This is a genomic window from Gordonia sp. HS-NH1 (genome assembly GCF_001418765.1).
Classification (GTDB): domain Bacteria; phylum Actinomycetota; class Actinomycetes; order Mycobacteriales; family Mycobacteriaceae; genus Gordonia.
Genome location: NZ_LIYC01000002.1, coordinates 57,672 through 115,342, shown reverse-complemented (window position 1 = coordinate 115,342; position 57,671 = coordinate 57,672). Strand labels below are relative to the sequence as shown.

Here is a 57,671-nt window from a genome sequence, read left to right as displayed (position 1 = left end):
GAGGACTGGGGAAAGTTCTGCGGAATCGGTGTGGAGTGCGTCACGCTCCACACCGTATCGGTCCACCGTGTCGCCGCGGGCGGAGTCGGTGGCGTCGCCGGCGATGAGCGCGTGGTCAAACCGGTGGCGCGGCACCGGTAGAATGGAACGTCGTGATCACCGCGACCGACCTTGAGGTACGAGCGGGCGCTCGGACCCTGCTGTCGGCGCCCGGCGATGCGCTGCGCATCCAGCCCGGCGACCGCATCGGCCTCGTGGGCCGCAACGGTGCGGGGAAGACCACCACATTGCGCATCCTTGCGGGGGAGACCGAACCCTACGCGGGTTCGATCCGCCGCTCCGGTGAACTCGGCTACCTCCCGCAGGATCCCAAAGAGGGTGATCTGGACGTCCTCGCCAAGGATCGGGTGCTCTCCGCGCGTGGGCTCGACGAGATCCTGCGCGACATGGAGAAGCAGCAGGCGGCGATGGCCGAGGCCGCCGACGACAAACTCCGCGACAAGGCGGTCGCCCGCTACGGGCGCCTCGAAGAGCGCTTCTCGTCCCTCGGCGGGTACGTCGCCGAGTCCGAGGCCGCCCGCATCTGCAACAGCCTGGGTCTGCCGGACCGCGTCCTCAACCAGCCGCTGCGCACGCTCTCCGGTGGTCAGCGTCGACGCATCGAACTGGCCCGCATCCTGTTCGCGGCGTCCGACGGCTCCGGTAAATCCGACACCACCCTGCTGCTCGACGAGCCGACCAACCACCTCGACGCCGACTCCATCGCCTGGCTGCGCGGCTTCTTGCAGAACCATGAGGGCGGGCTCGTCGTGATCAGTCACGATGTCGACCTGCTCGCCGATGTGGTGAACCGGGTCTGGTTCCTCGACGCGGTGCGCGGTGAGGCCGACATCTACAACATGACCTGGAAGCGGTACCTGGACGCGCGTGCAACCGACGAGCAGCGTCGTCGTCGCGAACGGGCCAACGCGGAGAAGAAGGCGTCCGCACTGCGCACGCAGGCCGCGAAGCTGGGTGCCAAGGCGACCAAGGCCACGGCCGCCCAGAACATGCTGAAGCGGGCCGAGCGGATGATCGACGCGCTCGACGACGAGCGGGTGGCCGACCGTACGGCGCGGATCCGCTTCCCCGAACCCGCCGCCTGCGGCAAGACCCCGCTGATGACGTCTGGTCTCTCGAAAAGCTATGGCTCGCTGGAGATCTTCACCGGCGTCGATCTGGCGATCGACAAAGGCAGTCGAGTCGTCGTCCTGGGTCTCAACGGCGCGGGCAAGACGACGCTCCTGAAAATGCTTGCCGGGGTGGAGAAGCCGGACACCGGTCGCCTCGAGCCCGGTTACGGGCTGAAGATCGGCTACTTCGCCCAGGAACACGACACCCTCGACGACCAGGCGACCGTCTGGGAGAACATCCGGCACGCCGCACCCGACGCGGGCGAGCAGGATCTCCGAAGCCTGTTGGGCGCGTTCATGTTCACCGGTCCGCAGCTCGACCAGCCGGCCGGCACCCTGTCGGGCGGCGAGAAGACCCGTCTCACGCTGGCCGGTCTCGTGTCGTCGGCGGCGAACGTGCTGCTCCTCGACGAGCCGACGAACAACCTCGACCCGATCTCGCGCGAACAGGTCCTCGACGCCCTCCGGAGCTACACCGGCGCTGTCGTACTCGTCACGCACGACCCCGGGGCAGCTGCCGCTCTCGACCCGCAGCGCGTCATCCTGTTGCCGGATGGCACCGAGGACCACTGGAGCGACGAGTACCAGGAGCTCATCGAGCTCGCCTGATCGCGGCGATGACCAGGTCGGTACCGGCCCGGTCAGGCACCGTCAGCCGGTGACCGTGACCGTCGAACTCCCGGCCGACGACTCCGGCGGACCGCAACCGTCGACCGAACTCGAGGCCGTCGGCACCCGGCACGTAGAGGAAGTTGGCCTCGCTCGGCAGCGCCGGATGGCCCGCGTCGTCCAGGGCGGCGGCGAGACGGTCGCGTTCGCGGCGCATCGCAGTCACCCGGCCGGCCAGTTCGTCGGAGGCCGCGAGCGCGAGCGACGCCGCCTGTTCGGCGGCCGCGGTGATCGAGAAGGGGACTTCGTGGCGCCGCGCGCCGCGGATCGAAGTCGCCGATCCGATCGCGTATCCGACACGCAGGCCCGCGAGGCCGTGGGCCTTGGAGAAGGTCCGCACCACGATCAGATTGGGATGCTCGGCCAGCAGCGTCCCGATGTCGGGCGCAGTCGAGCTGTACTCGATGTAGGCCTGATCGAGGATCACCGGAGTGGACGCGTCGACGGTCGCCAGCAATCCCCGGATCTCGTCGTCGGTGACCACCGATCCGGTCGGGTTGTGGGGACTGCAGACGATGACGGCCGCGGTGTCGGGACCGGCCGCCGCGGCGAGCGCGGTCATGTCGGGGCGCCCGTCGTCGAGCAGCGGGGTCGTGTCGAGCATCATCCCGATCATGTCGGCGAGCAGTGCGAAGCCCTCGAATGTCGGTGCCGGGGTGGCGATTCGAGGTGTCCGACAGCCCGCGGTCCGGGACCGCGCCGCTGAGTCCTGCAACATCGCCGACAGAACCGCGGTCGCACCCGCGCCGATGGTGATGTTGTCGGCCTCCGATCCGGTGTGCTCGGCGATCGTCGTCCGCAGGTGCTCGGGACGGAAGGACGGATAGTGGTGCGCGTCGGCCGAGTGGCGACGCAGCGCGGAGACGACGGCGGGAAGAGGTGGGTACGCGGACTCGTTCCGGTCGCATCGCACGATGTCCGTCGACCGCGTGGGCGCCTGTTCGAGCCGTGCACCCGACGGATCGGGGAGGACGACGGTCACGAACGCCCGCTCCACCGGATCGCGCCGGCGGCGGCGAAGTCGCCCGCATGGGCGAACGCCGACATCATCACGACGTCTCCGGGGCGGACGCGACCGTCGTCGATCGCCGCGTCGAGTGTCATCGGTATCCCGACCGCGAACAGGTTGCCGCACTCGTCGAAGGTGTCCGGATGTCGCGACTCGGGCAACTCGAGGGCCTCGCGCCAGTTGCGCAGGAAGATCCGGTTCGGCTGATTGGTGACGAGGACGTCCAGGTCGGCGGGTCGAATGCCGATCCGATCGGCCAGCGCGACAGCCACTTCCGGAACCATCCGGTTTCCGCGGGCCAGGACCTTCGCGATCTTCGCCTCGGTGAAGCCCACGTGGATCTGGCCCGGACCCGCCTCCCAGTACTTGCGCTCCGGCTGGGCGACGGCGGTCATGTCCGCCGAGAACTGGCCGAAGGACCGGGATTCGGTGCCCAGCACCGGGTTCCCCGCATCCCCGAGCGTCAGGGTCGCGACCGCCGCCCCGTCTCCGGGAATCGCGGCCTGCGCCTTCACGCGGACCTGATCCTGGGTGAAGATCTGACCGGCGCTGTTCTGCGCCAACCCGATCAGGGCTTTGCGACCGCCGCCGGCGCGGAGGAGCGCGCCGGCGATCTCGATCAGATGGACGAACGCGGCACAGCCGCCGTTGTGCACATCGAGCACGGTCCGCGGAGCGAGTCCGAGGCGGTGGGCGACCTCGCCCACGCACCCGCGGACCGGGACCTCCGGAAGCTGACTGTGGGTGAGCACGACGTCCACGTCATCGAGGTAACCGTCGCCGTGCCGGTCCTGGAGCCGGCGCGCAGCCGCGACGATCATGTCCGCGGAGGTCTCGCCGTCGGCCGCATGGTGGCGGAAGGCCGGTGCCCGGAACATGACGTTGTCGGCGAGTTCGTCGTCCTCGGCGAACTGCGCGAAGAACTCCGCGGGCACCCGTGCGGCGGGCCGGTAGGTGGCGAGATCGGCGAGGGAGACGGCCGGGGCGATCGCGGTCATGAGCGCATCCATTCGGGGGTCAGCGGAAGTCCGTTGCGGTGGCGGTGTTCGGCGATGGCCGTGAGATTGTCGAGTTCGATCTGGTGTCCGGCGCCGAACATGTCCCACAGGTCACCGACCCACTCCTCACGACCGGCCGGCGCGGTGTCGGGGTACGGGTTCTCGTCGTAGAACGGGTGGTGGCAGTTGTTCCACAGGACCACCGAACCGGGGCGGTCGAGAACGAGCTGTGCGTCGACCACGCGCATCAGGTAGATCATCCAGAGATGCTTTCCCTGATCCCACGCGCAGTGATAGTCGACGGTCATGGCGTCGGCGTTGGCCACCGTGCGGACGTAGATCTTCGTGTCCTCGTTCAGGCGATCGTGTCCGACCCACAGGCCCGGTTCCTCGGTTTCCGTGAAATCCCGTGTGCTGTAGGTCCATTCTTCGAGTGAACGCGTGTCGGCGAGCCACTCGAACAGTTCGCGGGGAGGTGCGTCGACGTATCCCTGGACAGGGCAGTAGTCGCCGAACACCTGGTGATGGGGATACACCGAGCGGACCTTGTCGACGACGAGTGCGGTGTTGGCGGAGCGGGGGTGGGTCTCCACCCGGACCACGCCGTCGAGCGTGGCCGCGGTGTCCCCGAGGTCGGACAGGGCCGAGGAGTGCGTGGTCATGGAGTGCCTCTCGCGATCAGTGGGGCGAACGGGGGTGCTTCGTCGGGATCGACATCCACGACGATGCAATTCGGTCCGGGACGCGACAGCATCTCGTCGCACGCCGCATGCAGGGTCTCCAGGTCCGGGGCGGAGCGGACCGCCAGGCCGGCGAACATCGCGTCGAGCCCGCCCGCGACGTCGGTGTGACGGAACCTGTTGACGCTCGGCGCGCCGGGGAAGAAGCGGGCCTCGCGGGTGACGCACATGCCGTGCGCGTCGTTGTTGAGGACGATCAGGGTGATCGGCGCGTCGTGTTCGATCGCGGTGTGGATCTCCATGCCGTGCATGAGAAACGAGCCGTCACCGGCGATGACGACGATCCGGCCGCCCGGGATCGGATGACGCGCGGCGATCGCGGACCCGATTCCCGCGGCGATCGCCCACCCCATCCCGCCCATGCCCAATGCGACGACGAACCGGCCGACGCGGAACCGACCGTCGCCGAACGGGAGGTGGTGGATCGCCGCGGCACCGGTGTTCCCGGCGTCGGCGAACACCGCGCAGCCCGTGGGGAGGGCGTCGCCGATGGTGACGAGCGCGTCGCGCATACCGACAGCCGTCGCCGACGGGACGACCTCCAGATGCTCGATCGGATGGACCCGGGGTGGGCGAGGTCCGGGAACCCGGTCGGCGAGCGACCGGTGGATCGCGCCGACGGTGTCGGTGAGACGTTGCGTGGCGATGTGCTCGACGGCGGCCGCGGTGCGCGGCGGCGCGCCGCCGAGATGGACGACCGGGATCGTCGCCAAGGCGTCGTCGAGGCCCGCGCGGTCCGTCATCGACATTCGGCAGCCGATCGCCAGGATCAACTGCGCATCGCGCACGGCCCGGTGTGCCGACGGATGTCCCATCACGCCGGTGACCCCGGAACACGACGTACGGCCGATGTCGCGGCCGCCCGGGGAGACCACGACAGCGGCGCCGAGGAGGCCCGCGAGATTGTCGACGGCATCCGCCAGCCCGAGCCGGGATGCTTCCTCGCCGGCCCAGATGCACACGGTCCCGCCGGCTCGCGCCACCTCCGCGAGGCGGTCGGCGAGATCGTCGACCGTTGCGGCCGGCATCGATGCGAGGTCTGCCGGCCTCGCCGGTGGCGAATGTGCTTCGGTCCAGGGCGACGTCTGGACGTCTTTCGGCAGGATCACCGCGGCCGGTAGCCCCCGCGCCGTGGTGGCGAATGCCTCGTCGAGAACCCCGTCGAGACGGGAGGGCTCGTCGACCAGCCCGCAGAAGCCGACCACGCCGGACAACACGGCACGCAGGTCGACGGTGTCGGGCGGGTCGAGCATGTCCTGGAACCCGCCGCGTCCCACCGCGGGTGTCGGTGCCGAACCGATCAGGGCGATCACCGGAACGCGGCTGTCGTAGGCCTCGCCCAGTGCCGGTACGACATTGAGTGCCCCGCCGCCCGACGTCGTCAGGACCGCGGTCGGCTCACCGGTGAGCCGGGTGTGCCCGTCGGCCATCGCGCCGGCGCCGAACTCGTGCTTGGCGACGACCGGGGCGAGTCGCGGGTGCCGCACGGCCGCGTCGAAGACGTCTTCGATGTTGGCGCCGTGGACGCCGAAGGCGGTACGCACACCGGCGTCGACCAGTCGTGCGACGACCCGGTCGGCCACCGTAGGAGCCGTGTGCCCGTCTCGCGCGTTCAAACCCTGTACTCCCAGCCCCGAACCGTGGTGCGGCACCGGTCGATTCGTCGGTGTCCGAACATCGGACACACTCAGTGCTAATTAGCTTAGCGTAAGCTAATGTCCGGCGGCAGGGGGAGTGACTCGGCGAGTGCCCGGCGCCTCAGCCGACCGGCGTCTCCGGCCAATACCGCTTGCGCAGATCGCCTTTCACGAGCTTTCCGGTGGGCGTACGAGGTAGGTCGTCGACGAAGTCGACCGATCGAGGCGCCTTGTACGCCGCGATGTTGTCGCTGGTGAACGCGATCAGTTCCTCGGCGAGAGGATCGGTGGGCTCGATGCCGTCGGCGAGCTGGACGCACGCCTTCGCGACCTCGCCGAGGTCGGCGTCGGGAACGCCGATCACCGCGACGTCGAACACCGCGGGGTGGTTGATGAGGACGTTCTCGGCCTCCTGCGGATAGATGTTGACGCCGCCGGAGATGATCATGAACGCCTTGCGGTCGGTCAGGTACAGATAGCCTTCGTCGTCGACATACCCGACATCGCCCGTGGTGGACCAGTTCTCGTGCTCGGGGTGCTGGGCCTTGCGGGTCTTGTCCGGGTCGTTGTGGTACTGGAAGGCCACCTCCTCGCGTTCGAAGTACACCTGGCCGACCTCACCGGTCGGCAGTTCCCTGCCGTCCTCGTCGCAGATGTGGACCACGCCGAGGAGCGGTTTGCCCACCGAACCCGGATGATCCAGCGCCTCCTGCGGACCGATGAAGGTCGCACCGGCGGCCTCGGTCGACGCGTAGTACTCGTGGATGACCGGTCCCCACCACTCGATCATCGCGCGCTTGACCTCGACGGGGCACGGTGCGGCGGCGTGCACGGCCACCTTGAGGCTGCTGACGTCGTACTTCGTGCGGACGTCGGCGGGGAGCTTGAGCATCCGGATGAACATGGTGGGAACCCACTGGCTGTGGGTCACGCGGTACTTCTCGATGGCGGCGAGGGCCGCCTCGGGATCGAACCGGTCCATCATGACGACGGTGCCGCCCACCGAGTTCGTCATCCCGCAATAGCGCAGTGGCGCAGCGTGATACAGCGGCGCGGGGGAGAGGTAGACGGCGGTGTCGTCGTAGCCGTACATCGGCGCGAAGATCGCGGTGTAGGCGTCGGGTACCTCGTCGACCTGTCCCTCCGGCATCGGTGTCTTGATGCCCTTGGGGCGTCCGGTGGTCCCGGAGGAGTAGAGCATGTCGGTACCGCGCGGCTGGTCGGTGCGCGGCTCGGCCGACGCATTCGCCAGGACCTTGTCGTAACTCTCGAAGCCGTCGAGATCCCCACCCCAGACGACGCGTCGCCCCGGACCCGCCAGTGCCTCGATCTCCCCGGACGTCGCCACGGCGTCGACGACGGATGCGCCGGCGAACAGGACCTGCGCGTTGCAGTCGGAGAGGATGTAGTTGGTCTCGGCTGCGGTGAGATGGTGATTGACGGCGGTCACGTACAGGCCGCTGCGCAGTGCCGCCCAGTACACCTCGAAGACGTGGAAGTCGTTGGCCGAGACCACGGCGATGTTGTCACCGCGCCGGAGGCCCAGTGACTCGAGGTAGTTGGCGAGCCGGGTCGAGTTCTCGTCCAGCTGGCGGTAGGTCAGTTCCTCACCGGTCGCGGCACGGATGACGGCCGGCTTGTCGGGAGTGGATTTCGCGAAGACTCCAGGGAACAAGGGTGGCGCTCCTCGTGACGAAGGGATGGTCACCCCGAACGACCGTATCTAACGATCGTTCGGGGTGGTGCGAGTCACATTACCCTAGCGCCGTGTCCGATTTCGCAGATCCTCAGTGCGTCGCGAGAAACCTGTCCATGGTGCGTTCCGCGAGGGCGGTGATCGTCAGCGCGGGATTCACCAGACCCACGGCGCCCGGGACGAACGAGCCGTCGACGACCCACAGGTTGTCGTACCCGCGTACGCCGCCGTCCATGTCGGCCGCCGCGCCCATCACCACGCCGCCGAGTCCGTGATACGTGCTCGCGGAACCGAATCCGAGCGCTCGCGATGATATGTGAGTGCCGTTCGCGCGGAAGCCGAAGCGGCCCTCGGTGCGTTCGTGGAACCGTGCGATGAATGCATTGCTGCGGCGGTCGAGGTCATTGCGGTCGGCCGGGTGGGGGTAGTTCAGCTGTGCGCGCCGCGTGCGGTGGTCGTAGTCGATGGTGCCGCGCTCGTCGGTGTGCGCCTGCACCAGGTGGGTGGTCGCGGCCTTGCCGAGCGGGGCGGGCAGCGGGGTGGCCTGATAGACCATCGAGACCGGCCCGCCGGGCAGATCGTCCTCGTAGATCCGGGCGTAGCCCGGTCCGCCCTGGACGGCACCGAAGTCCTCGCGCGGGTTCGCCCGGATGGTGAGGAAGTCGCCGTTCACGCCGAAGCCGTCACCGATGCGCGACGACAGCCGTGGCAGGCGCCCCTGGGCGCGGGCCTCGACCAGCAGCCGGGTGGTGTGGAAGGAGCCCGCGGCCATGAAGAGATGATCGGCCTCGCTGGTCACGGTGCGTACCGTGCGCCCCTGTTCGTCGAGAACCCTTGCGGTGACGACGAATCCGGCGCGCCGCGACCGGGGCCGGATGTCGAAGACCTCGTGCATCGGCTTGACGGAGACGTTGCCGGTCCGTTCGGCGGCGAGGAGGTAGCTGCGGTCGAGTGACTTCTTGGCGCCGCTGTTGACTCCGTAGCTGAGTTCGCCGGCGGAGACCGACGGGGTGGCCCGGCCGGCGAGTTCGTCGCGGACGATGTCCCAGTCGATGGCGAAGTCGAAGAAGTGCGGTGACGCGCCGTAACGCTCGATGACCTTGAGCCACGAGCGGGCGCCGACGTACTTGGGATGGGCGAGGATGTCCGCGGGCAGCGGCGAGACGCCGAGCCCCGCCTTGGCGCGCGGGAAGTAGGTCTGGGAGAGCTGCGCGTAGTCCGCGGCCGCCGGGAAGATGTGGTCGAAGTCCTGGCGGCGGGGGACGGGCGTGAACGAGCCGAAGACGAGTGACCCGCCGCCCACGCCCGCGCCGTACACGGCCTCGACGCCGTTGCCCATCACGTGGTCGAGAACGCCGGGGCACGGTTCGACCGGGATGCCGCTCGCCGCACTTGCGCCGGCCGGGCTGCCGAACCACGCCGCGCGTTTGTCCGGATTGGTCGTCGTGGCGAAGGTGTTGCCGTCCGGGCGGATCGGCCAGCGGCGACCGCGCTCGAAAACCGTTGTCTTGTATCCGGCCTCGCCGAGGCGTCGGGCCGCCACCGCGCCGCCGAAGCCGGTGCCGATGACGATCGCGGTCTGCCCCGGCGCCGCCTGCGCCGGAGTCGCGGTCGCGCCGAACGCGGCGAGGGCCCCGACGCCGGCCGCGGAGCGCATGAGGGTCCGGCGAGAGACTGCCGGACCGGAATTGTCGTAGTTCACCACGGAACCTTAGCGTGAGCTAAGTAAGGTTAGGAACTCCTTAACCCTTTGCGCTTACTGTGGGATGGATCACCACTCGGCTCGTCCCCGGTCACCGGGGCGGGATACACACCCGCCGGCACGATGACCATGACCTTCGGCTCGGAACGGCGGGATGAGGCGCTCAGTCGGACGCGCGCACGGACTCTTCGACGAGGTCGAGCACGGCGTGTAGGTCGTCGGTGGGCTGTCCGGTCGCCAGCCGGGTGATCAGGCCGTCGAGCACCAGGTCGAGATAGTTCAACAGGACGTCGGTCGGCACGTCGTCGCGCAGGCGCCCCGCCTGGCGGCCGCGTTCCAGCCGGTTGAGTGTCGCCTGCTCGACCTCGGCCGAATAGGATACCCACTCCGCCCGGAAGCTGTTGTCCGTCCGCAGTTTTCGTGCGATCTCCAAGCGCGTCCCGAGCCAGTCGAAATCCTGCGGCCGGGTGAGCATGTCGCGCATGACCTGCACCAGACCCTGCTCGGCCGCCACATCGGCCATCCGTTCGGCGTCCTCACGCGCGAGAGCGAGGAACAGCGCTTCCTTGTCCCGGTAGTGATGGAAGATCGCACCCCGGGACAAGCCGGTGGACTCTTCGATCCGTTTGACGGTCGCGCCGTCGTATCCGTACTCCGCGAAGCAATGCCGCGCGCCGTCGAGAATCTCCCGACGACGCGCGGCAAGCCGGTCATCGCTGACCTTGGGCACGTCGCGTGCCTCCTGTCAGCTCTTGATCATGTTGCGCAGCACGTACTGCAGGATGCCTCCGTTGCGGTAGTAGTCGGCTTCACCGGGGGTGTCGATGCGCACCTTCGCATCGAACTCCACCGTCGAGCCGTCCTCCTTGGTGGCGGTGACGTGCACGGTCGACGGCGTGGTGCCGTTGTTCAGCTCCTCGATGCCGGCGATGTCGAAGGTCTCGGTGCCGTCGAGGCCCAGCGACTTGTGCGACTCGCCCTCCGGGAACTGCAGCGGGATCACGCCCATGCCGATGAGGTTCGAGCGGTGGATGCGCTCGAAGCTCTCGGTGATGACGGCCTTGACGCCGAGCAGGCTGGTGCCCTTGGCGGCCCAGTCGCGCGACGACCCGGTGCCGTACTCCTTGCCGCCCAGCACGACGAGCGGGATGTTCTGCTCGGCGTAGTTCTGCGCGGCGTCGTAGATGAACGACTGCGGTGCACCCTCCTGGGTGAAGTCGCGGGTGTAACCGCCGGTCACACCGTCGAGCAGCTGGTTCTGCAGGCGGATGTTGCCGAAGGTCGAGCGGATCATCACCTCGTGGTTGCCACGGCGGGCACCGAGCGAGTTGTAGTCCTTGCGGGCCACACCGTTGGCGTCGAGGTACTGCGCGGCGGGGGTGCCGGGCTTGATCGTCGAGGCGGGGGAGATGTGGTCGGTTGTCACCGAGTCGCCCAGCTTGGCCAGGACGCGAGCGCCCTTGATGTCGGTGACCGGTGCCGGCTCACGCTGCATGCCCTCGAAGTACGGAGGCTTGCGGACGTAGGTGGACTTCTCATCCCACTCGAAGGTCTTGCCCGACGGCGTCGGCAGGTTCTGCCAGCGCTCGTCACCCTTGAAGACGTCGGCGTAGTCCGAGGCGTACTGCTCCGGCGAGATCGACGACGCGATGGTCGCCTCGATCTCCTCGTTCGTGGGCCAGATGTCCTTGAGGAAGACGTCGTTGCCGTCGTTGTCCTGACCCAGGGCGTCGGACTCGAAGTCGAAGTCCATCGTGCCGGCCAGCGCGTAGGCGATGACCAGCGGCGGCGACGCGAGGTAGTTCATCTTCACGTCGGGGTTGATGCGACCCTCGAAGTTCCGGTTGCCCGACAAAACGGCGGTGGCCGTCAGATCGTGCTCGTTGATGGCCTTGGAGATCTCCTCCGGCAGCGGACCCGAGTTGCCGATGCAGGTGGTGCAGCCGTAACCGACGAGGTAGAAACCGAGCTTCTCCAGGTACGGCCACAGGCCGGACTTGTCGTAGTAACCCGTGACGACCTGCGAACCGGGGGCCATCGACGTCTTGACCCACGGCTTGGAGGTCAGGCCCTTCTCGACGGCCTTCTTGGCGAGCAGTGCCGCGCCGAGCATGACCGACGGGTTGGACGTGTTGGTGCAGCTGGTGATCGACGCGATGGTCACGATCCCGTGGTCGAGGATCATCGAGCCGCGTTCCTCGGAATCGACCCGGACCGGCTTGGTCGGGCGGCCCTCGGCGTTGTTCGCCGCCGAATGCAGCGGCTCGGCGCCGTCGTCGGCGAAGGACAGCGTCGCGGGATCCGAAGCCGGGAAGGTCTCTTCGACGGCCTCGTCGAGCTTGGTCTGCGGGGCCGAGTTGCCGTTCTCCACGTAGTTGTGGATGTCCTTGCGGAATGCGTTCTTGGCGTCCCACAGCTCGATGCGGTCCTGCGGGCGCTTCGGCCCGGCGATCGAGGGCACGACGTCGGCGAGGTCGAGTTCGAGGTACTCGGAGTAGACCGCTTCTTCGGCGTCCTTCTCCAGCCACATGCCCTGTTCCTTGGCGTAGGCCTCGACGAGCGCGAGCGTCTCCTCGCTGCGACCGGTGAGCCGCAGGTACTTCACGGTCTCCTCGTCGATGGGGAACATCGCACAGGTGGAACCGAACTCGGGGCTCATGTTGCCGATGGTGGCGCGGTTGGCGAGCGGGACCTCGCCGACGCCGTTTCCGTAGAACTCGACGAACTTGCCGACCACACCGTGCTTGCGCAGCATCTCGGTGATCGTGAGGACCACGTCGGTGGCGGTCACGCCGGGCTTCGCCGAGCCGGTGAGCTTGAAGCCGACGACGCGCGGGATGAGCATCGAGACCGGCTGGCCGAGCATCGCGGCCTCGGCCTCGATGCCGCCGACGCCCCAGCCCAGGACGCCGAGGCCGTTTTCCATCGTGGTGTGCGAGTCGGTGCCGATGCAGGTGTCCGGGTAGGCGACGCCGTCACGGACCATGACCGAGCGGGCGAGGTGCTCGATGTTGACCTGGTGGACGATGCCGGTGCCCGGCGGCACGACGCGGAAGTCGTCGAAGGCGCCCTGGCCCCAGCGGAGGAACTTGTAGCGCTCCTCGTTGCGCTGGTACTCGATCTCGACGTTGCGCTCGAACGCCTGGGCGTTGCCGAAGGCCTCGATGATGACGGAGTGGTCGATGACCATCTCGGCGGGTGCGAGGGGATTGACCTTGTCGGGATCGCCGCCGAGTTCCTTCACCGCATCGCGCATCGTCGTGAGGTCGACGATGCAGGGCACACCGGTGAAGTCCTGCATGATCACGCGGGCCGGGGTGAACTGGATCTCGATGCTCGGCTCGGCGTTCGGATCCCAGTTCGCGATGGCCTCGATGTGCTCCTTGGTGATGTTGGCACCGTCCTCGGTGCGGAGCAGGTTCTCGGCCAGGACCTTGAGCGCGTAGGGGAGCTTGCCGGTGCCCTCGACGGCGTTCAGACGGTAGATCTCGTAGCTGTTGTCACCGACGTCCAGCGTGCCGCGGGCGCCGAAGGAATTGATACTCACGTCTAAATCCACTCTCCTCATGTGCCGACGGGCTGCGCCGGCGATTACTCGATGATCCACTTGCGGTCGGGCGGTTCCGGCCGGGCGGGCGTCGCTCCCGTTCCGTCGGTGTCCGCGCGGTCTGACGTTCCGCACCGGCGGGCTGCACCGGCGCCATCGGATGTCCGCGAGGGCCACCCGCGACAACATCGTCCAGTCTAACAGTACGAGCGTACTGTTACCAAGCTCGGGCCCGGGACGCGCCGGGCGGACGTGCCGACACCGGAATACCCAGACGACTCCATTGTGTCGTACGGTGCAGGGCGGGGTTCGGCGAGTGGGCACTCGACGCCGACGCGAAACCGGCTGTCAACGTCCGCGCAACCCCGGTGATCTCGAGAGGCAGGGGTGGCGGATGGGTCCGCAGGCGACGACGCTGGTGCTGGCAGCTCCCACGGAGAACAACGAACTCACCGGACTCGTCGGAGTCGACATGGGCGAACTGTCCCGGGACATCGCCGACGACGGTGTCGCCGGCGCGACCCCCGAGCAACTGCCCCGGATGCTCGAGGTCGTCGAGTACGCCGGGTCCAAGGGTCACGACGTGAGTTTCGTGGTCGTCGATCAGGTGCAGCCGCGGTTCACCCTCTACCGGGACATCGCCAACCAGTTGCAGGATCAGGTCGGTGGCACCGTCATCGTGCTGGGTCCGAACTCGGTCGGCAGCTCGTCGCCTGACTTCAGCCGCGTGGTGCAGGAGCAGGCCACCGACGGACTGACCCTCACCGACCCGGCGGGTGCGGCCCGCCAGATGATCGACACGATGACCGGTCCCAACGTGGACTGGACGATCGTCGGCATCCTGCTGGTCCTCGTCGTCGCGGCCGGTGCCGTGCTCGCCAGGGTGCGCCGGGTCCGCGCGCGCAAGACCGAGGCCGCCGGCCCGCTGGGGCCCGTGCGGGCGACGGTCGACGCCTCGGACGAACCGTCGTCGCGAGATCGCGAACCCTCCTCCTCCGGTCAGTAGTCCGGCCCCTCGCGCCCTGCTCCGAACCGCCGCTGCGCGGCGCACGATCCGAGCCCATGCCACCTGCATCCGGCCGCGCGCGGACGCTGTCCGGCGTGTCGGGCGGTCTGTTGCCAATTCGAGACCTTGACGACGGTCCGATCTTTCGCCAGTTCACGGCATTTTCGCAGGTAATCACGCGTTTGTAATTCACGAACGCGGTTTTCGCGTGTGGTTGATGTGACGTACGGTTCTGATGTCACGTGTGATGCCTGTGTCCCCTGCAGGGTCCCTTGTGACGTAAGTGCAGTGCGTGATCGCCGCGGTTCTCGACAACCCGGACGATCGCCGGGCCGGGGATCGCAAGATCCCCGCACATACCGCGAGGAGTTCCAGGTGAGGCGAGGAAGAACTGGTGCGTCGTGGCCGGCGCGCGTCTCGGCGGCCCTGGCTGTCGTACTCATCTGCGCGGTCGGCGCGGGTCATGCCGACGCGGCACCGAAGAAGACGCCCGAGTCGCCCATCTCCGGGTTGATCAACCGCATCGCGACGGTCAACCAGGACATCGCCGACCTCGACCAGGCGCTCGCGGCCCGTCAGGAGAACGTGAACCGGTCGATCGCCGATTTCCAGAACTCACTCGCGCAGCGTCGCCTGGCCACGGTCGCCGCGCGCGGAGCCCGGACCGAACTCGACCGCTCGAGCAAGGCCGTCGTCGACGCGCAGAAGGAGTTCGACCGCTTCGCGCGTCTGGCCTATCAGCAGGGTCCCGAGCAGGGCTCGATGTCGAACTACGTGTCCTCGGAAGACCCGCAGGCCGTGCTGGACCGGATGAAGCTGATCGACCAGGTCGGCAAGAAGCAGCAGGAGATGATCCGGCGCCTGCAGGTCGCACGCAATCAGAAGGCCAACCGCCTCGCCGCCGTGGAGGCCACCCGCCGGCAGGCATCGTTCGCGGCCAAGAGTGCCGAGCAGCGCAAGATCGATGCGATGGCGGCGGTCACCGAGGCGAAGACGGCCATCGCGACCCAGCAGAAGCGCAAGGCCACGCTGATCGGTGAACGCGACCGGGTGCAGAAGCGCCTCAACACCATTCGCGGATACGTCCCGAAGAAGACGGTCGAGGGGCCGTCGGCGAGCGATCTGCTCACCAACCTGTTCCCGACGGGTCCGTCGGCCGAGGGAGCCCTGAAGGCGCTGCCGGCCACCCCCGCCACCGACAACCAGGCACTCGCCGTCGCGGCCGAGGCCGCCGCACGCCTGGCCCTCGACGTCGGTCAGTCGATCCTCGCGGGGCTCGTCGGTCAGCAACAGTTGCCCCAGTCGGAGTTGCTGAACGAACTCGGCATCGGGGGTGCGGACCTCACCGGCAGCAGCGGGGGCGACACCCTCAGTGCGCGAATCGGTTCCGGGAGCCTCGGCACCCTGTTCGGCAGTTCCTCCGGGGGTGGCGGCGGAGGCGGCATGGTCCGTCCCGGACTGCGCGGCCCGCAGGCCGTGGAGATCGCCGTCAACCGCGCGCTCTCGCAGCTCAACGTGCCCTACGCCTGGGGCGGCGGTGACGCCAACGGGCCGACGCAGGGCATCCGCGACGGCGGCGTCGCCGACAGCTACGGCGACTACAACAAGATCGGTTTCGACTGCTCGGGCCTGATGATCTACGCATTCGCCGGCGTGGGCATCGAGTTGCCGCACTACACGGGCTACCAGTACACCTCGGGTCCGCAGTTCCCGCTGTCGCAGATGCGTCGCGGCGACATGATCTTCTACGGCCCGAACGCGAGCGCACACGTCGCGCTGTACCTCGGTGACAACAAGATGGTCGAGGCACCGCAGTCGGGTGACGTCGTGAAGGTGTCGCCGTTGCGCACCGACGGCGCGATGCCGAACGTGGTGCGTCTGCTCTGACAGCCGACGATTCGGGCGGGGCTCGTGAACGACCGACACCCGCCGAGTCTTCTTGGCACCTTTTCAGTTCACACGGCTAGGCTGGCACAGACACGCGGGGTCGACGCCTGCGCGCTGCGCGATCGCGGCCGCGCCCACGGGCCGACGCATCGTGGTTCGACGGAACAGCAGTCCAGAGGAACAGGAGCACGGGTTGACCGAATCGCACTCCCTCGGCAAGGCGGCCACGGGGAATCCCGCGGCGGCAGGAGCGGACTCGGTGCTGAGCGACGCCGACGTCGCCCTGCTCGAGCGGGCCATCTACGAGGTCAAGCGAGTCATCGTCGGCCAGGATCAGCTCGTCGAGCGCATACTCGTCGGACTCCTCGCGCGTGGCCACATCCTGCTCGAGGGTGTGCCCGGCGTCGCCAAGACACTCGCGGTCGAGACGTTCGCCCGCGTCGTCGGCGGATCGTTCTCCCGTGTGCAGTTCACCCCCGACCTGGTGCCGACCGACCTGATCGGTACGCGTATCTACCGGCAGGGCCGTGAGGAGTTCGACACCGAACTCGGCCCGGTCGTCGCGAACTTCCTGCTCGCCGACGAGATCAACCGCGCACCCGCGAAGGTGCAGTCCGCCCTGCTCGAGGTGATGGCCGAGCGTCATGTGTCGATCGGCGGCAAGACGTATGCGATGCCGGATCCGTTCCTGGTGATGGCGACGCAGAACCCGATCGAGAACGAGGGCGTCTACCCGCTGCCCGAGGCGCAGCGGGACCGTTTCCTGTTCAAGGTCCTCGTCGACTATCCGTCGGTGGAGGAGGAGCGCGAGATCGTCTACCGGATGGGCAACGTCCCGCCGACCGCGTCCCAGGTCCTGGACCCCGAGGCGATGCTCCGTCTGCAGCGGACCGCGGCGAACGTCTTCGTCCACCACGCCCTCGTCGACTACGTCGTCCGAGTCATCAACGCCACCCGCCGCCCGGCCGAGCTCGGCCTCAACGACGTCGCGTCCTGGTTGTCCTACGGCGCGTCCCCGCGCGCGACGCTGGGCATCGTGGCCGCCGCCCGGGCGCTGGCGCTGGTCCGCGGGCGCGATTACGTGATCCCGCAGGACGTCGTCGAGATCATGCCCGACGTGCTCCGCCACCGTCTGGTGCTGTCGTATGACGCACTGGCCGACGAGATCGATGCCGATCAGGTCATCGCCCGGGTCCTGCAAACGGTCGGACTGCCGCAGGTCGGCGCGCAGCCCGTTCCGCAGGGGCAGTACCCCGCCGGGCAGGCACAGGCGCCCAATGCCGGGCACGGGCCGAACGGTTATGCAGGACAACAGGTCTCGCAGTCCGCCGGCCCGCTGGACCCGAATTCGGCCCCGGCGAACCGGAATTCGCCTCAGTATGGCGGCTAACCGGGACCTCCCGCGGCTCGGCGCCGGTCTGCTCGACGAGCCGCAACTGACGGCGGCACTGAAGATGCTCGAGCTCACCGTGCGACGCAAGCTCGACGGCGTGCTGCAGGGCGAGCACCTCGGGCTGATCCCCGGACCGGGTTCGGAACCGGGGGAGGCACGGGCCTACCAGCCGGGCGATGACGTCCGGCGCATGGAGTGGTCGGTCACCGCCCGCACCACCCAGCCCCATGTCCGACAGATGATCGCCGACCGGGAGCTCGAGACGTGGCTCGTGGTCGACGCCTCAGCCAGTCTCGACTTCGGCACCGTCGACTGCACCAAACGCGACCTCGCGGTGGCGGCGGCCGCGGCTCTGGTCCACCTCACGACCGGCGGCGGCAACCGGCACGGTGCGCTGGTGGTGACCGGCGACGACATCGTGCGGGTGCCGGCCCGGGCCGGACGCGCGCACGCCCAGAACCTGCTGAAGGCCATCGCCACCACCCGGCGCAGTTCACCCGGCGTGCGCGGTGATCTCAAGGCGGGTATCGAGGCGCTTCGCCGGCCCCAGCGCAGGCGCGGCCTCGCCGTCGTGATCAGTGACTTCCTCGGGCCCATCGACTGGGAACGGTCGCTACGCGCCATCGGCGCCCATCACGAACTGCTGGCGGTCGAGGTCCTCGACCCCCGTGACCTCGACCTCCCGGCGATCGGGGAGGTCACCCTGGCGGATGCCGAGTCCGGCGAGATCCACGACGTGACGATCACCGAGGACCTCCGGCGCGACTTCGCGGCCGCGGCCGCGGCTCACCAGCAACGGGTACACCGCACGTTGCGGAGCTGTGGCGGTTCGGTCCTCACCCTGCGCACCGACCGGGAATGGATCGCCGACACCGTCAAGTTCGTCGCACGACGCCGCCGCGGGCTGGCGGCGGGGGTGGGGTAGGCCGATGTTGTCCAGTCCCTGGTGGTTGCTGCTGCTCCTGGTCGTCGTGCTGCTCGGCGTCGCCTACGTGTACATGTTGCGCCGCCGCCGGCAACGCGCGTTGACCTTCGCCAACCTCGACCTGCTGAAGTCGGTCGCGCCGGCCGACCGCGGCCGGCTGCGGCACGTGCCGATCGCGCTGCTGATCATCGCGCTGATCCTGCTGACGGTTGCGCTCTCCGGCCCACAGGCGGACCGGAAGGTACCGCGCAACAAGGCGACCGTGGTCCTGGTCATGGACGTGTCGCGGTCGATGAATGCCACGGACGTGTCGCCCTCGCGGATCCACGCGGCACAGGAGGCGGCCAAGAAGTTCGCCGACGAGCTGACCGAGGGGATCAACCTCGGACTGATCTCGTTCGCCGGGACCGCGGCGAGCCTGGTGTCGCCGACACCGGACCACAACGCGACCAAGGTCGCCGTGGACAAGCTGCGGCTCGACGACAAGACGGCGACCGGTGAGGGCATCTTCGCCGCGCTCCAGCAGATCAGCACGCTGAACGCGGTCCTCGGCGGCACCGAAGGGGCGCCGCCCGCCCGCGTCGTGTTGCTGTCCGACGGCAAGGAGACCGTCCCGGACGATCCCGACGACCCGCGCGGTGGCTTCACCGCGGCCCGCAAGGCCAAGGAGGAGAAGATCCCGGTCTCCACCATCTCCTTCGGCACCCGGACGGGCACCGTCGAACTCGAGGGTGACCGGGTGCCGGTCCCCGTCGACGACGACTCGCTGCGCAAGATCGCCAACCTGTCCGGCGGCGACTTCTTCACCGCGGCCAGCCTCGACGAACTGAACAAGGTCTACGAGCAGCTCCAGGACGAGATCGGTTACGAGACCCGTCGAGGGGACAATTCGAAGCCGTGGCTGATCGCGGGTACGTTGTTCGCGCTGGTGTCGGCGTTCGCCGCGCTGGCCATCAACCGCCGGCTGCCCTGAGTCGGGTTGCCGGCGCCGGGATGGAAGCGAGCGGCCCACACTGACACGGCGCCGGGGTCGTCCCGGCCCGAGCGGGCCACCGCGATGCCACCCCCGCAACGAGAACGGATAGGTTGAACACCCATGACGGCAGCTAGCAACGAAGCGCAGAATCCCTCCCGCTCGGTCTTGGTCACCGGCGGCAACCGCGGAATCGGCCTGGCCGTGGCACAGCGCCTGGCCGCCGACGGCCACCGGGTCGCGGTGACCCATCGCGGTTCCGGAGCCCCGGACGGCCTGTTCGGCGTCAAGTGCGATGTGACCGACTCGGAGTCGGTCGACCGCGCCTTCGCCGAGGTCGAGGAGCACCAGGGACCCGTCGAGATCCTCGTGGCCAACGCGGGGATCACCGAGAACATGCTCCTCATGCGACTGTCCGAGGAATCCTTCGAGAAGGTTCTCGACGCGAACCTCACCGGGGCATTCCGCTGCGCCAAGCGCGCCACCAAGGGGATGCAGCGCGCCAAGTGGGGGCGGATGATCTTCCTCGGCTCGGTGGTCGCGATGTCCGGTATCCCCGGCCAGGTGAACTACGCGGCCTCGAAGGCGGGCCTGATCGGTATGGCGCGTTCCATCGCGCGGGAGATCGGCTCGCGCAACATCACCGCCAACGTCGTCGCGCCCGGGTTCATCGAGACGGACATGACCGCGTCGATGGAGGACCGCTACATCGAGATGGCCAAGCAGGCGATCCCGCTCGGCCGTACCGGCAAGCCCGAAGACGTCGCCGCCGCCATCAGCTTCCTCGCCTCGGACGAGGGCGGTTACATCTCGGGTGCGGTCCTGCCCGTCGACGGCGGCATGGGCATGGGGCACTGACCGACCCGCACCGCGCGGCTGCACGACACGTCAATCAACGTCGATCTCAGGAGCACATCTACGTGAGCGGAATCCTGGACGGGAAGACCGTCCTCATCACGGGCATCATCACCGATGCGTCGATCGCCTTCCACGCCGCCGCCATGGCGCAGGAGCAGGGCGCGACCGTCATCATCACCGGCATCCCCGAGCGCCTGCGGCTGATCGACCGGATCGCCAAGCGGTTGCCGAAGGAGGTGCCGCCCGCGATCGGGCTCGACATCACCAACGAGGACGACCTCGACGCGCTCGCCGGGAAGATCACCGAGCTGGCGCCGCAGGGCATCGACGGCGTCATGCATTCGATCGCCTTCGCGCCCCGGACGCTGATGGGTCCCGAGGCCAAGCCGTTCCTGGAAGGGCCCGGCCCCGACGCCGCGAAGGCCTTCGAGATCTCGGCGTGGAGCTACGCCTCGCTCGCGCGCGCCGTGCTCCCCGCCATGAACGAGGGGGGCTCGATCGTCGGCATGGACTTCGATCCCCGCACCGCGATGCCGTACTACAACTGGATGGGCGTGGCGAAGGCGGCCCTGGAGTCGGTGAACCGGTACGTGGCGCGGGAAGTGGGCAACGCCAAGAACGTCCGGTCGAACCTCGTGGCCGCCGGACCGATCAAGACCCTGGCCGCGAAGGCCATCGCCGGCACCGCCACCGACGACGCCAAGCAGCTCAACATGCTCAACGAGTACTGGGACGGCGCGTCGCCGATCGGCTGGGATGTCGACGACCCGACCGTCGTCGCCAAGTCGGTCTGTGCGCTGCTGAGCGACTGGTTGCCGGCGACCACCGGTTCCATCGTCTACGTCGACGGCGGGGCCAGCCACAACACCTGGTTCCCGGAGGGCATGACCACCGGCTCATGAGCTCGTCAGCACCGGGGAATGCGGCACCCGTCGACCCCACTCCGACCGATTCGGCTCCTTTCGACGCCGTCCTGTTCCTGTCGTTCGGCGGGCCGGACGGACCCGAGGACGTGATGCCGTTCCTGGAGAACGTCACCCGCGGTCGGGGAATCCCGCGCGAGCGGCTCGAGTCGGTGGCCGAGCACTACCTCCATTTCGGGGGTGTCTCGCCGATCAACCGCCTGAACCTGGAGATGATCGACGCGCTCCGGCGTGAGCTCGACCGACGCGGTGTGGACCTCCCGGTGTATTTCGGAAATCGCAACTGGCACCCGATGGTCGAGGACACGCTGGAAGAGATGTACCGGGCCGGACACCGCCGGATCCTCGTGTTCCCGACGTCGGCGTGGGGCGGCTACTCGGGATGCCGGCAGTACCACGAGGACATCGACCGCGCGCGCAAGGCCCTGGCCGAACGTGTGCCGGCGAGCGCCGGACCCGACGGCGCGGTGGTGCTGCGCAAGCTTCCCCAGTACTGGTCGCACCCCGCGTTCGTCGCGGCGGGGGCGGATGCGGTGCGCCGCGCGCTGGACACCCTCGGGCCCGGTGACGAGACGCCGCGGTTGGTGTTCACCGCCCACTCGGTACCGACCTCGGCCGACGCCGCGTCGGGTCCCGCAGCGGACGGTGGGCGCTTGTACTCGCGTCAGGTGATGGCCGCGTCGCAGGCGGTCGCCGACGAGCTCGGCATCACCGACTTCGACCAGGTCTGGCAGTCGCGGTCGGGTCCACCGCAGATCCCGTGGCTGGAGCCGGACATCTGCGATCATCTGGAGAACCTTGCCGCCGAGGGGGTCCGGCGAGTGGTGGTGTACCCGGTCGGGTTCATCTCCGATCATCTCGAGGTGATCTGGGACCTCGACAACGAGGCCGCCGAGGTCGCCGAACGCCTGGGCATGGACTATGCGCGCGCCGACACCGTGGGTGCCGACCCGCGTTTCATCTCGATGATCGGCGAGTTCGTGGAGGCCTACGCCGGGGGGCTCGGTGATCTCTCCGCGATGGGGTGCGCCGACAACGGCCGCACGTGCCGGGAGAACTGTTGTGTGCCCGCGGCTCGTCCGAGGTCGTCGGCGAGTCCTGCCGGCCGCGGTCGGTAGAGACGCAGGCAACCCGTACGGCGTCGTCTCCGAACCACCTCCGTCACGGCCACGGGTGTGACAGGTCGGCGACGACGTCGGGGACTCAGCGGCGCAGCAGTTCGAGGATCGTCTGGTTGACCGCGGCGGCACGCGCCGTCCGGGTCAGCACCTGCAGTCCACGAAGGGTCGCGTCGCCGGAATCCCATTGTCCGGCAGTGTCGCCGATCTCGACACTGCGTGCGCCCGCGAGGTCGACGATGGCCTCGACCTGCGCGGCCGTGTCGATCAGACGGGTCGAACGCGCGTCGAGGATGTGCGGGGGCAGGGCGACCCGGTGCCGTGAGGTGAGCGCGGCGAGTTGAGTCCGGAGATCGGTCGCGTCGGCCGTCCGGCGTCCGCCGAGCCCGCCGATGATCGAGGTCGCATCCCGAACAGCTTGGCGCAGTTCGTATTCCAGGTCACCGGCGCTGGGTCCGGCGGACACGAGGTGTCCGAGGTCGAGTGCGGCGTCGTAGCGGTAGGCCGACCATGTGCACGAGACGAACGGCGGGTCGGTGGCCTCCGCGGCGGACGCCCGCGCGGTGAATGCGGGCACGAGTGCGAGGGTGCCGGTGCTCGACGCGTCGTCGACGAGCAGCACCTCGCCCGCGCCGAGGGCGGCCGACGTCGCGGGATGAGGCGGCAGACCCTGGGGGTCGCCCGTGGACGGCAGGCGGACCACGAGGCGCCGCGCCGGTCGGAGAAGCGCGAGGAGATCGAGCACGCCGTTCGCCGAACCCGTTGCGGGCGACACCCGTTCGTCCGGTGTTCCGGGCCCGTCCGGCCACCGCACCGCGTGCCGGTCGGCGGATTCCGCGAGTGCCTCGATCACGTCGTCGGGGGAGCAACGACCGGTGAGCCAGGCGGCCGACCATGCGCCGAGTGCACACGTCGGCCACGCGACGGTCGAGGAGAAGAGGCTGCGATTCATCAAGATGCCAGGATACCGCCGGGGCCGACGGCCGGGCCGGGCGTGGCAACCCGGTGGTCGGAGTCGCCGGGGCTTAGGGTGTGTGCGCCACCGAAACGGGTTCCACCGCGGCGGCGAGAAGACGGATCGAGAAGGTGGTGTGCGATGGATGACCGATACGGTCGCGACGTGCTCTCTCAGCCCCGCCGGGCGAAGCCGCGTCCCGCGGAGGTCGCGGCGGAGCGAGACCTGGTCGTCGAGGACGCCGCCACCGGATTCTGCGGTGCGGTCGTCGGACTCGAGAAGAGTTACGCCGGCGACCTGGTGCGTCTGGAGGATCGCCGGGGTCAGACGCGGGTGTTCCTGATGCACCCGGGCGCGTTCCTGATCGACGGGCGGCCGGTGACGCTCCTGCGGCCGCGCACCAGGGGCCCACAGAAGCCGGCCACGACGGCGTCGGGTTCGCGCGCCGCCCCCCGTGCCCGCGCGCGTACGGCCCGCGCAAGCCGGATCTTCGTCGAGGGGGTGCACGACGCAACGCTTCTCGAACGCGTGTGGGGCGACGACCTCCGCGCCGAGGGCGTGGTCGTGGTCAGTCTCGACGGCCTCGACAACCTCGACGCGGCGCTCGACGAATTCCAGCCGGCGCCCCACCGTCGGGCGGGGGTACTCGTCGACCATCTGGTGGCCGGCTCCAAGGAGGCACTCCTCACCGCCGAGTTGGGTGAGCACGTCCTCGTGTGCGGGCATCCCTACATCGACGTCTGGGAGGCCGTGAAGCCTGCCTCCGTCGACATCCGGGCGTGGCCGCGGATCCCGCGGGGCACGGATTGGAAGACGGGGGTGTGCACCGAGCTCGGCTGGGGCGATCCCCGCGCCGGCTGGCGCCGAGTGCTGAACGGCGTGAGCAGTTTCCGCGACCTCGAGGTCGATCTCCTGCGCTCGGTCGAGGAACTCATCGACTTCGTGACCGCGGCCGAAGAACCCAGCTGACGCCGTCGGCCGGACGCCGCCGGCGGTTCATCCGGGTCGCGAGCGGCGAGGCCGGTCCGGGCATCTCTGGCAGACTGGACGCGTGAGCGCCCTGCTGTGGTTGGCGGCCGCGATCGTCCTGACGGTCGCGGAGATGTTCGGGGGCGAACTCGTCCTGCTCATGCTGGCCGGCGGTGCACTCGCCGCCGCAGGCGTCGATTTCGTCTTCGAGCCACCGCTCTGGGTGGACGGTCTCGTCTTCGCGCTCGTCTCGGTGCTGCTACTCGTCGCGATCCGTCCGGTGGCCCGCCGCCACATGCTCAACCGACCCGCGGTGCTGATGAACACCGAGGCTCTCGAGGGACGACCGGCGGTCGTGACCGAACAGGTCGACGCCACCGACGGACGCGTCAAGATCGACGGCGACGTGTGGTCGGCCCGCGCGATGGACCCGTCCCAGGTGCTCGAACCCGGAACCCACGTGACCGTCGTGCAGATCGACGGCGCGACCGCGGTGGTGTTTCGCGCCTGAGACGTGCAGCGCTGCGGCACCAGCAGTGCGGACCGCCGAGAACGACAACGCAGGAAGGTGACCATGGAGTACGAGATCTTCGGCCTGACCGTCCTCGTCTTGCTCGTGTTGCTCGTGGTGGTGATCCTGGTCAAGTCGGTGGCGCTCATCCCGCAGGCGGAGGCAGCGGTCATCGAGCGGCTGGGCCGCTACACACGAACCGTGTCCGGACAGCTCACGTTGCTGTTGCCGTTCATCGATCGCATCCGTGCCCGCGTCGACGTCCGTGAACGGGTGGTGTCGTTCCCGCCGCAGCCGGTCATCACCGAGGACAACCTGACCCTGTCCATCGACACCGTCGTCTACTTCCAGGTCACCAACCCGCGGGCCGCCGTGTACGAGATCGACGACTACATCGCGGGCGTCGAGCAGCTGACCATCACGACACTGCGCAACGTGGTCGGCGGGATGACGCTCGAGGAGACCTTGACGTCCCGCGATTCCATCAACGGTCAGCTGCGCGGCGTGCTCGACGAGGCGACCGGCCGCTGGGGACTCCGCGTCGCACGCGTCGAGCTGAAATCGATCATGCCGCCGCCGTCGATCCAGGAGTCGATGGAGAAGCAGATGAAGGCCGACCGCGAGAAGCGGGCGACGATCCTCTCGGCCGAAGGCCAGCGCGAGTCGGCGATCAAGACCGCCGAGGGAAACAAGCAGTCGCAGATCCTCGCCGCCGAGGGTGCCAAGCAGGCCGCGATCCTGGCCGCCGAGGCCGAACGGCAGTCGCGCATCCTGCGCGCGCAGGGTGAGCGCGCGGCGTCGTACCTCAACGCGCAGGGTGAGGCGAAGGCGATCGAGAAGACCTTCGCCGCGATCAAGGCCGCCAAGCCGACCCCGGAGCTGCTGGCCTACCAGTACCTGCAGCAGTTGCCCGAGATGGCGAAGGGCGAGGGCAGCAAGGTGTGGGTGGTGCCCTCCGATTTCGGTTCGGCCCTGCAGGGTTTCGCCAAGTCCTTCGGTGTGCAGGGCGACGACGGTGTGTTCCGGTACGAACCGGCGGACTCACCGCCCTCCGAGGTCGACGAGTCGGAGACCGAGGACTGGTTCTCCCTAGCGTCCGATCCGAAGGTCGCCCAGGCCGTCGCCGAGGCCGAGGCCGTGGCCCGGACCCCGGTGGCCCCCGAGATCACCGCTCGCGCGGCGCGGGCCTCCCGCCATGTGCCGCCGGTGGGGTCCGAGCCGGCTGAACTCGCCGATGCCGGCTGGGCCCCGCCCGAGCAGCCGGACACCGCACCGACCGAACCGTCCTGATCCGAAGGAACCGGCCGACCGGTGGGTCCGGAGTCAGTGGATCGCGATCCGCGGAGGCGGCCTGAGTCGCAGCAGATGGCCGGCGCCGGTGGTCGCGCCGCGACCGGCAGACCTCAACTCGACCGATGGACTTCGATCGAAGTCTGGCTGTCGAGGTGAAGTCTGTCTGTCAGCGCTGGCTGTGACCAACGCACGCTCTGGTTGTCCGCGACGGCCCTCGGGCCGCAGATGCTGAGGTGGTCGTGCCAGGTCAGTGGGTGAGGAGATGTTCGATGCCCGCCATCCCGACCGCCCACATCACCGAGGCGAAGGTGCCCATGATGAACTGCTCGGCGGCGTGCGGCGCACGGAGTTCGGGATAGCGGGCGAGGCTCTTCACGGCGAGGATGATCGCGAGGCCCTCGGGCCACCCGGCCATGAGTGTGGTGACGACCGCGAGACGTTCGAGATATCCGATGACCCGGCCGCCGCGGAGCGGTCCGCCTTCGCCGGTCCCGGCCGGCCCGGGACCAGGGTTCTCGGTCGAATCGGGCGTGTCGGCGTCGTTCCCGGGCTCGTGGTCCGGCGCCCCCGGAGCGTCGGATCCGGTGTCCGGGCGCACGCCGACGCCACCGGCGACGAGAACCGTCCGGACCACGGGTCCACCGCCGGTGACCGCGGCGAGGGCGGCGACGACCGGGACGGCCGATGCGAGGAAGCCGGTGGCCGGGCCGGCCGCGGCGGCGAGGGCGGCGACGACCGGGACGGCCGATGCGAGGAAGCCGGTGGCCGGGCCGGCCGCGGCGGCGAGGGCGGCGGCCACCGCGGCCGGCACCAGGAGGACGACGGCCCCGATCACGTCGAGCCTGCGCACGACGGCCTCCGGCGCCTCGCGGCGTCGCTTCCGCGTCGCGAGAGACCAGATCGGCGTCGTCAGGGCGGTCACGAGGAGGAGGACGACCGCGGCGATAATCATTCCGATCCTCCGGTCGGGGTGTGTCGGTCCGCTTCGGCGAGCGCGTCGGCGACGAGATCGAGGGAATCGGACTCGAGGTCCCATCCCGCTGCGCGTAGGCGTTGGCTCATCGCCTGCGGGGTGATGTCGAGCTCGGCGGCGGCCTCGACCTGGGTGAGCCCGCGGCGCATCAATTCGACCGCCTCGCGGCCGGCGGAACTGCGAGCGGTGATGACGTCGGCGATGAGTCGCCCGGCGGTCTGGGCATGACGGCACCAGCGGGTGTCGGTGCCGCGGACGCAGAGCGGGACCCGCTGCCGTTTGGCGGCCTCGACGGCGTCGCGGGCATGGACGAAGGCGGGTCCGCGCCCGGCGCGGGTGGACGGGGGGAGCGGCTCGTCGACCGCCCCGGCGCCGATGCCGACGCTCCAGTGCCCGTCGGCGGTGAGTTCGACGGCCAGTCGGGCGGTGGCCACCGGGTCGGCGAGGATGCCCTGGATCTCATCGCCCGCGGTGCGTTCGAACTGCCGCACCGTGTCGACTGCGTCGAGTGCGGCGAGGACGGTGTCGACACGGTCGATGTCGCGGCGGCTTCCGCGCTGGTCGACGGTGAGAACGAACATCGTTCAAGGCTATGTACTTGATCTACAAGAATCAAGCCCTACAACTGGATTGATCAACGCCGGTGACTTGATCGACGACGATCAAGTCCGAGGGGTTGTTGCTGTCGCGTTCGCCACGGGCAAGCGGGAGTCCAGGACCAGGCCCGCGATGCCGATCGCGAAGAGACCTCCGGTCACCGCCAGTTGAAGCGGATGCGTGTCGCCGGTCAGCGAATCGCCCAGCATCACCACGGCGGCGGTGCCCGGCGCCATGCCGAGGATGCTGGCCACCGTGTACGGCACCGGGCGCACCGACGACAGTGCCGAACAGTAGTTCGCCACCGAGAACGGGCAGACCGCGATGAACCGCAGCGAACCGACCGCCAACCATCCGCGACGCTCCAGCCGGTACTCGACCGCGCGGACCACCGGGCTCTTCAGGTACGGCTGCACGCGATCACGCCCGACGCTGCGGACCAGGGCGAAGGCGGCCACCGCCGCGATCGAGGAGGCGATCATCGCACCCGCGAACCCGACGAGCGGCCCGAAGAAGATCCCGGACATGACGGTGAACGTCGAACGCGGGATCGGGGCGATGGTGATAACCGCATAGGCGAGGAAGAACAACCACACGAAGGCCGGTCCCAGGTCGGCGCCCCAGTCGCGCACGCTCGCGACCGAGGGCAGCGGGACGAAGTAGGACCCGGCCAGGACGGCCGCGAGAAGCGCTGCGACAACCAGTGCCCGGCGGATGACCCGACGATCGAATCCCCGGCGATCCGCCGACGTGGCCCGGCCGTCACCGGTCGTCCGGGCGTCCGCGACACCGCCGGCGTCGTCCCCGGTCGCGTCGGCGACGTCTTCGCTGACAGTGGAGGGATCGGACACCCGGACACTCTACTCTGGACAACAGCGGTGGACCGGTTCCGTCGAGTGCGCCATGTCACGCCGACCTCGACGCCGAGCCGAGCGAGCGATCGGCTAGTGTCGTCTACGCGCTCATCACAGTGCATTCACGGAGGTGTGCTTCCCCACATGCCACAGCAAACTGACCAGCCCACAACGGACCCAGAACTCGATCAGGCCTACCAGACCTGGTCCACGGCCGCGGCGGCCGTTCTGGCGAAGTCGCGACGTGTCGACGTCGACGAGCTGCCCGACACGCCCGAGGCGCTGCTCTCGACCGACACCGCCGACGGGTTGACCATCCGGCCGCTGTACACGCGTCGCGACGAGCTCGCCGAACCCGGTGTGCCCGGCCGCTTCCCGTTCGTCCGCGGCGCCGACCCCGCTCGTGACGTCACCACCGGCTGGCGCGTCACCGAGAGGTTCGGCGACGACGCGACCGCTGCGGAGGATCTCAACGAGCTCATCCTCGAGGCGATGTCCAACGGGACGAGCGGCCTCTGGCTCTCGGTGAGCAGGCCCGGTGACGGGCTCGGGGTCGCCGACCTCGCGACCGCGCTGCGCGGCGTCTACCTCGATCTGGTGCCGGTGACCCTCGACGCGGGCACCGAGGGGATCGCGGCGGCCCGCGAGCTGCTGTCCCTCAAGGAGCAGGCGCAGGCCGCACCGGTCGCCGCCGCTCCGACCGCGGCCACCGTTCATTCCTTCGGTCTGTCGCCGCTGACGGCCGCCTTCTCCGGTCGACCCACCGTCGATCCGGACGAGGCGACCGGGCTCGCGGCCTCCGGGTTGCCCGTCGGCGTGCGCACGTTCCGCGTCGACGGAAGCGACTTCGCCACCGCGGGTGCCGACAACGGCCTCGAACTGGCCCTCACGGTGGCGGCTGCGGTCGCCCATCTCCGTGACCTCACCGCGGCCGGCCTGTCGGCAGAGGCGGCGCTGGGTCAGATCACCTTCGGCGTCTCGGCCGACGACGACCAGTTCGCCACGATCGCGAAATTCCGTGCGCTGCGCAAGATCTGGGCCCGGGTGGCCGAGGTGCTCGGTGCACCCGAGGCCGGCGGCGCGCTGACCCACGGAGTGACCGACCTGTCGATGTACTCCCAGCGCGACCCGTGGGTGAACATGCTCCGCAGCACCATCGCGGCGTTCGGAGCCGGTGTCGGCGGTGCCGACCAGCTCACCGTCCTGGGTTACGACGCGACCATCCCGGCGGACAAGCGCACCTCGAGTGCGTCGTTCTCACGTCGTATCGCCCGCAACACCCAGTTGTTGCTGCTCGAGGAGTCCAACATCGGACGTGTCCTCGATCCGGCCGGCGGTTCGTGGTTCGTCGAGTCCCTCACCGACGACCTCGCGACCAACGCCTGGGCGGCGTTCACCGAGGTCGAGGCCGCCGGCGGATACCGCGCCGCGCTCGACACCGGCTGGATCGCCGAGAAGGTCGACGCCTCACTGGCACGCCGCGACACCGAGGTCGCGCATCGTCGGATCTCGGTCACCGGCGTCAACGAATTCCCCAACATCGACGAACGCGCACTGTCGGAGACGACCGGGGCGCCGGCCTCGGCGGTCACCGACGTCGTCACCGGGACGCCACGCCTCGCGCGGATCGGACGCGCCTTCGAGGCGCTGCGCGATCGTTCCGACGTCGTGCTCGCCGAGCACGGCGCGCGGCCGTCGATCCTGCTGATCCCGCTGGGCAGCGTCGCCGAACACAACGGGCGCACCACCTTCGTCGCGAACTTCCTGGGGGCCGGCGGGATCACCGTCGTCAACCCGGGCCCACTGACCGCGGACAAGGTCGGCGACGCGGTGGCCGGGGCGAACACCCCGATCGCGGTGCTCTGCGGCACCAAGGCGCGGTACGCCGAGGAGGGGCCCGCGGCACTCGCGGCCGCTCGGGCGGCCGGGCTGTCGAAGGTCTTGCTCGCCGGACCGGACCGGGAGTGGCCCGAGGGCGACGATCGGCCCGACGGTTCACTGCGGGTGGGCATCGACGCGGTGAGCACCCTCGGCGACCTCCTCGACGAGCTGGTCTCGACATCCCTGAAGACGGCGGGAGCAACGGCATGACCCAGACCGAACCCGATCTGACACAGTCGATCCCGAGTTTCGCCGGAATCGGGCTGTCATCGGAGCAGCCCGCCGCCCCGGCCGCTGCCGGAGGACCTTCCGGGTCCGCGGCCGCCGTCACCGGGGAACTGGCCTCCGCGCACGGCTACTCGGTGGACCAGGTCACCTGGAACACCCCCGAGCAGATCGACGTCACGCCGGTGTACACGCGCGCCGAACGCGACGCCGTCCTCGACGACGCCGAGCATCCGTACCCGCTCGACTCGGTTCCCGGTGCCGCGCCGTTCATCCGGGGCCCGTACCCGACGATGTACGTCAATCAGCCGTGGACCATCCGCCAGTACGCCGGCTTCTCGACCGCCGCCGAATCCAACGCCTTCTACCGACGCAACCTCGCGGCCGGGCAGAAGGGGCTGTCGGTCGCGTTCGACCTCGCCACGCATCGCGGCTACGACTCCGATCACCCGCGCGTCGCCGGTGACGTCGGCATGGCCGGTGTGGCCATCGACTCGATCCTCGACATGCGCCAGCTCTTCGACGGCATCGACCTCGGCAGCGTGTCGGTGTCGATGACGATGAACGGCGCCGTGCTGCCGATCCTCGCGCTCTACGTCGTGTCAGCCGAGGAACAGGGTGTGCCGCCCGAGAAGCTGGCCGGGACCATCCAGAACGACATCCTCAAAGAGTTCATGGTCCGCAACACCTACATCTATCCGCCGAAGCCGTCGATGCGGATCATCTCGAACATCTTCGAGTACACCAGCCAGAAGATGCCGAAGTTCAACTCGATCTCGATCTCGGGCTACCACATCCAGGAGGCCGGGGCGACGGCCGATCTGGAACTCGCCTACACCCTCGCCGACGGCGTCGAGTACATCCGGGCCGGGCTCGAGGCCGGTCTGGACATCGACAAGTTCGCCCCGCGACTGTCGTTCTTCTGGGGCATCGGCATGAACTTCTTCATGGAGGTCGCCAAGCTGCGGGCGGCACGCCTCCTGTGGAGTGAGCTGGTCGCCGACTTCGAGCCGAAGAACGCGAAATCGCTCTCGCTGCGGACACATTCGCAGACCTCGGGATGGTCGCTGACCGCCCAGGACGTGTTCAACAACGTGGCCCGCACGTGCGTGGAGGCGATGGCAGCGACCCAGGGGCACACCCAGTCGCTGCACACCAACGCCCTCGACGAGGCGATCGCGCTGCCGACGGACTTCTCCGCGCGGATCGCGCGCAACACCCAGCTGCTCCTGCAGCAGGAGTCGGGCACCACGCGGCCGATCGATCCGTGGGCCGGTTCGAACTACGTCGAGTGGCTGACCCATCAGCTCGCGCAGAAGGCGCGCAAGCACATCCGCGAGGTCGAAGAGGCCGGCGGCATGACGCAGGCGATCAACGAGGGCCTGCCGAAGCTGCGAATCGAAGAAGCCGCGGCACGCACCCAGGCACGTATCGACTCGGGCCAGCAGCCGCTGGTCGGCGTGAACAAGTACCAGGTCGCCGACGACGAGGAGATCGAGGTCCTCAAGGTCGAGAACTCCAAGGTGCGCGCCGAGCAGCTCGAGAAGCTGGACCGACTGCGCGCGGTGCGCGATTCGGCGGCGGTCGAGGCGGCCCTGGCCGATCTCACGCGCGCCGCCGCGTCGTCGGAAGGCGGCCTGGAGAACAACCTGATGGCGTTGGCCATCGAGGCCGCGCGCCATCAGGCGACGGTCGGCGAGATCTCCGAGGCGCTCGAGAAGGTCTACGGTCGGCATCAGGCGGAGATCAAGACGATCAGTGGTGTGTATCGACATGAGGCGGGTGAGGTGAGCAACATCGACGCGGCGATCGAGGCCGTGCGCCAGTTCGCCGAGGCGGAGGGCCGTCAGCCGCGTGTCCTGGTCGCGAAGATGGGTCAGGACGGGCACGACCGCGGCCAGAAGGTGATCGCGACCGCGTTCGCCGACCTCGGCTTCGACGTCGACGTGGGCCCGCTGTTCGCCACGCCCGAGGAGGTGGCCGCACAGGCCGCCGACAACGACGTGCACGTGGTGGGTGTGTCGTCGCTGGCCGCCGGACACCTGACGCTGGTTCCCGCCCTGCGGGAGGCGCTGAAGGAGGTCGGCCGCGAGGACATCATGGTGGTCGTCGGCGGCGTGATCCCGCCCGGTGACTTCGCCGAACTGTACGAGGCCGGCGCCGCCGCGATCTTCCCGCCCGGATCGGTCATCGCCGACTCGGCCGTGGAACTCATCGGCAAGCTCGCCGACACCCTCGGCCTGGAGCTGCCCGGGGCGACCGCGAACTGATGGCGGTCCAACCTCGACGTCAGATCGACGTCGACGCGCTGGCCGATGCCGTACTGGCCGATCGCCGCGCCGATCTGGCGCGCGCGATCACGCTCGTGGAGTCCAAGCGCGCCGACCATCGGGCGGCCGCCCAAGAGCTGTTGCTCAAGCTGACGCCGCACGCGGGAAAGTCGTTCCGCGTCGGCATCACCGGTGTCCCCGGCGTGGGCAAGTCGACGACGATCGAGGCGCTCGGCATGCATCTGCTGGAGCTCGGTCACAAGGTGGCGGTGCTCGCCGTCGACCCGAGTTCGACGCGCACGCGGGGCTCGATCCTCGGCGACAAGACCCGGATGGGCCGGTTGTCGACGGCGGAGAACGCCTACATCCGGCCGTCGCCGACGTCGGGCACACTCGGCGGCGTGGCCAAGGCCACCCGGGAGAGCATCGTGCTGGTCGAGGCCGCGGGGTTCGACGTGGTGCTGGTGGAGACCGTGGGCGTGGGCCAGTCCGAGGTGACGGTCGCCAACATGGTCGACACGTTCACGTTCCTCACCCTCGCCCGGACCGGAGACTCGTTGCAGGGCATCAAGAAGGGCGTGCTCGAACTCGCCGACGTGGTCGTCGTGAACAAGGCCGACGGCAAACACCTCAACGAGGCGAAGGGCGCGGCTCGCGAGCTCAAGAACGCGCTGAAGCTCATCTACCCGCACGATGCGCTGTGGATGCCACCGGTGCTCACCATGAGCGCGATCGAGAACTCCGGGGTGGACGAGTTCTGGAAGACCGTCGTACGTCACAACGAGACACTCACCGAGGCAGGGGAGTTCACCGCACGACGCAATCAGCAGCAGATCGACTGGACGTGGGCGATGGTCAACGACATCGTGCTGTCCCGGCTCGGTGACTCGCCCGCCGTCCGAGGCATCCGCGGCGAGGTCGAGCAGCAGTTGCGCGACGGATCGCTGACCCCGGCGCTCGCCGCCCAGCGGATCGTGGACGCGTTCGACGAACGCTGAGTCACTGGTCCCTGGATCGAGAGACCTGCTGAGCACCGCTCCCTGGTCCGAAAGACGTGACCCCCCTTCGCTCCCTGAGGTGCGAGGAGCGCTAGCGACGAGCCACGAAGGGTCCGGCGACTCGTCTCACCACGACCCTTCGTGGCTCGCTTCGCTCGCACCTCAGGGAGCAGTGGGTGGCTTCGCTCGCACCTCAGGGAGTAGTGGTGGCCGCGGTCAGGCAAGCAGCGGCGCGAGCGTCTCGCCGAGAAGCGAGACCCGCCCCGGCACATGGCCGTTGGCGGGTGCGTTCACGGTGACGCCGTCGACCCCGGTGGCCAGGATGTCGGCGTAGCGGGCGGCGACCTCGTCGGGGTCGCCGACGATCGTCGACCCGCGGCGCACCTCGGCCGCCGGTGTGCGCTGCAGGTAGGCCTCCAGCTCGGCATTCGCCTCGTCGTGGGTCGGAGCCACGCACGCCGACGTCTGTACGGTCACGGTGATCTCCGAGCGGTCCCGGCCGAGCCGTTCGCAGTGTTCGGCGAGGGCGTCGAGCTTGCGCGGGATGTCGGCGGGCAAGCACAGCAGGTTCGATTCGTCGGCGTACTGCGCGACCATCCGCAACGTCTTGCGTTCGCCCCCGCCGCCGATCATCACCGGGATCTTCGACAGCGGCGCCGGCACATTGAGGGCTTTCACGACCCGGTAGCGCTTGCCGTCGAGGCTTGGTGCCTCCCCGGCGAGCATGCCGAGGATGATCTGCAGCGCCTCCTCGAGACGCTCGAACCCGTCGGTGAACGTCCCGAACTCGTAGCCGAGGGAATCATGTTCCAGCTCATACCATCCCGCGCCGATGCCGAGCTGGGCCCGACCGCCGGACACGACGTCGAGTGCCGTGATCGTCTTCGCGAGCAGGGTCGGGTTGCGGTAGGTGTTTCCGGTGACCAGCGACGACAGGCGCACCGTCGAGGTGTGCTGGGCAAGAGCCGCGAGAAGGGTGTAGCACTCGATCATCGGATCGTCGGGCTCGCCCAGCATCGGCAGCTGATAGAAGTGGTCCATCACGAACACGGTGTCGAAGCCGGAGTCCTCGGCTTCGCGTGCCTGCGCGACCACGGTGGGGAACAGCTGGTCGGCGGCGACTCCGGGGTAGGTGAAGTTCGGGATCTGGTAACCGAGTCGAGTCACCCGTCCAGACTAGTCCGTGGACTTCTCCGGGGCGGTGCCGACGACCTCGGGAGCACGGCTGCGGGCGAACGCGCCGATCGTCTCGATGAGTTCGTCGAACACGGCGTCCACGTCGACGGAGGTCGCGATACGGGCGTTGGGTCCCGGCGAGGTCATCCACCGTTCGTCGGCAACGGTCATGCCCCGGGTCAGGGTGCCTGCGAGTTCGACGTCGACGCGCGCGGCGCGCGTCTGCACCGTGTCGGGGGCCAGCGCGACCAGCGCGGCGAACGGGTCGTGGAGGTGGGCGATGTAGCCCTCGTCGTGGTCGTCGTGGAATTCGAAGTAGAACCGCAGGGCGTCGACCAGGTGCCGGATCAGCTCGTTGTCGGCGACCGATCGGAGTCCGCGGTCGTCGGTTGGGTCGGGGCACTCGACGGGTGTGCTGCCGGCGGCGGCCGCGAGCCGGACCACGTGGTCGGGGGTCAGGATGACCGACTCGGTGATATCGAGTGCGCAGACGATGGGCTCGGTGGCGCCCGCGGTGCCGAACGCGGCGAACACCTCGGCGGCCGCCTCCGGATCGACGGCGACGTTCCACTCCGAGGTGGGCGTCGTGTTGCCGTGCGTGTGGAAGGCGCCGCCCATGATGACCAGACGCCGCAGACGAGCCGGTAGGCCCGGATCCCGTCGGATCGCGGTCGCCAGAGACGTGAGCGGTCCGGTCACCAGGCCGACGAGTTCGCCGTCGTGTGCCTGCGAGGCCTCGATCCAGGCGTCGGCGGCGTCGAGATGGCTGGGTGTCGTCGTCGGAGCCGGCAGCTCGGCGTGTCCGACGCCCAGCGGTCCGTGCGTGTCCTCGGTGGTCATCAGGGCGGCGACGAGGGGAGTGGCCGAACCGGTGTGGACCGGTACCTCGGTGCGACCGCACAGTTCCAGCCACGAGAGATTGTTGGCTGTGACGACGTCGACGGGCACGTTGCCTGCGGTCGACGCCACGCCGACGAGGTCGACATCGGCGCGAGCGAGCAGGTAGATCAGCGCGAGCGAGTCGTCGATTCCGGTGTCGCAGTCGAAGAACAGGCGCTGGGTCACCACACAATTGTGCCGGGTGCGGCCCGAAGGTCGGCGCGCCACCCCGCCGGGCCCCTACGCTCACCGCAGCCGGGACGAACGGTCGTCGGCCTGATGAGTCCCGGAGGAGCCGATGGCCTCGACACGACTCGCGCTGGCCGCCCTCGGCGCCGGCGCGATACTCCTGGTGAGCGCGTGCGGCACGGATTCGTCGGATCCGGACGCCTCCTCGGGCAGTGCCGCGGCCTCGTCGAGCGGCGCACCATCGGAGCCCGTCGTCACACCGGTGGTCGGTTCGGTGATGTTCGCCCCGACGCCGTTCGCCGGTTCCGACGGGAACAACCACCTCGTCTACGAGGTCTCGCTGACCAACTACATGCGCACACCGGTGACGATCGTCGGGGTGGAGGTGCTCGACGCGACCGAGGACGACGAACCGCTCCTCGTCCTCGACGAGAACGGGGTCCGCACCCGGCTCAAGCCCACCGGCGCACCGTCGGTGCCGCCGGCCCCGGGAGCACCGGAGGAGTACTCGCAGGTGCTGGCGCCGGGACAGAACGGAGTCCTCTTCCTCCATGTCGTCTTCTCGTCGGAAGCGCCGAAGCAACTCGTCCACGAGGTCTCGGTGCGCGCCGACGCGGCACCGCCGGGTATGCGGGAGGTCGACGAACGCATCGCGCCCGTCACGGTGAGCGACTCGACCGTCCCGGTCCTGGGACCCCCGCTCGTCGGCGAACGCTACATCGCCGCCGACGCGTGCTGCGACGCGGTCCGGCACACCCGCGCGATCCTCCCGCTGAACGGGTCTCCCGTCCTCGCCCAGCGCTACGCGGTGGATTGGGAGCAGGCCGACGCGGACGGAAGGATCTTCGTCGGTGACGCGAAAGACCCCGCGAGCTATCGGATCTTCGGCGACGACGTGCTCGCCGTGGCCGACGGCACGGTCGTCGCCAGTCGCAACGATCTGCCGGAGCAGACGCCGGGGTCGTTTCCCGCGGATCTGGCGATCGCAGACGCCGACGGCAACAACCTCGTTCTCGACATCGGCGACGGCTTCTATGTGAACTATGCGCACATGCAACCCGGTTCGGTGCGTTTCGCGCCGGGCGATCGCGTACGGCGCGGCGACGTCATCGGCAAGGTCGGCAACAGCGGGAACTCGGTGGCACCACACCTGCATGTGCATGTCATGAACGGACCGGAGTTCCTCGGGTCCCAGGGTGTCCCGAGTGTGACCGAGGAGTTCACCATCACCGGGCGGGTGGCCGACACCGCGGCCTTCGACGTCTCCGAGGGAACCGGGGTGCCGCTGCGGCTCGTACCCGGCGTGACGGAGAGCACACACGAGGATCAGATGATCCTCGATCAGAACATCGTCACGTTCACCGCAGGCTGACAACGGTTTCCGATCCCGCACATCCGCCCTGCCGCGCCGGCGGGGTGCCGCGGTGACTGGACAACGATGTCATCGTCCGTACGGTCGGACCCATGTCGATTCAGGACTCTGCCTTCGAATGGACGGAAACGAATCGCGAATGGCTGATCGAGAATCCCGCTCGCATCGTCGCTTACGTGATCGTCGCGTTGATCGTCCGGTTCGTCATCCACCGCTCCATCGACCGCGCCACCCGGCCACGGGCCGCCGGCGGGGAGCCGGGCCGGGGTGCGGCCCTCATGCGCGGGCTGCGCTCCAAGTCGGCATCCACCGAACGCAACGCGCAGATCGCCGCGCGGCGGGCCCAGCGGGCCGCGACGATCGGCTCGGTACTGAAATCGACGGTCTCGATCGTCTTGCTCGTCTGGGTCGTGCTGTCGGTGCTCAGCGTGCTGGGCGTCAACATCGCACCGTTCATCGCCTCGGCCGGGATCGTCGGCCTCGCAATCGGTTTCGGTGCGCAGAATCTGGTGCGCGACTTCGTGACCGGTGTGTTCATGCTGCTCGAGGACCAGTACGGCGTGGGTGACATCGTGGACCTCGGCGAGGCGGTCGGCGAGGTGGAGTCGGTGGGACTGCGTGTGACCACCCTGCGCGACATCGACGGCACCCTCTGGTACGTCCGCAACGGTGAGATCGCCCGCGTGGGCAACATGAGCCAGGAGTTCGCGGTTGCGCGCGTCGACGTCCCGGTGGCACCCGGCGCCGACATCGACAAGGCGCAGCAGGTGGCCGATGACGCGGCCCGCACCGCGATCGAGGAGGACTCGACGGACATTCTCGGACAGATCGAGATGCTCGGCGTCCAGGAGGTGTCGTCGGATCAGGTCGTCTTGCGATTGACGGTGAAGACCAAGCCGAACGGCCAGTGGGCGGTGCAGCGACGACTGCGCCGGGCGATCCTGCGGTCGTTCGTGGAGAACTCGATCGACCTGCCGTACTCGCGGGCCTGGGGGGCGCTGGCGGATTCCGTCGCGCCCTGAGGGCTGCGGCGGGACGATTGACCCGCAAGACGATCAACCCACAACGAGAAGAACCCCGGCGGTGAGCCGGGGTTCTTCTCGTTGTTCTCGTGGTGTCCGAGGGGGGACTTGAACCCCCACGTCCGTTAATAGGACACTAGCACCTCAAGCTAGCGCGTCTGCCATTCCGCCACTCGGACCTGCGTGCCGCGGTGAGTGTTCCGGCGATCTCTCGCCGGTGATCTTTCGACCGTCTCGCTGCAGCGGGATAACCCTAACCGAGGTTGCCCGTGTATCCCAAATCCCGTAGGAGTGAGGGGTGTCTACACAGTCTGCGACCGACGAAGTGGTCGATCTGGTCAGTCGATTGATCCGTTTCGACACCTCCAACACGGGCGAGCCCGAGACCACCAAGGGCGAGGAGGAGTGCGCCCGCTGGGTGGCCGAGCAGCTCGAGGAGGTGGGCTACACGACCCAGTACGTCGAATCCGGGCGGCCGGGCCGGGGCAACGTGTTCGCGCGGCTCGCCGGACCTCCGGATTCGGACCGTGGCGCACTGCTCATCCACGCCCACCTCGACGTCGTGCCCGCCGAGCCGGCCGACTGGAGTGTGCATCCGTTCTCCGGGGCCATCAAGGACGGTTACATCTGGGGTCGGGGCGCGGTCGACATGAAGGACATGGCCGGCATGGCCCTGGCGCTCGCGCGGCAGTTCAAACGGGACGGCACCGTCCCGCCCCGTGAGCTCGTGTTCGCCTTCCTCGCCGACGAGGAGGCCGGCGGGTCGTGGGGTTCGCACTGGCTCGTCGAGAACCGGCCCGACCTGTTCGAGGGCATCACCGAGGCGGTCGGCGAGGTCGGCGGCTTCTCACTCACCGTCGACCGGCCCGACGGCACGCAGCGGCGGCTCTATCTGGTCGAGACGGCCGAGAAGGGCCTCGCGTGGATGCGACTCACCGCCGAGGCCCGCGCGGGACACGGATCGTTCCTGCACGAGGAGAACGCCGTGACCGAGGTCGCCGAGGCGGTCGCTCGGATCGGACGGCACCGGTTCCCTCTGGTGATGACCGAGTCGGTGAGCCAGTTCCTGGCCGAGGTCAGCGCGGAAACGGGCCTGGGCCTGAGTCCCGAGGCGCCCGACCTGGAGACGTCGCTGTTCAAACTGGGCAATCTCGCGCGGATCATCGGCGCGACGCTCCGCGACACCGCCAATCCCACGATGCTCAAGGCCGGCTACAAGGCCAATGTCATCCCGCAGAAGGCGGAGGCGGTCATCGACTGCCGGGTGCTCCCCGGACGCCAGGCCGCCTTCGAGAAGGAGATCGACGAACTCATCGGTCCCAACGTGCGGCGCGAGTGGATCACCCATCTCGATTCCTACGAGACCACCTTCGACGGCGATCTGGTCGAGGCGATGAATGCCGCCGTCCTCGAACACGACCCGCAGGGAAAGACGGTGCCGTACATGCTCTCCGGCGGCACCGACGCCAAGGCGTTCGCGAAGCTGGGCATCCGGTGCTTCGGCTTCGCGCCGTTGCGACTACCGCCCGAACTCGATTTCGCGGCGCTGTTCCACGGCGTCGACGAGCGCGTGCCCGTCGACTCGGTTCTGTTCGGCACCAAGGTCTTCGAGCACTTTCTGCGGCACAGCTGAACCCTCACCTAGAGTGAGCAGCACGGCTTCTTCGGCGACCCTGACCTATCGGTCGGAGAATGCCCCGCACTCTTCCGACGCGCGAAACGTGAGAAAGGTGAACACATGTCGTCATTCGACCCGTACTCCCCGCTACCGAGCCTCCCCGGCTTCACCCTGACCTCGGAGAGCCTCACCGACGGGGCCGCGCTGGCCAACGGACAGGTGAGCGGGATCATGGGCGCGGGTGGCGAGGACCTCTCGCCGCAGCTGAGCTGGTCCGGGTTCCCCGCCGAGACCAAGAGTTTCGCCGTCACCGTGTACGACCCCGACGCTCCCACCGCCGCCGGGTTCTGGCACTGGGCTGTCGCCGACATCCCCGCCTCGGTCACGAGCCTCCCCGAAGGCGCAGGCGACGAGGAGGGTTCCGGGTTGCCCGAGGGCGCGGTCACCCTCAGCAACGACGCCTCGCTGCGCCGGTACATCGGTGCGGCGCCGCCGCCCGGACACGGTCCGCACCGGTACTTCGTCGTCGTGCACGCCGTCGACACCGAGTCCCTCGGTCTGCCGGAGAACGCGACGCCCGCGTACCTGGGATTCAACCTGTTCTCCCACGCGATCGCGCGCGCAACCCTCGTCGGTACCTACGAACAGCCCGGCGAGAACGTCTGACTCCGGCCATCGATGGCCCGGTGGTGCGAGACCGCCGGGCCATCGATGACCCTCAGGGCTGGTTGCGCGCCGCGCAACCGACCGCGTCGGAGATCGAGGCGAAGCCACCCGCCCGCGCCCGCTGTGCGAGGCCGGCGTGGAGCTCCGTCAACCACACCGGGCCTCCGTAGATGAAGCCGGTGTAGACCTGCAGGAGGTCGGCGCCGGCGCAGATCCGTTCCCAGGCCTGGTCGACCGTCTCGATGCCGCCGACACTGACGAGCGCGATCCGGCCGCCCACCCGGTTGTAGAGCCGGCGCAGGACGGTCAGCGAGCGCGCGGCGACCGGCGGCCCGGACAGGCCACCCGCACCGATCTCCCGGACCTCGTCCGACGAACTGCGCAGACCCTCACGACCGATCGTGGTGTTGGTGGCGACGATTCCGGCCAGGCCGAGTTCGACCGCCAGATCCGCCACGGCGTCGACGTCGTCGTCGACGAGATCGGGCGCGATCTTGAGCAGCACCGGGACGTGAACCACACCGAGTACCGCGGTCAAGATGGGCCGCAGCGAGTCCACGGCCTGCAGATCCCGCAGCCCCGGGGTGTTGGGCGAACTCACGTTGACGACGACGAAATCCGACAGGGGTCCCAGCAATTCGGCCGAGCGCCGGTAGTCGTCGATCGCGTCGTCGACCGGGACGACCTTGGTCTTGCCGATGTTGGCGCCGATGGGCACCGAGACCGGCCCCCGTCGGACATCCATCAGGTGCTGCGCGGCCTCCTCGGCACCCGGATTGTTGAAGCCCATCCGGTTGATCAGCGCACGGTCGGCGGGAAGACGGAACAGGCGCGGTGTCGGATTGCCGGGCTGCCCCTGACCGGTGATCGTGCCGATCTCGGCGAAGCCGAATCCGATCTGGCCCCAGGTGTTCACCGCACCGGCCGTCTTGTCGAACCCGGCCGCCAGACCGATCGGGGCGGGGAAGTCGACACCGAAGACCCGTGTGCGCAGGACCGGGTCGTGCTGGGCCAGCAGCTTGGCGGTCAGGAACGCCAGCGGCGGAAACCGTCCGACGACGCGCAGGACCGCGAAGACGATGTGGTGGATCCGCTCCGGATCGACGCGGAACATGATCGAGCGCAGGAGGGGGTAGCACCACCGGTTGAGGACGGGAAGTACTCCGGTGGCATTGCGGGACTTCAGCATGCGCGTGCGCTCCGGGGGTCGTGGCCGTTCTGGTCGGGGGACCGATCGTCGGCCGAGTCGTCGCTGTGGGAGCCGCGTGAACCACGCGGCGGGCGGCGCCGCTTCAGCAGCACTTTCCGGGTGCCGTCGGAGTAGAGCCGCACCCGCGACAGTTCCCAGCCGCCGAACTCGGCTTCGAGGGCCAGGCGCATCGAGGCGGTCACGCGGGTCACATCGGGTGGCAGACGCAACAGGACGCACTCGACGTCCTCCGTGGTGACCTCCCAGCCGTCCGGATAGCGGGAACCGTGCCGTGCCGTGGTGCGTCCGGGTCGCGTGCCCGACCTATCAGGACTCATTCGGCCCGCTCATCGGTGACCACCTGGAGTCCGCCGTCGCGCGCGGAGAGCACGTAGACGGTGCCCGACTCGTCGACCGCGATCCGGTCGGGCTGCACGACCGAGGCGAACCGCTGGACCTCGGTGGGTTCGCCGTCCGCCAGGTCATAGGCCACCACCTCGTTGTTGCCGGTCGTCGACACCCAGAGCCGGTCCCGGGTGTCGTCGTAGTCTACGGCGTACGGTCCGTCCGCCACCGGGTAGCGAAAGCGCATCACCAGAGGTGATCCGAAGAAGCCGAGGATCTCGCCGTCGCGCGTGTTGGCCACCAGCACCCGTCCGAACTCGTCCACGGTGGAGTTGGTCGCCCCGTTGCCCGCACGAAGAGCCGGCCCGAGTTCGCCGGAGCCGGGGTCGACGGGGGTCACCGACGACTGTGCGCGATCCAGCACGACGACCTGCCCGCCGAGTTCCCCGGCTGATTCCGGCGCGGCCGTCAGCGAGTCCACCCGGACGAACCGATCGACATCGTGCTTCTTCGCGAAGTCGGGGTCGTACACGAGAACCCGTCCGTCCGCCGTGCCGACGACGAGGAAGCCGGTCGGGGTGCGCGTCACCGCGGTCGGCTGGTCGGACTCGAGATCGCCGGTCTGGACCCGGCCCTCGGCGTCGACGACGACGAGCACACCTGGGCCGGCGCCGACATACCCGCCGTCGTCACCCTCAGCCAGGGCGACGAGGCCCGGGACGGCGATGGTCTGCGGCGGCGCGGTCACGTTTCCCGCGTCGTAGCGGAGGATCTGGTTGCCGTCGGCCGAGAGGACGGCGACGGTCCCGCCCGACGTCGCGAGCGCGCGCGCCCCGGCGGGCGCGGGGACGACGGTGCCGGCGGGCGCCGACGCCGAACTCGCCGGCGCCTCGGGTGCGGTCGCCGGCGTCACGGTCGGTACGTCCGGCGTGCCGTCGTCGGATCCGCACGCGGTGATCATGCCCACACCGATCACCAGTGCCGCCGCCGCGGCGACCGGACCGCGCAATCGCGAGACGCCCGTGCGGAACTGGTGAGGGGGCTGGGATGGTCGCGGCGAGGACATGTCCCCATCTTGCGTGACCGCATCCGAACGCCGGTCGGGAGGGTCGAGGCCGTGTCGCCAGTCGGGTCGACCGGGGCGGTCCCAAGTAGCATCGGGCGCCGTGACCGACACCATGACGTGGACCCAGTCGATCGTCCTCGGGGCGTTGCAGGGCCTCACCGAGTTCTTGCCGATCTCGTCCTCCGGACATCTCCGGATCGCCTCCGAGCTGATGTTCGGCGAGGACGCCGGCGCCTCCTTCACCGCGGTCACCCAACTCGGGACCGAGGCCGCGGTCCTCGTGTTCTTCGGCCGCGACATCATCCGCATCGTCACCGCCTGGTTCCGGGGTCTGCGCCACGCCGACGAGCGGAACGTCGACTATCGGATCGGCTGGTATGTGATCTTCGCGACCATCCCGATCGGACTGATCGGCTACCTGTTCAAAGACGAGATCCGGACCACCGGTCGCAACCTGTGGCTCGTAGCGATCATGCTCATCCTGTTCGCCGGGGTGTTCTGGCTGGCCGAACGGTACGGGCAGAAGCAACGGAACCTCGAGCAGCTGACCCTGCGCGACGGCCTCGTGATGGGCGGCGCGCAGTGCCTCGCGCTGATCCCGGGGGTGTCGCGCTCCGGCGCCACGGCGAGTGCGGGTCTGTTCCTCGGGCTCGAGCGTGAAGCCGCGTTCCGCTTCTCGTTCCTGCTGGCCATCCCCGCGGTCACCGCGTCGGGCCTGTTCAGCCTCCCCGACGCCTTCGACCCCAGCGGAGAGGGCATGCAGGCCAGCGGGGCGCAGCTGCTCGTCGCGACGCTGATCGCCTTCGTCGTCGGCTATGCCGCGATCGCCTGGCTGCTGAAATTCGTCAGCGCGCATTCGATGAACTGGTTCGGCGCCTACCGCATCGTGCTCGGCGTGACGCTGATCGTGTTGCTGTCGACGGGCGTGATCTCGGCGACATGACGCCGCGCCCGCCGCGCCGGACTCCGCGCGCCGTGCGGGCCCGCGCGGCCGGTGCCTATGGTTGTGGGATGACCGTGATCCTTCTCCGGCACGGCCGTTCGACGGCGAACACCTCGGGGGTGCTCGCCGGTCGCAGCGCCGGCGTCCATCTCGACGACCGCGGGCGCGCCCAGGCCGACGATCTTGTTCGACGCCTCGGCGACCATCTCGGCTCCATCCGGGCGGTGGCGCGGTCGCCGCTCGACCGGTGCGCCGAGACGGTCGCGCCACTGCTGGCCGCGCTGGGCACCGACGGGCAGGCGCCGCCCGAGATCGTCGTCGACGATCTCGCGGAGGTCGACTACGGCGAATGGACCGGTCGGTCGATCTCGGAACTCCTGAAGGAACCGCTGTGGAAGGTCGTGCAGCAGCAGCCCTCGGCCGCGGTGTTCCCCGACGGAGAGGGTCTGGCCGACGTCCAGGCCCGGGCCGTGCGTGCTATCCGTGAACTGGACCGGATCCATGGTGGACCCGACGGCTCCGGGGTGTGGATCGCCTGCTCGCACGGCGACGTCATCAAGTCGATCATCGCCGACGCCATGGGCACTCATCTCGACGCCTTCCAGCGCATCGTCGTCGAGCCGGCGTCGATCAGCGTGATCCGGTACGCGTCGTCGCGGCCGTACGTGCACACGGTGAACACCACCGAGAACCTGTCCATACCGAAGCCCCCGCCGCCGGCCGAGGACGGGCAGCGGTCCGCCGACGACGCGGTCGTGGGCGGCGACACCGGGGCGGACGTCGCGCCGTCGCCGAACGGGACCGCGACGATCCCGGCGACATCGGGATAATGAACCAGACGACGAAGGAGGTGTGATGTCTCGAGCCATCCATGTGTTCCGGAGCCCGGACCGCTTCGTGGCGGGCACGATCGGGCAGCCCGGTGACCGTACGTTCTACCTCCAGGCGGTCCACGAGGCCCGCATCATCAGCGTGATGCTGGAGAAGCAGCAGGTCCAGATCCTGGCGGACCGGATCGGCGCACTGCTCGACGAGATCCACCGCCGCTTCGGCACCCCGATCCCGCCGGAGACCGACCGGGTCGGCGACCTGAGTCCGTTGGTGATGCCGGTCGATGCCGAGTTCCGGGTCGGCACGATGGGTCTGGGATGGGATGCGGAGTCCGAGGCCGTGGTGGTCGAGCTGCTCGCCGTCACGGAGGGGGAGTTCGACGAGAGCGTCGTGCTCGACGACACCGACGAGGGTCCGGACGCGGTGCGGGTCTTCCTGACCACCGCGGCCGCCCGTGAGTTCGCCGCGCGGTCGTCGAAGGTGATCTCGGCGGGTCGGCAGCCGTGCCCGCTGTGCAGCGAACCGCTCGACCCCGAGGGCCACCTGTGTATCCGGACCAACGGCTACAAGCGGGATGCGGAGTTGAGCAAGTCCCTCGACTTCATCGACCCCGATGTCTTCAACAGCCTTGCTGCACAGGGCGATCCGGGCCTTGCGGTCGACGAGGACCCCTTGGGCCAAGAGGGGGGCGCACCGCCGCCCGGGGAGTCCGACGACCCCGACGAGCCCGGTGACGCCGACCCCTCCGCGCGTGACTGACGAGCCCGCGGCCGACCACGTCCTCCGCGAAGGCGAACTCACGATCCTCGGCCGGATCCCGTCGGCCAGCAATGCGACGCTCGTGTGCGACGCGGTGCTCGACACGCAGACCTCCGTGCGCTGTGTCTACAAGCCGGTGCGCGGGGAGGTCCCGCTGTGGGACTTCCCCGACGGCACCCTCGCCGGACGGGAGGTCGCGTCGTACCTGATCTCCGAAGCGCTCGGCTGGGACACCATTCCGACCACCGTGCACCGCGACGGCCCGCTCGGGCCCGGGATGGTGCAGCGCTGGGTCGAGACACCCGACAACACCGATCATCCGATCCCGGAGACCGAACCGCGGGTCGACCTCGTCGACCTGTGCCCGGTGGGTGCCGTACCCGCCGGCTACCTCGCCGTGCTCCAGGCCTACGACCCGTACGGCGACCCCGTCGTGCTGGTGCACGCCGACGACCCGCGACTTCAGCGGATGTCGGTGCTCGACGTGATCCTCAACAACGCCGACCGCAAGGGCGGGCATGTGCTGGAGGGGCTCGACGGCGGCGTCTACGGCATCGATCACGGGATCTGCCTGCACAGCGAGGACAAGCTGCGGACGGTTCTGTGGGGCTGGGCGGGGGAGCCGGTCCCCGGGCACCTCGTGGCCGACATCGCCGAGCTCGCCGAGAGTCTGGAGACCGACGGATCGGCGCTGCGCACGCAGCTCGTCGAACACATCACCCCCGACGAGGTCGAGTCGCTGGCGATCCGGGCGATCGTGGTCGCCGAGAGCGCGACCATGCCGCATCCGCCCGGCCATCGGCCGATTCCGTGGCCGCCGTTCTGAGGTGTCCGGAGACGTCCTGAGGCGGTACGGTCCGGCGGGCGCGAGGGGAGTGAACAGCTCGCGCGCCGTGGGCAATACAGTGGACGCATGCAGTCGTGGCCCGATCTCGAACTCCCCGCCGTTCCGGGCAGTGGACCCGCCCTCCGTCTCTACGACACCGCCGACCGTGCGGTCCGTCCCGTCTCGCCCGGGGCGACGGCGACCATGTACGTCTGCGGCATCACCCCCTACGACGCCACCCACCTGGGGCACGCCGCCACCTACGTGACCTTCGATCAGGTCAATCGGGTGCTGCGCGATCAGGGTCACGAGGTCCACTACGTCCAGAACGTGACCGACGTCGACGACCCGTTGTTCGAGCGGGCCGACCGCGACGGCATCGACTGGCGCGACCTCGGTGCTCGGGAGACGCAGCTGTTCCGCGACGACATGACCGCCCTGCGTGTACTGCCGCCGCGCGACTACATCGGCGCGGTCGAGTCGGTCAACGAGGTCGTCGAGGTCGTCGACAAGCTGTTGGCCTCCGGTGCCGCCTACACCGTGGACGACGCCGAGTTCCCGGACGTCTACTTCCGCACCGACGCCACCGAACAGTTCGGGTACGAGTCGGGCTACGACCGCGAGACGATGGCGCGATTCTTCGCCGAGCGCGGCGGCGACCCCGATCGTCCCGGCAAGCGCGATCCGCTCGACGCGCTCCTGTGGCGCGCCGAACGTCCCGGCGAACCGTCGTGGGAGTCGCCGTTCGGACCCGGCCGCCCGGGCTGGCACATCGAGTGTTCGGCGATCGCGCTGAACCGGCTCGGGATCGAGTTCGACATCCAGGGCGGCGGCAACGATCTCATCTACCCGCACCACGAGTACTCCGCCGCGCACGGTGAGGCCCTCACCGGTTCGCGACGGTTCGCCCGGCACTACGTGCACACCGGAATGGTCGGCCTCGACGGCGAGAAGATGTCCAAGAGCCGCGGCAACCTCGTGTTCGTCTCGGTGCTGCGCGGCGACGGGGTGGACCCGGCGGCCATCCGCCTCGCACTGCTCGCCGACCACTACCGCGGTGATCGGATGTGGACCGCCGAGGTCCTCGACACCGCCGTGCAACGACTCGCCCGGTGGCGTGCGGCGCTCGGCGCGCGCACCGGACCCGACGCCGGGCCGGTCATCGCGCGCCTCCGCCAGCACCTCGCCGACGACCTCGACACCCCCAAAGCGCTTGCCGCAGTCGACGGTTGGTGCGCGGACGTGCGCAACGGCATCGGTTCGTCGACGACGGCGCCCGCCGAACTCGCGGCCGCGGTCGACGCACTGCTCGGGATCCCACCGGCGCCCGGCGTCTGAGGAGCGCTGTGCTGCGCACCGAGATGTCTGCTCGGCGGCGTCTGGGTAGAGTGCTGGCGTGACGCGCGTGCAAGAGATCCGACCAGAGACCGACGCCGGGGTGTACACCGTCGTCACCCGGACGTCGACCTATCTGCTGGATTTCAGCGAGATGACGCTCCTGCGAGCCCCCGGGGTCGGTGGCACCGACAACGAGGACTGGACGGTCAGCCGGCTCCGGCGTGATTCCGAGGACATCCCGCTGCTCGGCGTGAAGTCCTGTCGCCTGGGAGAATCCGCGCAGTTCTGGGTGCGCGCCGCCGACGATCCCGACGTCCGCACCTGGCGGATCACCACGCCCGTGGTGTCGATCGAGAAGATCGGCTGACGCCCGGCATCCGGATTCAGGATCCGAACGGACCCTGACCGCGGCGCTTGAGATAGCGCTCGAACTCGGCGGCAAGGGCGTCGCCGTCGATCTTCGCCATCACCTCGTCCGGATCGACCTCGGCGTCGCCGCGCTCCTCGAGCCCGCGCACGTAGTCGGCGATCTCCTCGTCGTCCTCGGTCATCTCGGTGACCGCACGTTCCCATTCCTCCGCCTGTTCGGGGAGCGTGCCCAGCGGCACCTCGATGTCGAGGACCTCCTCGACCCGGGTCAGCAGCGCCACCGTCGCCTTCGGGTTCGGCGGCGTCGACACGTAGTGGGGGACCGCCGCCCAGAACGACACGGCCGGCAGGCCCGCCTGGACGAAGAGGTCCTGGAGGACCCCGGTGATGCCGGTGGGCCCCTCGTAGCGGCTCTCGGCGAGGTTGTAGCGGGCCGCGGACTCGCTGCTGTAGGCGGCGCCGGTCACCGGCACCGGGCGGGTGTGCGGGGTGTCGGCGAGCAGGGCGCCCAGCATCACCGTGGTCTCGACCCCGAGCTCCTGCGCGAGGTCGACGATCTCCGCGCAGAACGCCCGCCACCGCATGTTGGGTTCGATCCCGCGGACCAGCACGATGTCGCGGTCGGCGCCGCGCGGACTGCAGTACGAGATGGACGTCGTCGGCCAGTCGATCCGGCGCGTGACACCGTCGATCTGATTCACGGTGGGGCGATTGACCTGGAAGTCGTAGTATTCATCGGAGTCGATGTCGGCGAGGGGTCGGGCGTCCCATTCGAGTGCCAGGTGCTCGACGGCGCTGCTGGCGGCGTCCCCGGCGTCGTTCCATCCCTCGAAGGCCGCGAGCAGAATGGGTCTGCGCAGCTGGGGAAGGTTCGACGTCTGCTCAGCGTTCACCGATCCAGCCTACGACCGAACACGCAGAGAGGGCGAACTACGCTGTCAACCATGTCCCCTGAATACTCCGGAACCGATCCTCGCGATTTCGACACGACATTCTTGTCGTCGATGTCGCGCCGGGTGCTGATCGGCGACGGGGCGATGGGCACCATGCTGCAGGCCGCCGATCTGACTCTCGACGACTTCCGCGGCCTGGAGGGTTGCAACGAGATCCTCAACGACACCCGTCCCGACGTCCTCGAGAGCATCCACCGCGCCTACTTCGAGGCCGGCGCCGACGCCGTGGAGACCAACACCTTCGGTTGCAACCTGTCGAATCTGGGCGATTACGACATCGCCGACCGCATCCGTGAACTGTCGTACAAGGGCACGGCGATCGCGCGCGGCGTCGCCGACGAGATGGGTCCTTCGGCCGACGGCATCGACCGGTTCGTACTCGGATCGATCGGGCCGGGCACCAAGCTGCCCAGCCTCGGCCACACCACGTACGCGGCCATCCGCGACGCCTACCTCGAATGCGTCATCGGCATGCTCGAAGGCGGGGCCGACGCGGTCCTGATCGAGACCTCCCAGGATCTGCTGCAGGTCAAGTCGGCGGTGGTGGCCGCCCGTCGCGCGATGGAGCGGGTGGGTCGCCGGATCCCGATCATCACCCACGTCACGGTCGAGACGACCGGCACGATGCTCCTCGGATCGGAGATCGGCGCCGCGCTGACCGCGCTGGAGCCCCTCGGGATCGACCTCATCGGCCTGAACTGCGCCACCGGTCCGGCGGAGATGAGCGAGCACCTGCGGTACCTGTCCAAGCACGCCCGTATCCCGGTGTCGGTGATGCCGAACGCCGGTCTGCCGGTCCTGGGCCCCAACGGTGCCGAGTACCCGCTGACACCCGAGGAACTCGCGCAGGCCATGGCGCAGTTCGTCGGGGAATTCGGACTGGAGTTCGTCGGCGGCTGCTGCGGGACGACGCCCGAACACATCCGGCAGGTCGCGGCGGCGGTCGCCGAGGTGACCCCGGCGACCCGTACCCCGGAGCACGAGTCGGAGACGTCGTCGCTCTACTCCGCGGTGCCCTTCGACCAGGACGCGAGCTTCTTGGTCATCGGTGAGCGCACGAACACCAACGGTTCCAAGGCCTTCCGCGAGGCGATGATCGCCGAGGACTACCAGAAGTGCCTCGACATCGCGAAGGACCAGACCCGCGACGGCGCCCACATGCTCGACCTCAACGTCGACTACGTGGGCCGCGACGGTGCCGCCGACATGACCGCCCTCGCGAGTCGATTCGCGACGTCGTCGACGCTGCCGATCATGCTCGACTCCACCGAGCCGGAGGTCATCCGGGCCGGTCTGGAGTCGCTGGGCGGGCGCTGCGCGGTGAACTCGGTGAACTACGAGGACGGCGACGGACCGGACTCCCGGTTCACCAAGATCATGCAACTGGTCGTCGAACACGGCGCGGCGGTCGTTGCGCTCACCATCGACGAAGAGGGACAGGCGCGCACCGCCGACTGGAAGGTCCGGGTGGCCGAGCGGCTCATCGCCGACATCACCGGCAACTGGGGCCTGGCCGAGGAGGACATCATCCTCGACACCCTGACCTTCCCGATCTCGACGGGTCAGGAGGAGGTCCGGCGCGACGGCATCGAGACCATCGAGGCCATCCGCCGGCTGCATGAAGCGCACCCCGACGTGCACTTCACGCTGGGCATCTCGAACATCTCGTTCGGACTCAATCCCGCTGCGCGACAGGTGCTCAATTCGGTGTTCCTGCACGAGTGCGTGCAGGCCGGCCTCGACACCGCGATCGTGCACGCGTCGAAGATCCTGCCGATGGCCCGGATCCCCGAGGAGCACCGCGAGGTCGCCCTCGATCTCGTCTACGACCGCCGGCGCGAGGGTTACGACCCGCTGCAGAAGCTCATGCAGCTCTTCGAGGGTGTCTCCGCCGCCTCGGCGCGCGAGTCGCGGGCCCAGGAACTCGCCAAGCTGCCGCTGTTCGAGCGGCTGGAGCGCCGGATCGTCGACGGCGAGCGCAACGGGCTCACCGACGATCTCGACGAGGCGATGACGCAGGTGCCGCCGCTGTCGATCATCAACGACACACTGCTGTCGGGGATGAAGACCGTCGGCGAGCTCTTCGGATCGGGTCAGATGCAGCTGCCGTTCGTGCTGCAGTCCGCCGAGGTCATGAAAACCGCGGTGGCACATCTCGAACCGCACATGGAGGCCACCGGGGAGGACGGCAAGGGCCGCATCGTCCTGGCGACGGTCAAGGGCGACGTGCACGACATCGGCAAGAACCTCGTCGACATCATCCTGTCCAACAACGGCTACGAGGTCGTCAACATCGGCATCAAGCAGCCGATCGCGACCATCCTCGACGTCGCCGCGGACAAGCGGGCCGACGTCATCGGCATGTCCGGATTGCTGGTGAAGTCGACCGTGGTGATGAAGGAGAACCTCCAGGAGATCAACTCCCGGGGTCTCGCCGGCGAGTACCCGGTCCTCCTGGGCGGCGCGGCGCTCACCCGCTCGTACGTCGAGAACGATCTCTCGGAGACCTACGAGGGCGACGTGCACTATGCGCGCGACGCTTTCGAGGGTCTGCGCCTGATGGACGACATCATGGCGGCCAAGCGCGGCGGGGGACCCGACCCGGACAGCGCCGAGGCGAAGGCGGCGGCGGAGAAGGCCGCCGAACGCAAGGCCCGGCACGACCGGTCCAAGCGCATCGCCGCCAAGCGCAAGGCCGCCGAGACGCCCGTCGAGGTGCCGGCCCGCTCGGATGTGGCCGCCGACAACGAGATCCCGACGCCGCCGTTCTGGGGGTCGCGGATCGTCAAGGGCGTCCCGATCGCGGACTACATGCAGCTCCTCGACGAGCGCGCCCTGTTCCTGGGCCAGTGGGGACTCCGCGGTGCGCGCGGCGGTGACGGACCGTCGTACGAGGAGCTGGTGGAGACCGAGGGCCGTCCGCGCCTGCGCTACTGGATCGATCGCCTGTCGACCGAGAACATCCTGCAGCACGCCGCGGTGGTCTACGGCTACTACCCGGCGGTGAGCGAGGGGGACACGGTCCACGTGCTCACCGAGCCGGAACCGGATGCGCCGGTACGGTTCAGCTTCACGTTCCCGCGCCAGCAGCGGTCGAGGTTCCTGTGCATCGCGGACTTCATCCGGTCGCGCGACGACGCGAAGGCGGCGGGCAAGGTCGACGTGCTGCCGTTCCAGCTCGTCACCATGGGACAGCCGATCGCCGACTTCGCCAACAAGCTGTTCGCCGAGGACGCCTACCGCGACTACCTCGAGGTGCACGGCATCGGCGTCCAGCTCACCGAGGCGCTCGCCGAGTACTGGCATCAGCGCGTGCGCAGCGAGCTGACGTTCGGCGACCGCACGATGGACAGCGAGGACCCGGAGAACGCGCAGGGCTTCTTCGACCTCGAATACCGCGGTGCGCGTTTCTCGTTCGGCTACGGTGCCTGCCCCGACCTCGAGGACAGGGCCAAGATGATCGAGCTGCTCGAGCCCGGCCGGATCGGCGTCGAACTGTCCGAGGAGTTGCAGTTGCATCCCGAGCAGTCGACCGACGCGTTCGTGCTGCACCATCCGGAGGCCAAGTACTTCAACACCTGATCGGGGACACGAGATGACGGTTCGGGAGCGGACCGAGGGGCCGGTGCGGATCATCGGGATCGACCGGCCCGATCGGCGCAACGCGGTCGACCGGGTGACTGCCGACGCGCTGGCGGATGCGTTCCGCCGGTTCGACGCCGACGACTCGGTGTCCGTCGCGGTGCTCTACGGCGAGGGCGGGACATTCTGTGCCGGTGCCGATCTCAAGGCGATCTCGGAGGGCGAGCCGAACCGGGTGGCACCCGACGGCGACGGTCCGATGGGTCCGACGCGGATGCGGTTGTCCAAGCCGGTGATCGCCGCGGTCTCCGGGCACGCCGTGGCGGGCGGGCTCGAGCTCGCGTTGTGGGCGGACCTGCGCGTGGCCGACGACGACGCCGTCTTCGGGGTGTTCTGCCGTCGCTGGGGCGTTCCGCTGATCGACGGCGGCACGGTCCGTCTGCCGCGCCTGATCGGGGAGAGCCGGGCGATGGATCTCGTGCTGACCGGCCGGGCGGTACCGGCGCAGGAGGCGCTGTCGATCGGGCTCGCCAACCGCGTCGTACCGTCCGGGACGGCGCTGACGGCCGCGATCGCCCTGGCCACCGAGATCGCGGCGTTTCCGCAGACGTGCATGCGTGAGGACCGGCTGTCGGTTCTCGAACAGGACGGCATGGACACCGATGCGGCGATCGCCAATGAACTGCGCCACGGCATGGCCTCGCTGGCGGCCGACACACTCGCGGGCGCAACCAGATTCGCCGGTGGGGCGGGCCGGCACGGCGAGGGCGTCGGATAGGCGCCGGTCTGGCGCCTAACCGGCCAGCGCCTCCGTCAACTGCGGCACGATCTGCTTCTTGCGCGACACGATGCCCTTGCCGAAGGCATGACCGTCGATGACGGAGACCCCCAGAGCCTGCTCGACGGCCGCGGCCGGCTCGCCGACCACGAGGAGGTCGGAGTCGCAGGCGATCACGTCGGTGATGAGCAGCAGATACAGGTCGTACCCCGCGGCGTCCTTCTCGGCGGTCATCGCGGCGAAGAACTCGTCGCGCCGGTCGAGGACCTCGGCGGAGTCGACGGTGGTGAGCTGCGAGACCCGCACCGTCTTCGGTCCCATCGCGAAGCTCTTGGAGTCCCGGCCGATGATCGCCGACGCCGGCTCGTCACCGAGTGCGGTGCCCGCGCGGAGCAGTGCGTCGCCGTACTCATCGACGTCGACACCGGCGATCGCGGCGAGCTCCGCCGCAGCCGCACGATCAGCGTCGGTGCAGGTGGGCGAATTGAACAGCAGGGTGTCGGAGATGATGGCCGAGAGCATGATGCCCGCCTCCGGGCGGGGGATCTCGACGCCGTTCTCCGCATACATCCGGGTGAGGATCGTGCAGGTGCACCCGACGGGCTCGACGCGAACGTACAGCGGCGCCGCCGTCTCGAAGTTGGCGATCCGATGGTGGTCGATGACCTTCAGCACGGTGACGTCGGCGATGTCGGCGACACTCTGCTGTCGTTCGTTGTGATCGACGAGCATGACGTCCGACGGCGCGGCGGTCTCGATCACACGCGGTGCGTCGAGGCCGAAATGCTCCAGCGCGAAGGCGGTTTCGAGGCTCGGATGGCCCAGGGCCACGGCTTCGACGTCACTGCCCAGCGCGGCTTCGAGGCCGGCGAGGCCGATCGCGGCCCCGATGGCGTCGGTGTCGGGGTTGCGGTGTCCGAACACCAGGATCTTCGACATGGGACCTCGGCTTTCTCCCTGGGCGACGACGCGTGGGCCCAGACTACGACGATCCCGGCAGATCGTGGGTGTCGTTCCGCGAGGGTGGATCCTCGTCGAGCTGACGCCCGCACCGCGGGGATCGTTCTAGATTGGCCCCATGTCCACGACCGGACGTCCACGCGTGATCCTGGTCGTCTGCTGTCTGAGCATGTTCCTCGTCGGACTCGACACCTCCGCGGTCAACGTGGCACTTCCGTCGATCCGTGCCGATCTCGACGCCACGCCGTCGCAGCTGCAATGGGTGGTCGACTCCTACACGCTGGTGGTCGCGAGCCTGCTCATCCTCGGCGGCACCACCGGAGACCGGCTCGGACGCAGGCGCATCTTCGGGGTCGGCCTGGTGATCTTCGGGACCGGCTCCGTGTTCTGCGCGGTGTCGCCGACACCGGAGGTCCTCATCGCCGCCCGCGCGGTACAGGCGGTCGGGGGATCGATGCTGAATCCGGTGGCGCTGTCGATCGTCACCGCCGTGTTCACCGAGCCGCGAGCGCGCGCTCGCGCAATAGGGCTGTGGGGAGGCGCATTCGGGGCGAGTCTGGCCTTCGGCCCGGTCGTCGGCGGGGCACTGGTGTCCGGTCTGGGCTGGCAGGCGATCTTCGTGCTCAACGTTCCGGTGTGCGTTCTCGCCGTCGTCCTGAGCAGGCGGTACATCCGGGAGTCGAGGGCGCCGCGCGGTCGGCGGACCGACGTGGTGGGTCAGCTGCTGATCTTCGTCCTGCTGTCGACCCTGACCTTCGGGATCATCGAGGGCCACGTCCTGGGCTGGACGTCCGGCGCCATCGTCGGTTGTTTCGTGGTCGCCGCATGTTCGTCGGTGATCGTCGTCTGGTACGAGTCCCGACGCGAGGAACCTCTCCTGGACCCCCGGTTCTTCGGCAGTGCGCCGTTCGGCATCGCTGTCGTCTGCGCGGTGATCGCGTTCGCGGCCACCGGGGGGTTTCTCTTCCTCAACACCCTCTACCTGCAGGAAGTCCGGGGACTCACCCCGCTCGGGGCAGGTCTGATGCTGCTGCCGATGGCGGTCGCCTCCGCGTGCTGTGCACCCGTCTCCGGGCGTCTCGTGGCCGCCCGGGGCGCGAGGACGCCGCTGTCCGCGGGTGGAGTCGGGATGGCGGCGGGCGGGTTGCTGCTCCTCGGCGTCGGCCCCGACACCGCGTTCATCCACCTCGGCGCGGCCTACCTCGTGTTCGGCATCGGGTTCGGACTGGTCAACGCGCCCATCACGAACGCCGCGGTCTCGGGAATGCCGCAGACCCAGGCCGGTCTCGCCTCCGCGATGGCGTCCACCGGTCGCCAGGTGGGTACCGCGCTGGGCGTGGCGGTCTCGGGGGCCATCGCGTTCTCGGGAACGGCGGGCGCGGTGGCCGACGAACTGGCGTCGAACGCGCGTCCCTTCTGGGTGGTGGTGACCCTGTGCGGCGTGGCCGTCACGGCGCTGGCCTACCTCGCCACCGGCGCCTGGGCGGCCCGGACAGCGGTACGTACCCGCGACCGGTTCGAGTCCACGTCGGGCATCTGGACGGCGTGAGATATGACGCGCGGACTCAGGGTCGTTGTGGGGGCGGGTCCTGTCCTCGAGATCGCAGCCCGACGCCGTCGGCACCACCACCTACCAGGTAGTCGTTTCAGGCCGCCGTCGAATGGATACGAACCATCGGTGATCGACGCCGACGCGAAGGGAGCGACACATGTCCGATGTGAGTGATTTCTCGGAGACCTGCCGGCGCGTGGCCGACGCCGCGATGGAGGCCGGTGTGCGGATCGCGGTCGCAGAATCGCTGACCGGTGGCAATCTGGCGACGGAGCTGAGCAAGGCGCCGAATGCGGGTACGTGGTTCCGCGGTGGCGTCGTCGCCTATCACAAGGACGTCAAGTACAGCCTGCTCGACGTGCCCGAGGGGCCGGTGGTGAGCGAGACGGCGGCGCGCGCGATGGTGGCGACGACCGCCCGCCTCTTCGACGCCGATCTCGTCGTCGCGGTGACCGGCGAAGCCGGACCCGAACCGGACGAGGCTGCGCCGGGCACGGTGTGGTTCGGTCTGGACCACCGCGGCCGGGTCAGTGCGTCGCGTGAGGTGTTCGACGGCGAACCCGAGGAAGTCCTGGCCAAGACCATCGGACACTCGCTGGCATTGATCGAGTCCTGTCTGCGGTCCTGAACGCCGGATCACGACCGCTACCCGTGAGGTAGTCGTCACGGTCCCACCCGGGACCTACCATGACGCACATGGCCGTCGAGGTGGGAAGCATGCTGCGGCAGTGGCGCTCTCGTCGCTCGCTGAGTCAGCTGGATCTCGCCTACGAGGTCGGCGTCTCACCCCGCCATCTCAGCTTCGTGGAGACCGGCAGGTCACGGCCCAGCCCGGCGCTGCTCGAGGCGCTCGCCGAACGCCTCGACGTCCCTTTGCGAGAACGCAATTCGCTCCTTCTCGCCGCGGGTCACGCACCCCGCTACAGCGAGAAACCACTGGACGCGGATGCCATGGCGCGCGTGCGCTCGTCGGTGCAGAGATTGCTCGACGCCCACAACCCGAACGTGGGCATGGCGCTCGACCGGACCTGGAACGTCGTCCTGGCCAACGACACCGCCCTCACGCTTCTCGACATGCTCCCGCGTGACCTGCGATCGGGTCCGGTCAATCTGTTCCGGGTCTCCCTTCATCCGGACGGGTTCGCGCAGCGGACGCACAACTTCGACGAATGGGCGACCTACCTGCTCGACCTGCTTCGGCGGATGGCGCGGATCACCGGGGACCAGCGCCTGGCCGACCTGGAACGCGAGGTGTCGGCGTACCCGTCCGTCGCGGCACTCGACGGTCGCCTCGCGCGCGAGCGTGCCGAACCCCGGGACCGGGCGGAACTGCTGGTGCCGTTCCGGCTCGCACTCGGCGACCAGGTGTTGTCGTTCTTCAGCACGCTCACCACGTTCGGGTCACCGCGAGATGTGACGCTCGACGAGCTGACCATCGAGCTGTTCTACCCCGCCGACGAGCCCACCGAACGGTGGGTT

Annotated in this window: 50 protein-coding genes and 1 tRNA gene (2 of these 51 cut by a window edge); 30 read left to right on the top strand and 21 right to left on the bottom strand. The window is 69.0% G+C overall.

Annotated elements, in window-relative coordinates; all coding sequences use genetic code 11:
• Positions 1-53, bottom strand: partial view of an SDR family oxidoreductase gene (locus AMD30_RS02340; protein WP_010841028.1) — the 5' portion only. Its footprint begins 757 nt before the window's first position; the window shows 53 of its 810 coding nt (coding positions 1-53); its start codon is at positions 51-53; its stop codon lies beyond the left edge, outside the window.
• Between the two features lie 99 nt (positions 54-152).
• Here AMD30_RS02340 and AMD30_RS02335 point away from each other — a divergent pair, with 99 nt between their 5' ends.
• Positions 153-1,781, top strand: a complete 1,629-nt coding sequence (locus tag AMD30_RS02335; RefSeq protein ID WP_010841029.1) for an ABC-F family ATP-binding cassette domain-containing protein — start codon at positions 153-155, stop codon at positions 1,779-1,781.
• On the opposite strand, the gene AMD30_RS02330 is transcribed toward AMD30_RS02335, so the two are convergent.
• The 8 genes from AMD30_RS02330 to AMD30_RS02295 all read right to left on the bottom strand — a co-directional run bounded on the left by AMD30_RS02330 (position 1,765) and on the right by AMD30_RS02295 (position 13,191).
• Positions 1,765-2,823 carry a pyridoxal phosphate-dependent aminotransferase gene (locus AMD30_RS02330; protein WP_055474713.1) on the bottom strand — a complete coding sequence of 353 codons (1,059 nt, stop codon included), beginning with the start codon at positions 2,821-2,823 and terminating at the stop codon, positions 1,765-1,767. The two genes, AMD30_RS02335 and AMD30_RS02330, sit on opposite strands and share 17 nt — an antisense overlap.
• Entirely contained in the window at positions 2,820-3,848 is a 1,029-nt protein-coding gene (locus AMD30_RS02325; protein WP_055474712.1) for a 3-oxoacyl-ACP synthase III family protein, read from the bottom strand. Before AMD30_RS02325 ends, AMD30_RS02330 begins: the two co-directional genes overlap by 4 nt.
• On the bottom strand, positions 3,845-4,510 hold the full coding sequence (locus tag AMD30_RS02320) for a hypothetical protein (protein WP_014926687.1): 666 nt from the start codon (positions 4,508-4,510) through the stop codon (positions 3,845-3,847). Before AMD30_RS02320 ends, AMD30_RS02325 begins: the two co-directional genes overlap by 4 nt.
• Positions 4,507-6,171, bottom strand: coding sequence for a thiamine pyrophosphate-binding protein (locus AMD30_RS02315; protein WP_055474613.1), 1,665 nt, complete (start codon positions 6,169-6,171; stop codon positions 4,507-4,509). The genes AMD30_RS02320 and AMD30_RS02315 overlap by 4 nt, the downstream gene beginning before the upstream one ends.
• 175 nt (positions 6,172-6,346) lie before the next feature.
• Positions 6,347-7,900 carry an acyl-CoA synthetase gene (locus AMD30_RS02310; protein WP_055474612.1) on the bottom strand — a complete coding sequence of 518 codons (1,554 nt, stop codon included), beginning with the start codon at positions 7,898-7,900 and terminating at the stop codon, positions 6,347-6,349.
• Between the two features lie 112 nt (positions 7,901-8,012).
• Complete coding sequence (locus tag AMD30_RS02305; RefSeq protein WP_055474611.1) at positions 8,013-9,626, bottom strand: GMC family oxidoreductase; 1,614 nt, start codon at positions 9,624-9,626, stop codon at positions 8,013-8,015.
• 160 nt (positions 9,627-9,786) lie between these two features.
• Complete coding sequence (locus AMD30_RS02300) at positions 9,787-10,353, bottom strand: TetR/AcrR family transcriptional regulator (RefSeq protein WP_055474610.1); 567 nt, start codon at positions 10,351-10,353, stop codon at positions 9,787-9,789.
• Between the two features lie 15 nt (positions 10,354-10,368).
• Positions 10,369-13,191 (bottom strand): aconitate hydratase, encoded by a 2,823-nt coding sequence (locus AMD30_RS02295; protein ID WP_148281189.1) that lies wholly within the window; start codon positions 13,189-13,191, stop codon positions 10,369-10,371.
• A 373-nt stretch (positions 13,192-13,564) separates the two neighbouring features.
• Between AMD30_RS02295 and AMD30_RS02290 the strand changes: the two genes are divergently transcribed.
• The 8 genes from AMD30_RS02290 (at position 13,565) to AMD30_RS02255 (ending at position 22,253) form a co-directional block, all read left to right on the top strand.
• Complete coding sequence (locus AMD30_RS02290; protein WP_055474609.1) at positions 13,565-14,176, top strand: Rv1476 family membrane protein; 612 nt, start codon at positions 13,565-13,567, stop codon at positions 14,174-14,176.
• 375 nt (positions 14,177-14,551) lie between these two features.
• On the top strand, positions 14,552-16,063 hold the full coding sequence (locus AMD30_RS02285) for an NlpC/P60 family protein (protein ID WP_055474608.1): 1,512 nt from the start codon (positions 14,552-14,554) through the stop codon (positions 16,061-16,063).
• A 193-nt stretch (positions 16,064-16,256) separates the two neighbouring features.
• Positions 16,257-17,453 carry an AAA family ATPase gene (locus AMD30_RS02280; protein WP_055474607.1) on the top strand — a complete coding sequence of 399 codons (1,197 nt, stop codon included), beginning with the start codon at positions 16,257-16,259 and terminating at the stop codon, positions 17,451-17,453.
• Complete coding sequence (locus tag AMD30_RS02275) at positions 17,443-18,381, top strand: DUF58 domain-containing protein (protein WP_055474606.1); 939 nt, start codon at positions 17,443-17,445, stop codon at positions 18,379-18,381. Before AMD30_RS02280 ends, AMD30_RS02275 begins: the two co-directional genes overlap by 11 nt.
• Before the next feature lie 4 nt (positions 18,382-18,385).
• Positions 18,386-19,354 (top strand): VWA domain-containing protein, encoded by a 969-nt coding sequence (locus AMD30_RS02270; RefSeq protein ID WP_010841042.1) that lies wholly within the window; start codon positions 18,386-18,388, stop codon positions 19,352-19,354.
• A gap of 123 nt (positions 19,355-19,477) precedes the next feature.
• Positions 19,478-20,212 (top strand): 3-oxoacyl-ACP reductase FabG1, encoded by a 735-nt coding sequence (gene fabG1 / locus AMD30_RS02265; protein WP_010841043.1) that lies wholly within the window; start codon positions 19,478-19,480, stop codon positions 20,210-20,212.
• A gap of 62 nt (positions 20,213-20,274) precedes the next feature.
• On the top strand, positions 20,275-21,114 hold the full coding sequence (inhA, locus tag AMD30_RS02260; protein WP_055474605.1) for an NADH-dependent enoyl-ACP reductase InhA: 840 nt from the start codon (positions 20,275-20,277) through the stop codon (positions 21,112-21,114).
• Complete coding sequence (locus tag AMD30_RS02255; RefSeq protein ID WP_055474604.1) at positions 21,111-22,253, top strand: ferrochelatase; 1,143 nt, start codon at positions 21,111-21,113, stop codon at positions 22,251-22,253. Before inhA ends, AMD30_RS02255 begins: the two co-directional genes overlap by 4 nt.
• Positions 22,254-22,338: 85 nt before the next feature.
• Here AMD30_RS02255 and AMD30_RS02250 read toward each other — a convergent pair whose 3' ends face one another.
• The gene (locus tag AMD30_RS02250) at positions 22,339-23,205 is read right to left on the bottom strand and encodes a hypothetical protein (RefSeq protein ID WP_055474603.1); all 867 of its coding nucleotides are present in this window, start codon (positions 23,203-23,205) and stop codon (positions 22,339-22,341) included.
• A gap of 144 nt (positions 23,206-23,349) precedes the next feature.
• Here AMD30_RS02250 and AMD30_RS02245 point away from each other — a divergent pair, with 144 nt between their 5' ends.
• The 3 genes from AMD30_RS02245 to AMD30_RS02235 all read left to right on the top strand — a co-directional run bounded on the left by AMD30_RS02245 (position 23,350) and on the right by AMD30_RS02235 (position 25,978).
• Complete coding sequence (locus tag AMD30_RS02245) at positions 23,350-24,177, top strand: DUF3097 domain-containing protein (RefSeq protein ID WP_055474602.1); 828 nt, start codon at positions 23,350-23,352, stop codon at positions 24,175-24,177.
• Between the two features lie 82 nt (positions 24,178-24,259).
• Complete coding sequence (locus AMD30_RS02240; protein WP_010841048.1) at positions 24,260-24,688, top strand: NfeD family protein; 429 nt, start codon at positions 24,260-24,262, stop codon at positions 24,686-24,688.
• A 63-nt stretch (positions 24,689-24,751) separates the two neighbouring features.
• The gene (locus tag AMD30_RS02235; RefSeq protein ID WP_010841049.1) at positions 24,752-25,978 is read left to right on the top strand and encodes an SPFH domain-containing protein; all 1,227 of its coding nucleotides are present in this window, start codon (positions 24,752-24,754) and stop codon (positions 25,976-25,978) included.
• A gap of 250 nt (positions 25,979-26,228) precedes the next feature.
• Here the strand turns inward: AMD30_RS02235 and AMD30_RS02230 are convergent, their stop codons facing one another.
• The 3 genes from AMD30_RS02230 to AMD30_RS02220 form a co-directional block, all read right to left on the bottom strand.
• Entirely contained in the window at positions 26,229-26,933 is a 705-nt protein-coding gene (locus AMD30_RS02230) for a hypothetical protein (protein ID WP_055474601.1), read from the bottom strand.
• Positions 26,930-27,535, bottom strand: a complete 606-nt coding sequence (locus tag AMD30_RS02225; RefSeq protein ID WP_055474600.1) for a hypothetical protein — start codon at positions 27,533-27,535, stop codon at positions 26,930-26,932. The genes AMD30_RS02230 and AMD30_RS02225 overlap by 4 nt, the downstream gene beginning before the upstream one ends.
• Positions 27,536-27,616: 81 nt before the next feature.
• Entirely contained in the window at positions 27,617-28,402 is a 786-nt protein-coding gene (locus AMD30_RS02220) for a TVP38/TMEM64 family protein (RefSeq protein ID WP_055474599.1), read from the bottom strand.
• 147 nt (positions 28,403-28,549) lie between these two features.
• Between AMD30_RS02220 and AMD30_RS02215 the strand changes: the two genes are divergently transcribed.
• The 3 genes from AMD30_RS02215 to meaB are packed head-to-tail and all read left to right on the top strand — an operon-like array spanning position 28,550 to position 33,779.
• Positions 28,550-30,496 (top strand): methylmalonyl-CoA mutase family protein, encoded by a 1,947-nt coding sequence (locus tag AMD30_RS02215; protein WP_010841053.1) that lies wholly within the window; start codon positions 28,550-28,552, stop codon positions 30,494-30,496.
• Complete coding sequence (scpA, locus tag AMD30_RS02210; protein WP_055474598.1) at positions 30,493-32,781, top strand: methylmalonyl-CoA mutase; 2,289 nt, start codon at positions 30,493-30,495, stop codon at positions 32,779-32,781. The genes AMD30_RS02215 and scpA overlap by 4 nt, the downstream gene beginning before the upstream one ends.
• Entirely contained in the window at positions 32,781-33,779 is a 999-nt protein-coding gene (gene meaB / locus AMD30_RS02205) for a methylmalonyl Co-A mutase-associated GTPase MeaB (protein WP_014926707.1), read from the top strand. Before scpA ends, meaB begins: the two co-directional genes overlap by 1 nt.
• A 216-nt stretch (positions 33,780-33,995) precedes the next feature.
• Here the strand turns inward: meaB and AMD30_RS02200 are convergent, their stop codons facing one another.
• Together AMD30_RS02200 and AMD30_RS02195 are read right to left on the bottom strand one after the other, a co-directional pair.
• A complete protein-coding gene (locus tag AMD30_RS02200) occupies positions 33,996-34,946 on the bottom strand; it encodes an LLM class F420-dependent oxidoreductase (protein WP_055474597.1) in 951 nt (316 codons plus the stop codon).
• Positions 34,947-34,955: 9 nt separating this feature from the next.
• On the bottom strand, positions 34,956-36,020 hold the full coding sequence (locus tag AMD30_RS02195) for a nucleoside hydrolase (RefSeq protein WP_044507899.1): 1,065 nt from the start codon (positions 36,018-36,020) through the stop codon (positions 34,956-34,958).
• Positions 36,021-36,132: 112 nt separating this feature from the next.
• On the opposite strand from AMD30_RS02195, the gene AMD30_RS02190 reads away from it, so the two are divergent.
• Positions 36,133-37,395: a M23 family metallopeptidase gene (locus AMD30_RS02190; protein ID WP_055474596.1), complete on the top strand. Its 1,263-nt coding sequence runs from the start codon at positions 36,133-36,135 to the stop codon at positions 37,393-37,395.
• Between the two features lie 92 nt (positions 37,396-37,487).
• Complete coding sequence (locus tag AMD30_RS02185) at positions 37,488-38,417, top strand: mechanosensitive ion channel family protein (RefSeq protein WP_014926711.1); 930 nt, start codon at positions 37,488-37,490, stop codon at positions 38,415-38,417.
• Between the two features lie 90 nt (positions 38,418-38,507).
• Here AMD30_RS02185 and AMD30_RS02180 read toward each other — a convergent pair.
• Positions 38,508-38,596 (bottom strand) — tRNA-Leu (locus tag AMD30_RS02180).
• A gap of 119 nt (positions 38,597-38,715) precedes the next feature.
• Between AMD30_RS02180 and AMD30_RS02175 the strand changes: the two genes are divergently transcribed.
• Positions 38,716-40,050 (top strand): M20/M25/M40 family metallo-hydrolase, encoded by a 1,335-nt coding sequence (locus tag AMD30_RS02175; RefSeq protein ID WP_055474595.1) that lies wholly within the window; start codon positions 38,716-38,718, stop codon positions 40,048-40,050.
• 105 nt (positions 40,051-40,155) lie between these two features.
• Positions 40,156-40,701 (top strand): YbhB/YbcL family Raf kinase inhibitor-like protein, encoded by a 546-nt coding sequence (locus tag AMD30_RS02170; protein WP_010841061.1) that lies wholly within the window; start codon positions 40,156-40,158, stop codon positions 40,699-40,701.
• A gap of 52 nt (positions 40,702-40,753) precedes the next feature.
• Here AMD30_RS02170 and AMD30_RS02165 read toward each other — a convergent pair whose 3' ends face one another.
• Genes AMD30_RS02165 through AMD30_RS02155 form a run of 3 tightly spaced genes read right to left on the bottom strand, consistent with a single transcriptional unit; the run spans position 40,754 to position 43,301 of the window.
• Positions 40,754-41,890, bottom strand: a complete 1,137-nt coding sequence (locus tag AMD30_RS02165; RefSeq protein WP_055474594.1) for a quinone-dependent dihydroorotate dehydrogenase — start codon at positions 41,888-41,890, stop codon at positions 40,754-40,756.
• Positions 41,884-42,228, bottom strand: a complete 345-nt coding sequence (locus tag AMD30_RS02160; protein ID WP_055474593.1) for a DUF5703 family protein — start codon at positions 42,226-42,228, stop codon at positions 41,884-41,886. The genes AMD30_RS02165 and AMD30_RS02160 overlap by 7 nt, the downstream gene beginning before the upstream one ends.
• On the bottom strand, positions 42,225-43,301 hold the full coding sequence (locus tag AMD30_RS02155) for a YncE family protein (protein WP_231632628.1): 1,077 nt from the start codon (positions 43,299-43,301) through the stop codon (positions 42,225-42,227). The genes AMD30_RS02160 and AMD30_RS02155 overlap by 4 nt, the downstream gene beginning before the upstream one ends.
• 100 nt (positions 43,302-43,401) lie before the next feature.
• Between AMD30_RS02155 and AMD30_RS02150 the strand changes: the two genes are divergently transcribed.
• The 6 genes from AMD30_RS02150 to AMD30_RS02125 all read left to right on the top strand — a co-directional run bounded on the left by AMD30_RS02150 (position 43,402) and on the right by AMD30_RS02125 (position 48,365).
• Positions 43,402-44,244 carry an undecaprenyl-diphosphate phosphatase gene (locus AMD30_RS02150; protein ID WP_035716968.1) on the top strand — a complete coding sequence of 281 codons (843 nt, stop codon included), beginning with the start codon at positions 43,402-43,404 and terminating at the stop codon, positions 44,242-44,244.
• A gap of 68 nt (positions 44,245-44,312) precedes the next feature.
• Positions 44,313-45,074, top strand: coding sequence for an MSMEG_4193 family putative phosphomutase (locus tag AMD30_RS02145; protein ID WP_055474592.1), 762 nt, complete (start codon positions 44,313-44,315; stop codon positions 45,072-45,074).
• A gap of 25 nt (positions 45,075-45,099) precedes the next feature.
• Complete coding sequence (locus tag AMD30_RS02140; protein ID WP_035716969.1) at positions 45,100-45,834, top strand: DUF3090 domain-containing protein; 735 nt, start codon at positions 45,100-45,102, stop codon at positions 45,832-45,834.
• Positions 45,806-46,660 carry an SCO1664 family protein gene (locus tag AMD30_RS02135; protein WP_055474591.1) on the top strand — a complete coding sequence of 285 codons (855 nt, stop codon included), beginning with the start codon at positions 45,806-45,808 and terminating at the stop codon, positions 46,658-46,660. The genes AMD30_RS02140 and AMD30_RS02135 overlap by 29 nt, the downstream gene beginning before the upstream one ends.
• Before the next feature lie 87 nt (positions 46,661-46,747).
• Positions 46,748-47,998 (top strand): cysteine--1-D-myo-inosityl 2-amino-2-deoxy-alpha-D-glucopyranoside ligase, encoded by a 1,251-nt coding sequence (gene mshC, locus AMD30_RS02130; RefSeq protein ID WP_055474590.1) that lies wholly within the window; start codon positions 46,748-46,750, stop codon positions 47,996-47,998.
• Positions 47,999-48,056: 58 nt separating this feature from the next.
• Complete coding sequence (locus tag AMD30_RS02125) at positions 48,057-48,365, top strand: hypothetical protein (RefSeq protein ID WP_010841070.1); 309 nt, start codon at positions 48,057-48,059, stop codon at positions 48,363-48,365.
• Between the two features lie 16 nt (positions 48,366-48,381).
• Here the strand turns inward: AMD30_RS02125 and AMD30_RS02120 are convergent, their stop codons facing one another.
• Entirely contained in the window at positions 48,382-49,260 is an 879-nt protein-coding gene (locus AMD30_RS02120) for a PAC2 family protein (protein ID WP_004019089.1), read from the bottom strand.
• A 51-nt stretch (positions 49,261-49,311) separates the two neighbouring features.
• Here AMD30_RS02120 and metH point away from each other — a divergent pair, with 51 nt between their 5' ends.
• Together metH and AMD30_RS02110 are read left to right on the top strand one after the other, a co-directional pair.
• Positions 49,312-52,902: a methionine synthase gene (gene metH, locus AMD30_RS02115; RefSeq protein ID WP_055474589.1), complete on the top strand. Its 3,591-nt coding sequence runs from the start codon at positions 49,312-49,314 to the stop codon at positions 52,900-52,902.
• Between the two features lie 13 nt (positions 52,903-52,915).
• Positions 52,916-53,680 (top strand): crotonase/enoyl-CoA hydratase family protein, encoded by a 765-nt coding sequence (locus AMD30_RS02110; RefSeq protein WP_055474588.1) that lies wholly within the window; start codon positions 52,916-52,918, stop codon positions 53,678-53,680.
• A gap of 15 nt (positions 53,681-53,695) precedes the next feature.
• On the opposite strand, the gene AMD30_RS02105 is transcribed toward AMD30_RS02110, so the two are convergent.
• The gene (locus AMD30_RS02105) at positions 53,696-54,619 is read right to left on the bottom strand and encodes a manganese-dependent inorganic pyrophosphatase (protein ID WP_014926724.1); all 924 of its coding nucleotides are present in this window, start codon (positions 54,617-54,619) and stop codon (positions 53,696-53,698) included.
• Positions 54,620-54,758: 139 nt separating this feature from the next.
• Between AMD30_RS02105 and AMD30_RS02100 the strand changes: the two genes are divergently transcribed.
• The 3 genes from AMD30_RS02100 to AMD30_RS02090 all read left to right on the top strand — a co-directional run.
• Positions 54,759-56,189 carry an MFS transporter gene (locus tag AMD30_RS02100; protein ID WP_055474587.1) on the top strand — a complete coding sequence of 477 codons (1,431 nt, stop codon included), beginning with the start codon at positions 54,759-54,761 and terminating at the stop codon, positions 56,187-56,189.
• A 160-nt stretch (positions 56,190-56,349) separates the two neighbouring features.
• The gene (locus AMD30_RS02095; protein WP_014926726.1) at positions 56,350-56,820 is read left to right on the top strand and encodes a CinA family protein; all 471 of its coding nucleotides are present in this window, start codon (positions 56,350-56,352) and stop codon (positions 56,818-56,820) included.
• 68 nt (positions 56,821-56,888) lie between these two features.
• Positions 56,889-57,671: the 5' portion of a helix-turn-helix transcriptional regulator gene (locus tag AMD30_RS02090; RefSeq protein ID WP_055474710.1), read on the top strand. It continues 18 nt past the right edge of the window; only the first 783 of its 801 coding nucleotides appear in the window; it begins with the start codon at positions 56,889-56,891; its stop codon lies beyond the right edge, outside the window.

Coding starts and splice junctions, on each gene's coding strand:
- AMD30_RS02325 (WP_055474712.1), bottom strand. CDS start 3,848: ATGACCGCGATCGCCCCGGCCGTCTCCCTCGCCGATCTCGCCACCTAC.
- AMD30_RS02320 (WP_014926687.1), bottom strand. CDS start 4,510: ATGACCACGCACTCCTCGGCCCTGTCCGACCTCGGGGACACCGCGGCC.
- AMD30_RS02295 (WP_148281189.1), bottom strand. CDS start 13,191: ATGAGGAGAGTGGATTTAGACGTGAGTATCAATTCCTTCGGCGCCCGC.
- AMD30_RS02290 (WP_055474609.1), top strand. CDS start 13,565: ATGGGTCCGCAGGCGACGACGCTGGTGCTGGCAGCTCCCACGGAGAAC.
- AMD30_RS02275 (WP_055474606.1), top strand. CDS start 17,443: ATGGCGGCTAACCGGGACCTCCCGCGGCTCGGCGCCGGTCTGCTCGAC.
- AMD30_RS02270 (WP_010841042.1), top strand. CDS start 18,386: ATGTTGTCCAGTCCCTGGTGGTTGCTGCTGCTCCTGGTCGTCGTGCTG.
- fabG1 (WP_010841043.1), top strand. CDS start 19,478: ATGACGGCAGCTAGCAACGAAGCGCAGAATCCCTCCCGCTCGGTCTTG.
- AMD30_RS02255 (WP_055474604.1), top strand. CDS start 21,111: ATGAGCTCGTCAGCACCGGGGAATGCGGCACCCGTCGACCCCACTCCG.
- AMD30_RS02250 (WP_055474603.1), bottom strand. CDS start 23,205: ATGAATCGCAGCCTCTTCTCCTCGACCGTCGCGTGGCCGACGTGTGCA.
- AMD30_RS02245 (WP_055474602.1), top strand. CDS start 23,350: ATGGATGACCGATACGGTCGCGACGTGCTCTCTCAGCCCCGCCGGGCG.
- AMD30_RS02235 (WP_010841049.1), top strand. CDS start 24,752: ATGGAGTACGAGATCTTCGGCCTGACCGTCCTCGTCTTGCTCGTGTTG.
- AMD30_RS02230 (WP_055474601.1), bottom strand. CDS start 26,933: ATGATTATCGCCGCGGTCGTCCTCCTCCTCGTGACCGCCCTGACGACG.
- AMD30_RS02225 (WP_055474600.1), bottom strand. CDS start 27,535: ATGTTCGTTCTCACCGTCGACCAGCGCGGAAGCCGCCGCGACATCGAC.
- AMD30_RS02215 (WP_010841053.1), top strand. CDS start 28,550: ATGCCACAGCAAACTGACCAGCCCACAACGGACCCAGAACTCGATCAG.
- scpA (WP_055474598.1), top strand. CDS start 30,493: ATGACCCAGACCGAACCCGATCTGACACAGTCGATCCCGAGTTTCGCC.
- meaB (WP_014926707.1), top strand. CDS start 32,781: ATGGCGGTCCAACCTCGACGTCAGATCGACGTCGACGCGCTGGCCGAT.
- AMD30_RS02190 (WP_055474596.1), top strand. CDS start 36,133: ATGGCCTCGACACGACTCGCGCTGGCCGCCCTCGGCGCCGGCGCGATA.
- AMD30_RS02185 (WP_014926711.1), top strand. CDS start 37,488: ATGTCGATTCAGGACTCTGCCTTCGAATGGACGGAAACGAATCGCGAA.
- AMD30_RS02170 (WP_010841061.1), top strand. CDS start 40,156: ATGTCGTCATTCGACCCGTACTCCCCGCTACCGAGCCTCCCCGGCTTC.
- AMD30_RS02165 (WP_055474594.1), bottom strand. CDS start 41,890: ATGCTGAAGTCCCGCAATGCCACCGGAGTACTTCCCGTCCTCAACCGG.
- AMD30_RS02160 (WP_055474593.1), bottom strand. CDS start 42,228: ATGAGTCCTGATAGGTCGGGCACGCGACCCGGACGCACCACGGCACGG.
- AMD30_RS02155 (WP_231632628.1), bottom strand. CDS start 43,301: ATGTCCTCGCCGCGACCATCCCAGCCCCCTCACCAGTTCCGCACGGGC.
- AMD30_RS02145 (WP_055474592.1), top strand. CDS start 44,313: ATGACCGTGATCCTTCTCCGGCACGGCCGTTCGACGGCGAACACCTCG.
- AMD30_RS02140 (WP_035716969.1), top strand. CDS start 45,100: ATGTCTCGAGCCATCCATGTGTTCCGGAGCCCGGACCGCTTCGTGGCG.
- mshC (WP_055474590.1), top strand. CDS start 46,748: ATGCAGTCGTGGCCCGATCTCGAACTCCCCGCCGTTCCGGGCAGTGGA.
- metH (WP_055474589.1), top strand. CDS start 49,312: ATGTCCCCTGAATACTCCGGAACCGATCCTCGCGATTTCGACACGACA.
- AMD30_RS02110 (WP_055474588.1), top strand. CDS start 52,916: ATGACGGTTCGGGAGCGGACCGAGGGGCCGGTGCGGATCATCGGGATC.
- AMD30_RS02105 (WP_014926724.1), bottom strand. CDS start 54,619: ATGTCGAAGATCCTGGTGTTCGGACACCGCAACCCCGACACCGACGCC.
- AMD30_RS02100 (WP_055474587.1), top strand. CDS start 54,759: ATGTCCACGACCGGACGTCCACGCGTGATCCTGGTCGTCTGCTGTCTG.
- AMD30_RS02095 (WP_014926726.1), top strand. CDS start 56,350: ATGTCCGATGTGAGTGATTTCTCGGAGACCTGCCGGCGCGTGGCCGAC.